This is a genomic window from Streptomyces sp. NPDC089915 (genome assembly GCF_040684675.1).
Taxonomy (GTDB): Bacteria; Actinomycetota; Actinomycetes; order Streptomycetales; family Streptomycetaceae; genus Streptomyces.
The window spans coordinates 1-57,671 of sequence record NZ_JBFBGN010000009.1; the positions used below are offsets into that span (position 1 = coordinate 1).

Annotated in this window: 45 protein-coding genes (1 of these 45 running past the window's edge); 18 read left to right on the top strand and 27 right to left on the bottom strand. The window is 73.2% G+C overall.

What is annotated here, in order from left to right; genetic code table 11:
* Positions 1-35: 35 nt before the first annotated feature.
* Complete coding sequence (locus AB0O29_RS04725; protein ID WP_365146079.1) at positions 36-1,406, bottom strand: phosphomannomutase/phosphoglucomutase; 1,371 nt, start codon at positions 1,404-1,406, stop codon at positions 36-38.
* A gap of 78 nt (positions 1,407-1,484) precedes the next feature.
* Positions 1,485-1,859, bottom strand: coding sequence for a DUF3499 domain-containing protein (locus tag AB0O29_RS04730; RefSeq protein WP_365146082.1), 375 nt, complete (start codon positions 1,857-1,859; stop codon positions 1,485-1,487).
* A gap of 217 nt (positions 1,860-2,076) precedes the next feature.
* Between AB0O29_RS04730 and AB0O29_RS04735 the strand changes: the two genes are divergently transcribed.
* Positions 2,077-2,553 carry a metallopeptidase family protein gene (locus tag AB0O29_RS04735; protein ID WP_365146085.1) on the top strand — a complete coding sequence of 159 codons (477 nt, stop codon included), beginning with the start codon at positions 2,077-2,079 and terminating at the stop codon, positions 2,551-2,553.
* Positions 2,554-2,583: 30 nt separating this feature from the next.
* Here the strand turns inward: AB0O29_RS04735 and AB0O29_RS04740 are convergent, their stop codons facing one another.
* From AB0O29_RS04740 to AB0O29_RS04750, 3 genes are all read right to left on the bottom strand, one after another.
* Positions 2,584-4,071 (bottom strand): DUF5719 family protein, encoded by a 1,488-nt coding sequence (locus AB0O29_RS04740; protein ID WP_365146088.1) that lies wholly within the window; start codon positions 4,069-4,071, stop codon positions 2,584-2,586.
* Entirely contained in the window at positions 4,068-7,760 is a 3,693-nt protein-coding gene (locus AB0O29_RS04745; protein ID WP_365146091.1) for a glycosyltransferase, read from the bottom strand. Before AB0O29_RS04745 ends, AB0O29_RS04740 begins: the two co-directional genes overlap by 4 nt.
* Before the next feature lie 259 nt (positions 7,761-8,019).
* Positions 8,020-8,283, bottom strand: a complete 264-nt coding sequence (locus tag AB0O29_RS04750) for a WhiB family transcriptional regulator (RefSeq protein ID WP_003983763.1) — start codon at positions 8,281-8,283, stop codon at positions 8,020-8,022.
* A 649-nt stretch (positions 8,284-8,932) separates the two neighbouring features.
* On the opposite strand from AB0O29_RS04750, the gene AB0O29_RS04755 reads away from it, so the two are divergent.
* The 3 genes from AB0O29_RS04755 to AB0O29_RS04765 are packed head-to-tail and all read left to right on the top strand — an operon-like array spanning position 8,933 to position 11,797.
* Entirely contained in the window at positions 8,933-9,514 is a 582-nt protein-coding gene (locus AB0O29_RS04755) for a cysteine dioxygenase family protein (protein WP_365146094.1), read from the top strand.
* 13 nt (positions 9,515-9,527) lie between these two features.
* Entirely contained in the window at positions 9,528-10,487 is a 960-nt protein-coding gene (cofD, locus tag AB0O29_RS04760; RefSeq protein ID WP_365146097.1) for a 2-phospho-L-lactate transferase, read from the top strand.
* On the top strand, positions 10,484-11,797 hold the full coding sequence (locus tag AB0O29_RS04765) for a coenzyme F420-0:L-glutamate ligase (protein ID WP_365146100.1): 1,314 nt from the start codon (positions 10,484-10,486) through the stop codon (positions 11,795-11,797). The genes cofD and AB0O29_RS04765 overlap by 4 nt, the downstream gene beginning before the upstream one ends.
* A 56-nt stretch (positions 11,798-11,853) precedes the next feature.
* Here the strand turns inward: AB0O29_RS04765 and AB0O29_RS04770 are convergent, their stop codons facing one another.
* The gene (locus AB0O29_RS04770; RefSeq protein ID WP_365146103.1) at positions 11,854-12,861 is read right to left on the bottom strand and encodes a DNA-3-methyladenine glycosylase 2 family protein; all 1,008 of its coding nucleotides are present in this window, start codon (positions 12,859-12,861) and stop codon (positions 11,854-11,856) included.
* Positions 12,862-14,006: 1,145 nt separating this feature from the next.
* Between AB0O29_RS04770 and AB0O29_RS04775 the strand changes: the two genes are divergently transcribed.
* Both AB0O29_RS04775 and AB0O29_RS04780 read left to right on the top strand, forming a co-directional pair.
* Entirely contained in the window at positions 14,007-14,255 is a 249-nt protein-coding gene (locus AB0O29_RS04775) for a hypothetical protein (RefSeq protein ID WP_365146106.1), read from the top strand.
* Between the two features lies 1 nt (position 14,256).
* Entirely contained in the window at positions 14,257-14,571 is a 315-nt protein-coding gene (locus tag AB0O29_RS04780; protein ID WP_365146109.1) for a 4a-hydroxytetrahydrobiopterin dehydratase, read from the top strand.
* A gap of 678 nt (positions 14,572-15,249) precedes the next feature.
* On the opposite strand, the gene AB0O29_RS04785 is transcribed toward AB0O29_RS04780, so the two are convergent.
* Positions 15,250-16,668, bottom strand: coding sequence for a peptidoglycan recognition protein (locus AB0O29_RS04785; RefSeq protein WP_365146112.1), 1,419 nt, complete (start codon positions 16,666-16,668; stop codon positions 15,250-15,252).
* A gap of 140 nt (positions 16,669-16,808) precedes the next feature.
* On the opposite strand from AB0O29_RS04785, the gene AB0O29_RS04790 reads away from it, so the two are divergent.
* The 4 genes from AB0O29_RS04790 (at position 16,809) to AB0O29_RS04805 (ending at position 22,912) form a co-directional block, all read left to right on the top strand.
* Positions 16,809-17,558 (top strand): TIGR03089 family protein, encoded by a 750-nt coding sequence (locus AB0O29_RS04790; protein WP_365146115.1) that lies wholly within the window; start codon positions 16,809-16,811, stop codon positions 17,556-17,558.
* A gap of 273 nt (positions 17,559-17,831) precedes the next feature.
* Entirely contained in the window at positions 17,832-19,094 is a 1,263-nt protein-coding gene (locus AB0O29_RS04795) for an LCP family protein (protein WP_365146117.1), read from the top strand.
* 222 nt (positions 19,095-19,316) lie between these two features.
* Complete coding sequence (locus tag AB0O29_RS04800; protein ID WP_365146120.1) at positions 19,317-21,053, top strand: LCP family protein; 1,737 nt, start codon at positions 19,317-19,319, stop codon at positions 21,051-21,053.
* A gap of 320 nt (positions 21,054-21,373) precedes the next feature.
* Positions 21,374-22,912, top strand: a complete 1,539-nt coding sequence (locus AB0O29_RS04805; RefSeq protein WP_365146271.1) for an LCP family protein — start codon at positions 21,374-21,376, stop codon at positions 22,910-22,912.
* A 79-nt stretch (positions 22,913-22,991) separates the two neighbouring features.
* On the opposite strand, the gene AB0O29_RS04810 is transcribed toward AB0O29_RS04805, so the two are convergent.
* Positions 22,992-24,032: a glycosyltransferase family 2 protein gene (locus AB0O29_RS04810; protein ID WP_365146123.1), complete on the bottom strand. Its 1,041-nt coding sequence runs from the start codon at positions 24,030-24,032 to the stop codon at positions 22,992-22,994.
* Between the two features lie 261 nt (positions 24,033-24,293).
* On the opposite strand from AB0O29_RS04810, the gene AB0O29_RS04815 reads away from it, so the two are divergent.
* Entirely contained in the window at positions 24,294-25,697 is a 1,404-nt protein-coding gene (locus AB0O29_RS04815; protein ID WP_365146274.1) for an LCP family protein, read from the top strand.
* 37 nt (positions 25,698-25,734) lie between these two features.
* Here AB0O29_RS04815 and AB0O29_RS04820 read toward each other — a convergent pair whose 3' ends face one another.
* Both AB0O29_RS04820 and AB0O29_RS04825 read right to left on the bottom strand, forming a co-directional pair.
* Positions 25,735-27,231 (bottom strand): glycosyltransferase family 39 protein, encoded by a 1,497-nt coding sequence (locus AB0O29_RS04820; protein WP_365146126.1) that lies wholly within the window; start codon positions 27,229-27,231, stop codon positions 25,735-25,737.
* Between the two features lie 165 nt (positions 27,232-27,396).
* Complete coding sequence (locus AB0O29_RS04825; protein WP_365146129.1) at positions 27,397-27,936, bottom strand: acyl-CoA thioesterase; 540 nt, start codon at positions 27,934-27,936, stop codon at positions 27,397-27,399.
* A gap of 106 nt (positions 27,937-28,042) precedes the next feature.
* Between AB0O29_RS04825 and AB0O29_RS04830 the strand changes: the two genes are divergently transcribed.
* Both AB0O29_RS04830 and AB0O29_RS04835 read left to right on the top strand, forming a co-directional pair.
* Positions 28,043-29,428, top strand: coding sequence for an LCP family protein (locus AB0O29_RS04830; RefSeq protein ID WP_365146132.1), 1,386 nt, complete (start codon positions 28,043-28,045; stop codon positions 29,426-29,428).
* A gap of 119 nt (positions 29,429-29,547) precedes the next feature.
* Positions 29,548-30,693, top strand: a complete 1,146-nt coding sequence (locus tag AB0O29_RS04835) for an acyltransferase (protein WP_365146135.1) — start codon at positions 29,548-29,550, stop codon at positions 30,691-30,693.
* A 73-nt stretch (positions 30,694-30,766) separates the two neighbouring features.
* Here AB0O29_RS04835 and AB0O29_RS04840 read toward each other — a convergent pair whose 3' ends face one another.
* The 3 genes from AB0O29_RS04840 to AB0O29_RS04850 form a co-directional block, all read right to left on the bottom strand.
* A complete protein-coding gene (locus tag AB0O29_RS04840; RefSeq protein WP_365146138.1) occupies positions 30,767-31,573 on the bottom strand; it encodes a polyprenol monophosphomannose synthase in 807 nt (268 codons plus the stop codon).
* 24 nt (positions 31,574-31,597) lie between these two features.
* On the bottom strand, positions 31,598-32,680 hold the full coding sequence (locus tag AB0O29_RS04845; protein WP_365146141.1) for an NDP-sugar synthase: 1,083 nt from the start codon (positions 32,678-32,680) through the stop codon (positions 31,598-31,600).
* A gap of 447 nt (positions 32,681-33,127) precedes the next feature.
* Positions 33,128-34,285, bottom strand: a complete 1,158-nt coding sequence (locus AB0O29_RS04850) for an acyl-CoA dehydrogenase family protein (RefSeq protein ID WP_365146144.1) — start codon at positions 34,283-34,285, stop codon at positions 33,128-33,130.
* 242 nt (positions 34,286-34,527) lie between these two features.
* Between AB0O29_RS04850 and AB0O29_RS04855 the strand changes: the two genes are divergently transcribed.
* Both AB0O29_RS04855 and AB0O29_RS04860 read left to right on the top strand, forming a co-directional pair.
* Positions 34,528-35,871, top strand: coding sequence for a UDP-glucose/GDP-mannose dehydrogenase family protein (locus tag AB0O29_RS04855; protein ID WP_365146147.1), 1,344 nt, complete (start codon positions 34,528-34,530; stop codon positions 35,869-35,871).
* A gap of 105 nt (positions 35,872-35,976) precedes the next feature.
* Entirely contained in the window at positions 35,977-37,308 is a 1,332-nt protein-coding gene (locus tag AB0O29_RS04860) for a glycosyltransferase family 87 protein (protein ID WP_365146150.1), read from the top strand.
* Here AB0O29_RS04860 and AB0O29_RS04865 read toward each other — a convergent pair.
* The 4 genes from AB0O29_RS04865 to AB0O29_RS04880 form a co-directional block, all read right to left on the bottom strand.
* The gene (locus AB0O29_RS04865; protein WP_365146153.1) at positions 37,305-38,378 is read right to left on the bottom strand and encodes a dipeptidase; all 1,074 of its coding nucleotides are present in this window, start codon (positions 38,376-38,378) and stop codon (positions 37,305-37,307) included. The genes AB0O29_RS04860 and AB0O29_RS04865 overlap by 4 nt on opposite strands.
* Positions 38,379-38,582: 204 nt before the next feature.
* Positions 38,583-39,761 carry a dipeptidase gene (locus AB0O29_RS04870; protein ID WP_365146155.1) on the bottom strand — a complete coding sequence of 393 codons (1,179 nt, stop codon included), beginning with the start codon at positions 39,759-39,761 and terminating at the stop codon, positions 38,583-38,585.
* Positions 39,758-40,285 carry a 5-(carboxyamino)imidazole ribonucleotide mutase gene (gene purE / locus AB0O29_RS04875; RefSeq protein ID WP_079427542.1) on the bottom strand — a complete coding sequence of 176 codons (528 nt, stop codon included), beginning with the start codon at positions 40,283-40,285 and terminating at the stop codon, positions 39,758-39,760. The genes AB0O29_RS04870 and purE overlap by 4 nt, the downstream gene beginning before the upstream one ends.
* A complete protein-coding gene (locus AB0O29_RS04880; RefSeq protein WP_365146158.1) occupies positions 40,282-41,421 on the bottom strand; it encodes a 5-(carboxyamino)imidazole ribonucleotide synthase in 1,140 nt (379 codons plus the stop codon). Before AB0O29_RS04880 ends, purE begins: the two co-directional genes overlap by 4 nt.
* 233 nt (positions 41,422-41,654) lie before the next feature.
* On the opposite strand from AB0O29_RS04880, the gene AB0O29_RS04885 reads away from it, so the two are divergent.
* Entirely contained in the window at positions 41,655-42,188 is a 534-nt protein-coding gene (locus AB0O29_RS04885; protein WP_365146161.1) for a GtrA family protein, read from the top strand.
* A 36-nt stretch (positions 42,189-42,224) separates the two neighbouring features.
* On the opposite strand, the gene AB0O29_RS04890 is transcribed toward AB0O29_RS04885, so the two are convergent.
* Both AB0O29_RS04890 and AB0O29_RS04895 read right to left on the bottom strand, forming a co-directional pair.
* The gene (locus AB0O29_RS04890; RefSeq protein WP_365146163.1) at positions 42,225-43,490 is read right to left on the bottom strand and encodes an ATP-binding protein; all 1,266 of its coding nucleotides are present in this window, start codon (positions 43,488-43,490) and stop codon (positions 42,225-42,227) included.
* 58 nt (positions 43,491-43,548) lie between these two features.
* Positions 43,549-44,226, bottom strand: coding sequence for a response regulator transcription factor (locus tag AB0O29_RS04895; protein WP_042812873.1), 678 nt, complete (start codon positions 44,224-44,226; stop codon positions 43,549-43,551).
* A 471-nt stretch (positions 44,227-44,697) separates the two neighbouring features.
* Here AB0O29_RS04895 and AB0O29_RS04900 point away from each other — a divergent pair, with 471 nt between their 5' ends.
* The gene (locus AB0O29_RS04900; protein ID WP_365146166.1) at positions 44,698-46,215 is read left to right on the top strand and encodes an oligopeptide:H+ symporter; all 1,518 of its coding nucleotides are present in this window, start codon (positions 44,698-44,700) and stop codon (positions 46,213-46,215) included.
* A gap of 74 nt (positions 46,216-46,289) precedes the next feature.
* On the opposite strand, the gene AB0O29_RS04905 is transcribed toward AB0O29_RS04900, so the two are convergent.
* From AB0O29_RS04905 to hutU, 8 genes are all read right to left on the bottom strand, one after another.
* Positions 46,290-47,672 (bottom strand): hypothetical protein, encoded by a 1,383-nt coding sequence (locus AB0O29_RS04905; RefSeq protein ID WP_365146169.1) that lies wholly within the window; start codon positions 47,670-47,672, stop codon positions 46,290-46,292.
* Positions 47,669-48,862, bottom strand: coding sequence for a hypothetical protein (locus AB0O29_RS04910; protein WP_365146172.1), 1,194 nt, complete (start codon positions 48,860-48,862; stop codon positions 47,669-47,671). The genes AB0O29_RS04905 and AB0O29_RS04910 overlap by 4 nt, the downstream gene beginning before the upstream one ends.
* Entirely contained in the window at positions 48,859-49,869 is a 1,011-nt protein-coding gene (locus AB0O29_RS04915) for a hypothetical protein (protein WP_365146175.1), read from the bottom strand. Before AB0O29_RS04915 ends, AB0O29_RS04910 begins: the two co-directional genes overlap by 4 nt.
* A 15-nt stretch (positions 49,870-49,884) precedes the next feature.
* Positions 49,885-50,565, bottom strand: a complete 681-nt coding sequence (locus AB0O29_RS04920; RefSeq protein ID WP_365146178.1) for an LPXTG cell wall anchor domain-containing protein — start codon at positions 50,563-50,565, stop codon at positions 49,885-49,887.
* Positions 50,566-50,719: 154 nt separating this feature from the next.
* A complete protein-coding gene (gene hutI / locus AB0O29_RS04925; protein ID WP_365146181.1) occupies positions 50,720-51,898 on the bottom strand; it encodes an imidazolonepropionase in 1,179 nt (392 codons plus the stop codon).
* Positions 51,899-51,989: 91 nt separating this feature from the next.
* Positions 51,990-53,342 carry a formimidoylglutamate deiminase gene (locus tag AB0O29_RS04930; RefSeq protein WP_365146184.1) on the bottom strand — a complete coding sequence of 451 codons (1,353 nt, stop codon included), beginning with the start codon at positions 53,340-53,342 and terminating at the stop codon, positions 51,990-51,992.
* Positions 53,333-54,523, bottom strand: a complete 1,191-nt coding sequence (locus AB0O29_RS04935) for an allantoate amidohydrolase (protein WP_365146277.1) — start codon at positions 54,521-54,523, stop codon at positions 53,333-53,335. The genes AB0O29_RS04930 and AB0O29_RS04935 overlap by 10 nt, the downstream gene beginning before the upstream one ends.
* A 119-nt stretch (positions 54,524-54,642) precedes the next feature.
* Positions 54,643-56,307 carry a urocanate hydratase gene (hutU, locus tag AB0O29_RS04940; RefSeq protein WP_365146187.1) on the bottom strand — a complete coding sequence of 555 codons (1,665 nt, stop codon included), beginning with the start codon at positions 56,305-56,307 and terminating at the stop codon, positions 54,643-54,645.
* A 105-nt stretch (positions 56,308-56,412) separates the two neighbouring features.
* Here hutU and AB0O29_RS04945 point away from each other — a divergent pair, with 105 nt between their 5' ends.
* Positions 56,413-57,671: the 5' portion of a diaminopimelate decarboxylase gene (locus tag AB0O29_RS04945; RefSeq protein WP_365146190.1), read on the top strand. It continues 79 nt past the right edge of the window; the window shows 1,259 of its 1,338 coding nt (coding positions 1-1,259); its start codon is at positions 56,413-56,415; the stop codon falls past the right edge of the window.

Here is a 57,671-nt window from a genome sequence, read left to right on the forward strand (position 1 = left end):
GCCGGCGGGGCCGGAATGGCCCCGCCGGCGGAGTCCTACGCGCGGACCAGGGACAGGACCTCGTCGCGGATCTTGGCGAGGGTGGACTCGTCGCGGGCCTCGACGTTGAGGCGCAGGAGCGGCTCGGTGTTCGAGGGGCGGAGGTTGAACCACCAGTCGGCGGCGGAGACGGTCAGGCCGTCGAGCTCGTCGAAGGTGACGCCCTCCTGGCCGGCGTAGGCGTCCTTGACCGCGGCGGTGCGGGCGGCCTGGTCGGCGACGGTGGAGTTGATCTCGCCGGAGCCGACGTAGCGGTCGTAGGAGGAGACCAGCTCGGAGAGCGGTCCCTCCTGGCCGCCGAGGGCGGCGAGGACGTGGAGCGCGGCGAGCATGCCGGTGTCCGCGTTCCAGAAGTCCTTGAAGTAGTAGTGCGCGGAGTGCTCGCCGCCGAAGATCGCGCCGGAGGTGGCCATCTCGGCCTTGATGAAGGAGTGGCCCACGCGGGTGCGGACGGGGGTGCCGCCGTTCTCGCGGACGACCTCCGGGACCGACCAGGAGGTGATCAGGTTGTGGATGATCGTGCCGGTGCCGCCGTTGCGGGCCAGCTCGCGGGCCGCGACCAGGGCGGTGATGGCGGACGGGGAGACGCCCTCGCCGCGCTCGTCGACGACGAAGCAGCGGTCGGCGTCGCCGTCGAAGGCGAGGCCGAGGTCGGCGCCCTCGGCCTTCACGCGCTCCTGGAGGTCGACGATGTTCTTCGGGTCGAGGGGGTTGGCCTCGTGGTTCGGGAAGGTGCCGTCCAGCTCGAAGTACATCGGGACGAGGTCGAGGGGCAGGCCCGCGAAGACGGTGGGGACGGTGTGGCCGCCCATGCCGTTGCCCGCGTCGACGACGACCTTCAGGGGGCGGATGGCGGTGAGGTCCACCAGGGACTTGAGGTGCTCGGCGTAGCCGGGGAGGCTGTCCAGCTCGGTGACGGTGCCCGGGACGGTGCCGGCGGGGACCTCGGGGGCGCCCTCGTCGGTCCACTTCTCGGCGAGCTCGCGGATGGTGGCGAGGCCGGTGTCCTGGCCGACGGGCGCGGCGCCGGCGCGGCACATCTTGATGCCGTTGTACTGGGCCGGGTTGTGGGAGGCCGTGAACATGGCGCCGGGCAGGTCCAGCTTGCCGGAGGCGTAGTACAGCTGGTCGGTGGAGCACAGCCCGATGAGGGTGACGTCGACGCCGCGGGCGGCCGCGCCGCGGGCGAAGGCGGCCGACAGGCCCGGCGAGGAGGGCCGCATGTCGTGGCCGATGACGATGGCGCTCGCGCCGGTGACCTCGACGAACGCAGCGCCGAACAGTTCGGCCAGCGGCTCGTCCCACTCGTCCGGTACGACGCCGCGTACGTCGTAGGCCTTGACGATGTTCGAAAGATCTGCGGCCACTGCCTGCCCTCCTGAGGATTCCGTGCGGTGGAGCAAACCTACCTTGTACGGAGAGTGGCTTTTCAGACGATCTGCGTGTCAGGAGTCGGGCGAGCGGAGGACGCGCAGGTGTCCGCGACGCGTCTCGCCGGACGCCGGGGCGCCCCCGCCGGAGCCGCCGGCCTCGGCCGCGCGCTCGGGCGGACGGGCCGCCTCGCGGACGGCGTTGGCCAGCGCTTCGAGGTCGTCGCCGCTGCGGGCGGACGGGCCGGAACCGTCCGACAGGCGGACGACCTCCCAGCCGCGCGGGGCGGTCAGGCGCTCGGAGTGCTCGGCGCACAGGTCATAGCAGTGGGGTTCGGCGTAGGTGGCGAGCGGGCCGAGAACTGCGGTCGAGTCGGCGTAGACGTACGTCAGTGTGGCGACGGCAGGGCGGCCGCACGCGGTGCGCGAACAGCGACGTACAAGGCTCACGACGTTGGACGGTACCGCACTCTTGACCGGGCCGCGACGACTCGCCCCCCGGCCACTCCCCCGTGTCGCCTCCGCCGGGTGGTGACGAACAGGGGCAGCGAGTCCGTAATGGTGCGCGATCTTGGCCGGATCGTTCGGGGTGTGACACCGGTGCGACACCAGGTCGTGACCGGATCGAGGCCGTGGCGCGGCCCCGTGCGGGGGCTACGCTGCCGGGGTGACGGACAGTTCGCTTCCTCCCCTCCCCGGATCCGACGCCCAGGCCCCCCGGGAGCCCCGGCCCCGGCGGCGCGACCGGCACGGCCGCGGGATGCGCGGGCCGCTGGCCCCGCCCCAGGTCCCGCTGTCGGCGAGCCGGTCCGAGATCTTCGGCGACCTCGTACGGGATTCCGTGGAGCGGCTGGAGCGGCGCTGGCCGCAGCTGGACGAGGTGGAGTTCGTGATCGCGGACGTGCCCGGGCCGCCGGGCGGTCCGGACGCGGGCTGGAACGACGAGGCGGTGCCGCTGGGCGGGCTGGTGGAGGCCCGCGACGGGCGGCCGGCGCGGATCGTGGTGTTCCGGCGGCCGGTGGAGATCCGGGCCAAGTCCCGCGACGAGCGGGCGCTGCTGGTGCACGAGATCGTCGTGGAGCAGGTGGCGGAGCTGCTGGGGCTGTCCCCGGAGACGGTCGACCCCCGGTACGGGCAGGACTGAGTCCGCCGCGCCGGGGGCCGGGCCGGGGGTTCAGCGGAGCAGGACCGAGGGGTCCTCGACGGCCTCGGGGACGGAGACCCGGGAGTGGTCGTCCGCGAAGGTCTGGACGGTGAACATCGGGATCCCGTCCTGCGGCAGGGTCAGGGTGCGGGCCGCGTGGACCGGGCCGCCGGAGAGGGTCTCGACGGTCAGCGCGTAGGGCCCCTTGCCGCCTGAGGGGGCCGGTGCCGGGGTCAGCGCGCGGGTGGTGCCCGCCTTGAGGGTGAGTTCCTGGACGGCGGCCGTGCCGCCCTCGGTGCCCGGGGAGGCGGTGACGCGGACCTTGGCGTCGGCGCCGGCGGCGGTGAGGGTCAGGGTGGTGGCCTTGTCGTCGGGGCGGGCGTCGGCGACGGTGGCCCGCTCCCCGACCGGGGGGCTCGCCGGGATGAAGGCCACCTCCTGCTTGGCGCCGGTGCCGCGGACCACCCGCAGCGCCGCCACCACGGGGACGGGCTTCTTCGGGTCGGCGGGGGCCAGGAGCAGGGAGCCGGCCTCGCCGCGGGTGATGTCGCCCAGGTCGACGGAGGCGGTCATACCGGCCTTGACGTGCAGCTGTTCCTTGCCGGCGGGGCTGATGGAACCGTTCGCGCCGGACAGTTTCACGGTCAGGTCGGCGTCGTCCTCGCCGGGGGCGAAGGCGACGAGGCGGACCGAGGCGGCGTCGGCCGGGATGCCGGGCAGGACCAGGGAGCCGGCCGGTCCGGCGGAGGCCGGGAGCCAGTCGGAGCCGACGCCGTCCTCGGCGATCTGCGTGGAGGCGCCGACCCGGCCGGAGCCGGTGGTCACGTGCGCGGTGACGTCGGGGAGCTGGGCGTCGGCGGCCAGGGGGGCCAGCCACACCTTGGTGGTGGAGTGGGGTTCGACCGTGATGACCGAGTCGGCGGTGCCCGGCTTGGGCTTGAGCAGGCCGTCGGGGCCGTAGAGCTTGATGTCCACCTCGGCGACGGTGTCGTCGGGGTTGGTGAGGTGCACGTAGTCCTGGCGGCCCTTGGCGGTGCTGACGCCGGGGAACCAGAAGTCGGTACCGGGCGCGGTGCAGGCGAGCCCGAGCAGGCCGCGCGCCTGCCCGACCGCGACCTTGGTGGTCTGCTGCGCGGTCCAGCCGGGGGCCAGGGCGCCCTGGGCCGAGCCCGTCAGCGCGGGCGCCTCGGCGCCGGAGGCGGTGGCCGTGACCGGCCTGCCGGGCTCCTTGGGCTCCAGGACGGCCTTGCCCTCACGGGTGGCCAGCCGGGCCGTCCCCTTGCCCGCCGCCCGGCCGGGGGAGGCCGGGGTGAGGGAGGTGTAGGTGGTGTCGGCGATGTCCGAGGAGCTGGGGGCCGGGCAGACCAGCACGGACCGTTCCACCGGCATCCGGGCGGCGGCCGCGCGCCGGGCGTCGGCGGCCGGGGCGGCGGCGGGGGCGGTGACGAAGGCCAGGCCGCAGGCGGCGGCGAGGGCCGCGGTCACGGCCGCGAGCGTCAGGGGGGCGCGCTGCTTCACGGCTGGGGGCTCCCGTCCGGACGCGGGTGGTGCTGTCCGTAGGTGTCGTACTGCTGGGGCTCGTACTCGTACGGCTGGGGCTGCTGCTGGTGCGGGAAGGGCTGCTGCTGGGCGTAGGTCCCGCCGTACCCGGGCTGCTGCGGGTACGGCGGCCCGCCGGCCTGCTGCTGCCCGTGGCCGGGGTCGTACGGGGCCTCGTAGCCCGGGGAGCCCGGGGTGTACGGGGCCTCGTGGCCGGGCTCGTACGGGGGCGTGCGGCCCGGCTCGTACGGGGCCGCGTACGGGGTCTGGTGGCCGGGATCGTACGGGGGTTCGTAGGCGTAGGGCTCCTGGTAGGCGTACGACTCCTCGCCGTACACCTGCTGCGCGGGGATCTGCGCGTACGGATCGGCGAGGGCCTCGGCCGGGCCCGCCTCCGGTTCGGCGGCGGGCGGCGCGCTCCGGCGGCGGGCGCGGCGGCCCTGCCCGGCCTCGCCGCCGTCGGCGGTGGCCGGCTCCTCGGGGAGGTCGTCGTCGAGGCGGGCGCGGCGGCCCGGCAGGGCCATCACCAGCAGCACGAGGGCGAGCAGGCCCTGCGCCCAGTGCCAGGCGTCGCGGGCGGCGGAGTCCTGGTGGACGAGGTCGAGGCGGCCGCCGCCCGGGGGCAGCCGGAAGCCCTGCGCCCAGCCGTCGAGGGTGACGGGGGTCAGGGGCCTGCCGTCGAGGGTGGCCTTCCAGCCGGGGTCGGCGCGGTCGGCGAGGCGCAGGGTGCGGCCCTCCTCGCCGGCCGGGACCTTCGCGCGGGCGGCGACGGGTCCGGCGTCGACGGCGATGGGGGCCTGGCCCTGCTTCGCGGGGACGATCGTGACGCGGGCGGGGAGCCGCTGGACCTCCCAGACGGCGGTGCCGTCGTCCTGGTGGTGCTGCTTGAGGCCGGGGGTGCCGTCGAGGATCCGCCGCAGTGCGACGGGCCCGCCGGGCGGGATCATCACGTAGCGGACGGCGAACGCGGCGAGCTGCTCGGACTGGTCGGCCCCGGAGCCGGAGACCAGGCTGGAGACGGCCTTGGTGAGGCGGGGCTCGGGGCCCGCCTCGGCGAGGACCTCGGCGTCGCCGAGGCCGACGCCGCCGCCGCGCACCAGGGTGTAGGAGACGGTGGCGGGCGAGGTGCCGCCGAGGACGAGGGTGCGGGTGCGGTTGCTGTCGTCGGACTGGGCGGCGACGAAGGCGGGGACCTGGACGGGGTCGCGCCGTCCCAGGGGCCCGTCGGCTCCGGCGACCGTCCAGACGGCCGCGGCGAGCAGCGGTCCGGCGGCCGCGGCGAGGGCGACGAGGGCGGCCAGCGGCTGGCGCCAGCCGAAGCTGCGGGCGGCGACGCGCTCCTTGGCGCCGTCCGCGCCGAGCACGGCGGCGGCGATCAGGGCGAGCCCGTAGAGGAGGGCGGCGGGGCCGGCCCAGCCGGTGCGGTTCAGCAGGACGGCGAGGAGCAGCCCGGCCAGCGCGGTGGTCCAGGCGGTGGCGATGGCGAGGCGGCGGTCGGCGCGGAGCAGGGCGGCCAGGGCGGCGATCAGGGTGCCGGCGAGGAGCAGTCCGCCGCCGGTGCCGGGGCCGCCGGGGTTGGCGGTGAGCAGGCCGAGGGGGGTCGCGGAGCCGCTGCCGTAGGGCAGTCCGGCCTCGCGCAGCAGGCGCGCGGGGTGGGTGAACAGGCCCAGGGACCAGGGGGCGAGGACGAGGACGGGTACGGCGAGGGCGGCCAGCAGCCGGGGGGCGTACGTCTTCCAGCGCGCGCGGCGCACCAGGACGGCGGCGGCGCCGAGGGCGGCGGCGAGCGGCCAGGCGACCGGGGTGAAGGCGGTGGCCAGGGTCAGCAGCAGGGTGTACGTCCACACGGCGCGCCAGGTGCCGGGGGTGTCGCGGTCGGCGAAGCCGAAGGCGGTGACGGCGGAGCGGGCGAGGAGGGGCAGCAGGACCGCGAGGACGGAGGTGCCGAGGCGGCCGCCGGCGAGGGCTCCGGTGACGGCGGGGAGGAAGGCGTAGGCGACGGCGGCCCAGGCGCGCAGCAGCCTGGATTCGACGAGCGGCCGGGAGGCGAAGTAGGCGGTGAGGCCGGCGAGCGGGACGGAGCAGACGAGCAGCAGCGCCAGGGCGGCCTTGGTGGAGCCGAGGAGCAGGGCGGAGAGGCCGGCCAGGACGGCGAGGTAGGGGGGTGCGCCGGCGGTGGTGCCGGTGCCCGCGGGCTGCCAGTCGACGGTGTAGCGGTGCCAGAGGCCGAGGGCGTCCGCGGGGGCGGGCAGCAGGGCGCCGCCCATGAGGGTGCCGCCGCCGATCAGGGCGCGGCAGGCGGCGAGGGAGACCAGCAGGAGCAGGGCGAACAGGACGGGGGCGGGCTTGCGGGCGATCCGCTTGAGCCGGGAGAACTGTTCGATCTCCAGGTAGTCGGCGTCGTCGCCGCCGGGCCCGGATTCGACGGCGCCGCCGTGCCGTCCGCCGGGGGCGGTGTCGGCGTCGCCGCCGGAGCCGAGGTAGGCGGCGAGCTGTTCGGCGCTCGCGCGCAGGGTGGCGCCGGGCGGGGGGAAGAGGGGGCGCAGTTCGGCGGCGGGGACGGCGGTGCGGCGGCGGGCCTTGCGGGCGGCGAGGATCCGGCCGGGGCGCAGCAGGGTGGCGAGCAGGCCGGTGAACTCGGCGGCGGCCTGGCCGGGGGCCTTGCCGATGAGGTAGCCGAGGGTGCGCAGGAGGGTGCCGAGGACCAGGCGCAGCAGGACGTAGGGCAGGGCGCGGCCGGGGGTGTTGGCCAGCAGGGTGTGGACGGCGCCGGCCTTGTCGACGCGGTGGGGGTCGACGGCGGAGCGGCCGGCGCAGTCGACGGTGCGGCGTTCGCGGGCGGCGGCCTCGGCGTGGCGCAGGACTGCGTCGGGGGCGACGAGGACGGTGTGGCCGGCGCTGTGGGCGCGCCAGCAGAGGTCGACGTCGTCGCGCATGAGGGGCAGGCGGCGGTCGAAGCCGCCGAGGGCGTCGTACACGTCGCGGCGTACGAGCATGCCGGCGGTGGAGACGGCGAGGACGGGGCGGACCTGGTCGTGCTGGCCCTGGTCCTGTTCGCGGCGGTCGAGGCCGGTCCAGCGGCGGCCGCCGCGGGCGATGGTGACGCCGGCTTCGAGGAGCTGCTTGGTGTCGTACCAGCCGCGGAGCTTGGGGCCGATGACGGCGGCTTCGGGGTTCTGGTCGGCGACGCGCAGGAGTTCGGTGAGGGCGTCGGGTTCGGGGGCGCTGTCGTCGTGGAGGAGCCAGAGCCACTGGACGGGTTCGCCGTGGGGGAGGTCGGGGAGGTCGTACGCGTCGTCGCGCCAGGTGCGGCTGACGGGGTCCCAGCCGCTGGGGCGCTGGAGGTAGGGGAGGTCCTCGGGGGTGAGGGTGCCGGCGCTGCGGGCGGCCTCGTCGACGGCGGCGCCGAATCCGGTGCGGCGGGCGAGGTGCAGGACGTGCTCGTCGCCGAGGGCCTCGGCGAGGAGGCGGGCGGAGGCGTCGGAGCTGCCGGTGTCGGCGGCGACGTGGGCCTGGGCGGGACGTTCCTGGGCGAGGAGTCCGGCGAGGGTCTGGGGCAGCCAGCGGGCTCCGTCGTGGGCGACGAGGACCGCGGTGACGACGTGCCGGGGGAATTCGGGGGTGCCGGCGGCCTGGTGGGAGACCGGCGAGCTGCTGTGCGGGGACATCGCGGTACGGGCCCTCCGGCCTGGGGATCCGGGGGTGCTGTGCCCTCGGAGGCTGCTGGACAGCGCCCCACACTAACGGCTGGGAAGGGGCGGGTCCGCCTCCTGCGGAGAAGGCCCTGAACGCGACGGTCCGCCTCCTGCGGGGAAGGTGCGGGAGGCGGACCGTTTGCTCTGTGCCGTGTGCTGTTCGGCGCTCTGCGGAGCGCGGTTGACCGGGGGTCGTGGCCGGTGTGTCGTGGCCCGTGCGGTGCGGCCGGTTTCAGACCGCGGCCTTCTTCAGGCGGCGGCGCTCCCTTTCGGACAGGCCGCCCCAGATGCCGAATCGCTCGTCGTTGGCGAGGGCGTACTCAAGGCATTCGGAACGGACCTCGCAGGCGAGGCAGACCTTCTTGGCTTCGCGGGTGGAGCCGCCCTTCTCGGGAAAGAAGGATTCGGGGTCGGTCTGGGCGCACAGAGCGCGCTCCTGCCATCCGAGCTCCTCGTCCGCCTCCTCGACCAGCAGTTCCTGAAACAGCTCGGTCATGTGCGCCCCTCGCTCTGTCTGTGCGTCCCCGTGGTGTTGCCGTTACCGATCGCCGGGTAACGACACGAGTGAAATTACAAGTGTGTGTCTTCTGCCCAGTCAAGCCGAGATCTGCTATTGGGCGCCTTATTCACTCTGCGGAACCAAGCCTATACAGAAAGTGTTCATATCGCCAAAAATCGTGACAGAAGGCACTGGCCTTCGCCGAGTGGAGCCCTCATCCCTGGGCGACGCGTCACTCCGTGGAGGGGTTGCAATCCGGCCGAAGATGCGGCGCGGATCACATTCCGGTCACGACTTGGCGTCGGGAGGTTTGAGCGCGGCTCCCGCTGGTGTGCGTGGTGCGGCACATGCCCGGGGGCGGACTGCACAAACCTTTCTCCGCGGACAGTAACCGGATGAGGTGAAACTTTCCTCATAAACCGGACATTGGGTTGACAGTCCGGCCCTCCGCCCGGTCTCCTTGTCTGCATGTCAGCGCCCGCAGCCACCACCCGGACCCCCATTCGTGGGTTCCTGTGCGCTGCCCAGGTTCGCTGTTGCTGTTGCGGCTGTTGATGCCCCCGGAGCCCCCGGCTCCCCAGAGCACCGGCCATCCCCCCACAGCAACCGCCCCGCACGACTGACATACGTCGAGGACACCCCCACGATGAACAGCGCCCCCGCTCACCCCGCCGCCGCTTCCACCGTCGCCGCCCCCGCCGTCACCGCCGCCCGCGCCGAGGCCCCCGCCCCCACCCCCGTCGAGAGCGACCTCCAGATCGCCGGCGACATCCTGGCCGTCCAGCACCTCCTCCAGCCCGCCCGCGAACACCCGGCCACCGTCGCCGAGTTCGCCGGCCTCGCCCGCTCCATCGCCGAGGACCGCGCGAGCTGGGAACACCTGGTCCGGTACGACGCCACCACCCGCTGGTACCACCGCCTGCGCACCGGCCCCGGCTACGAGGTCTGGCTGCTCAGCTGGGTCCCCGGCCAGGGCAGCGGCCTCCACGACCACGGCGCCTCCTCCGGCGTCCTCACCGTCCTCGACGGCGAGCTCACCGAGCACACCCCCCGCGGCCGGCTCACCCACCGCCCCGGCACCCAGCGCGTCTTCGCCCCCGGCTACGCCCACGAGGTCGTCAACGACACCCTCGAAGGAGCGGTCAGCCTGCACGTCTACTTCCCCGGCCTGACCGAGATGCCGATGCACGGCTGCTCCCCGGCCCACCGGGAACAGGTGTCCGCCTGACAGACTGCGCTGCATGCGCATTGTTGTTCTGGCCGGCGGTATCGGCGGCGCCCGTTTCCTCCGCGGACTCCAGTCGGCGGTCCCCGACGCGGAGATCACCGTCATCGGCAACACCGGTGACGACATTCACCTGTTCGGGCTGAAGGTCTGCCCCGACCTGGACACCGTGATGTACACCCTCGGCGGTGGCATCAACGAGGACCAGGGCTGGGGCCGCACCGACGAGTCCTTCACCGTCAAGGAGGAACTCGCGGCGTACGGGGTCGGACCCTCGTGGTTCGGTCTCGGCGACCGCGACTTCGCCACCCACATCGTCCGCACCCAGATGATCGACGCCGGCTACCCGCTCAGCGCCGTCACCGAGGCCCTCTGCGACCGGTGGCGGCCCGGCGTCCGCCTGCTGCCCATGACCGACGACCGCGTCGAGACGCACGTCGCCGTCAACGACCCCGACACCGGCGAACGCCGCGTCATCCACTTCCAGGAGTACTGGGTCAAGCTCCGCGCCTCCCTCGACGCCGAGGCCGTCGTCCCCGTCGGCGCCGAACAGGCCAAGCCCGCACCCGGCGTCCTGGAGGCCGTCGCGGCCGCCGACGTCATCCTCCTCCCGCCGTCCAACCCCGTCGTCTCCATCGGCACCATCCTCGCCGTCCCCGGCATCCGCGAAGCCGTGGCCCGGGCCTCCGCCCCCGTCGTCGGCCTCTCCCCCATCGTCGGCGGAGCGCCCGTACGCGGCATGGCCGACAAGGTCCTCGCGGCCGTGGGCGTCGAGTCCACCGCCTCCGCCGTCGCCCTGCACTACGGGTCCGAACTGCTCGACGGCTGGCTCGTCGACACCTCCGACGCAGACGCCGTCGACACCGTCACCGCCGCCGGCATCCCCTGCCGGGCCGTACCGCTGATGATGACCGACACCGAGACCACCGCCGCCATGGCCCGCGCCGCACTGGACCTCGCCGGGCACGCCCGGTGAGCACGCCCTCGTACGAGGTTCGCGCCCTCCCCGGGATCCCCGAGGTACGGCCCGGCGACGACCTGGCCGGGCTGATCGCCGACGCCGCGGCCGGCCTGAGTGACGGGGACGACCTGCTCGACGGGGACGTCCTGCTCGTCACCTCGAAGATCGTCTCGAAGGCGGAGGGCCGGATCGTCCGGGCCTCCTCCCGCGAGGAGGCCATCGACGCGGAGACCGTACGGGTCGTCGCGCGCCGGGGCCCGCTGCGGATCGTCGAGAACCGGCAGGGGCTGGTCATGGCGGCGGCCGGCGTCGACGCCTCCAACACCGAACCCGGGACCGTCCTGCTGCTCCCCGAGGACCCCGACGCCTCCGCGGCCGCCATCCGCGCCGGGCTGCGGGCCCGGCTCTCCGTCGACGTGGGCGTCGTGGTCACCGACACCTTCGGCCGGCCCTGGCGCGCCGGACTCACCGACGTCGCCATCGGCGCGGCCGGCGTCCACGTCCTCGACGACCTGCGCGGCGGCACCGACGCCCACGGCAACCCGCTGAGCGCGACGATAGTGGCCACGGCCGACGAACTCGCCGCCGCCGGGGACCTGGTCAAGGGCAAGGCCGCCGGACTCCCGGTGGCGGTCGTCCGCGGGCTCGGACACCTGGTGGGCGCCACCGCCACCGCCCGCGACCTGGTCCGGCCGGCGGCCGACGACATGTTCCGGCTCGGCACCTCGGAGGCGGTACGGGAGGCCGTCACCCAGCGCCGCACCGTGCGCTCCTTCACCGACGAGCCCGTCGACCCGGGCGCGGTACGCCGCGCGGTCGCGGCGGCCGTGACCGCCCCGGCACCCCACCACACGACGCCCTGGCGGTTCGTCCTGCTGGAGTCGGAGGCCTCCCGGCGGGAACTGCTGGACGCGATGCGGGACGCGTGGATCGCGGACCTGCGGGCCGACGGCAAGTCCGAGGAGTCGATCGCGAAGCGGGTGCGGCGCGGCGACGTCCTGCGGGGCGCGCCCTACCTGGTCGTGCCGTGCATGGTCACGGACGGGGCGCACGACTACGGGCACGCGCGGCGGGACGCGGCCGAGCGGGAGATGTTCGTCGTCGCGATGGGCGCGGGCGTACAGAACTTCCTGGTCGCGCTGGCCGGGGAGCGGCTGGGCTCGGCGTGGGTGTCCTCGACGATGTTCTGCCGGGACGTGGTGCGGAAGGTGCTGGGGCTGCCCGAGGGCTGGGACCCGATGGGCGCCGTCGCGGTGGGCCACCCGGCCGCCGCTCCGGCGGAGCGGGCGGGGAGGGCGGCGGAGGACTTCATCGAGGTGCGGTAGGGGCGTTGCGGTGCGGGGGTCGGCCCGTCGTCCCGCCGCGGTGGTCGGCCCGGTGCTCAGATGCGGCCGATGTCGTTCCGGTACATCCGGGGGGCGCGGCGCGGCGGGGTGTGGCCCGCCAGGAGGATGAGGCGGGCCGCGCGGTGGCGCTGGCCCGCGTACGGGGCGAGGAGCTCCAGCATCTCCGCGTCGTCGGCCTCCCGGTTGCCCGTCAGGGCGTAGCCGATGATGCCGGGGAGGTGGAGGTCTCCGGTGGTGACGGCGTCCGCCGCGCCGTTGCTGCGCTGGAGCGTCTCGGCGGAGGTCCACGGACCGACCCCGGGCACGGCCTCCAGCCGGGCGGCCGCCTGCGGCAGCTCCATCGCGGCGGCCTCCTCCAGCCGGCCCGCCACCCGGGCGGCCCGCACGATCGTCCCGGAACGCTTCTCGTCCACCCCGGCCCGGTGCCAGTCCCAGGAGGGGATCAGCGCCCAGGCGCGGGCGGACGGCATCACGTACAGGTCCGGCCGACCGGTGTCCGGCCCCGGAGCCGGCTCCCCGTGCTGGCGCACCAGACGGCGCCAGGCGCGGTAGGCCTCGTCGGAGGTGACCTTCTGCTCCAGGACGGTCGGGATCAGCGACTCCAGCACCAGCCCGGTCCGGGTCAGCCGCAGGCCGGGACGACGGCGGTGGCTGGCGTGCACGAGGCGGTGGCGGGGCACGAAGGCGGCGGGATCGTCCTCGGCCCCGAGCAGCACGGGCAGCCCGTCGAGCACCCAGTCGGCCCCGGGCCCCCACGCCTCGGCGTCCACCCCGTCGGGGGTGACGGCGACCCGTAGGGTGGCCGGCCCGGCGGGCGTCCGGGTGGCCCGCCAGACGGAGCCGTCGGGGGTGGCCCGGAAGGTCGGGTCGCCGGGCCCCCGGCGCAGGGGCCCGAGCACGAGGCCCAGATCGACGGCCCCGCCCGGCTTCCAGAGCCGGCGCGTCCCCCCGCCGACGACCACCCCGCGCCCCGCGGGCACGGGCGTCCGCCCGGCCCGGAGGTCGGTACGGGTAAGGGGGCGGGGGTCGAAACGGCCGGCCATGCTTCGAGGGTAGCGGCGGGGTAGGACAGCGGGCCGGTCGTCGGGGCCCGCCATCTCCCCCGCGAGGGGTCGGGGCCGGGCGGTGGCTGCCCACCCGCCTCCCCGGGTGCGGGTGGGTGGGTGGGCATCGGCACCCCGCTGGGCGGGACTGGGACAGTCGGCCGGGACCGGGGAGGGGCGGGGTCACACTCAGCGGTCTCAGGGAGGGCTGGGGGCTTCCCGCCAGTCTCATCGTCCTTCCGCGTCGGGCCGGCCTGTCAAGGGCGCTCCTTCGTCGCGTCGCTTCGCGATCGCCTACGGCGACCCTTGACAGACCGACCCGCCACGAAATGCCGAAGACTGCCGGGAACCCCCCAAAGGAACGGGACGGACGTTCCTTGCACACACGGCGGCATCAGCGATGAGCCGAGCCGTCGGGACACGGCAAGCCGGGCATCCGGGCCGCCATTAGGTGCAATCGGCGCCAGCCCACGCATCAGATCGCTACGCGCTTCTCAATTCTCAGCGTCCGGCGGCCGTCTGGGGCCGCTACCCGCACGAAATGCCGAACCGGCCGGCATCCGGGGCCGGGGGGCGCGTCAGATCGCTACGTGCTTCTCCCGTCTCAGCGTCCGACGACCGCCTTGGGCAGTTCTCATTCCTTGGCCCAGAAGGCGGCCTCGACCGTCCAGACCATCTGCCAGGGTGGGACCGGCAGCTTGTCCATCACTGACCGGGCTCCACAGCGGCTGCCGCCCGCCGCAGGCGGCTGTACTCGGCCAGGAGTCTGGCGGACTCCTCGGGATCTTCAGAGCACGAGGCGCGAGCCTCAAGGCCGTGCAGATGGGCCTCCAGGGCGGGGTCGCGGGAAATGGCGTACTGGGTCCACCACAGCCGCATGAACGCGGGCACGGAAGCGAGGCTGGGGGTATCTCCGATCGAACGTCGCCAGCAGGTTTCGAAGTCCGGTAGGAGGTGAGGGGCGTGCTCCTGGATGGCCAGACACAGGGCCTGAGGTGTGCGTTCAGGCATCTGCGGGATGCGCTGGCCGTGGACTGACGTCACGATCCTTCAGCCTCCTCGGGCGCCCCGGACGAACAGAGGTGATGCGCTGGCCGAGGAAGGGTAACCGTAGCCGCTCGCTCTGGGGACAGGTCCTCGCCGTCGTGCCCACGACCGCTCGCCGAGACCGTGCCGTCTACCTCGCCCGGCACGCCACCTCGGCAGCCAATGCCCGGGAACCCGATCACGCGGTCGCGATCGCCCGCGAGGCCGTCGACATCGCCATCGAAACGAGATCAGCACGCATGGTGCGTGAACTGCGCATCCTGGAACGGGCGATGCTCCCATGGCACGATGCCCCCGTAGGCCGAGATCTCACGGAGATCCTGGCGCCGGTTGGCAAGGGGAGCTGACATGGGCGTACCGACGGTGTTGTCCGACGAGGAGATCGCCGAGAACCTGGCCGACCTGCCCGGCTGGGAACGCAAGGGCGACGAGATCACCCGCACCTACGAGATCCGGTACCACGCCGCCGTGGCGGCCATCGTCACCATCGCCGACCGGTCCCGCCGTGTCCAGCACCACGCGGACCTCGACCTGCGCATCGACCACCTGCGGGCGACCATCACCACCCACGACGCGGGCCACCGCCTCACCGCCGCCGACTTCGACCTCGCCCACCGCATCGACGCCATCGTCGCCGTCCACCAATCCCTCCCGTTGAACTGACCCAGATCGCGATCACAAGGCCACACCGTCGCGGAGGCGGACGCCACTCCGCTCGTCATGCGGTGCAGGTATCAGCCCAGGGCGGGCGGCGGACGCCGAGATGACAGGAGCGCGTAGCGATCTGCTGCGCCCACCGGCCCCGGACGCCACTCTGATCGGCTTTTGGTGCGGGTAGCGGCCCCAGACGGCCGCCGGACGCTGAGACGAGCGAAGCGCGTAGCGATCTGATGCGTGGGCTGGAATGGACTGCTGTTTGCCTCTGTCAGGGCCGGATGTGTGGTCTGCCGTGTCCCGACCGCCCGGCTCATCGCTGATCCCGCCGTATGTCCAAGGAACATCCGTCCCGTTCCTTTGGGGGGTTCCCGGCAGTCTTCGGCATTTCGCGGCGGGACGGTCTGTCAAGGGTCGCCGAAGGCGATCGCGAAGCGACGCGACGAAGGAGCGCCCTTGACAGGCCGGCCCGACGCGGAAGGACGATGAGACTGGCGGGAAACCCCCAACCCTCCCTGAGAACCCTCTGCTTGGGCCCCGCCCCTCCCCGGTCCCGGCCGACTGTCCCAGCCCCGCCCAGCGGGGTGCCGATGCCCACCCACCGCCCCGCACCCGGGGAGGCGGGTGGGCAGCCACCGGCCCGCCCCGGCCCCTCCCGGGGAGATGGCGGGCCCGCCGCCCCGCCCCCTACCGTCCCTGGAGCTTGGCCGAGGCCGTTCTCGTCGGGGGGAGCTGGTTGTACAGGAGGCGGCCCGGGCATTCCGTGGCGAAGCCGTCGCGGTGGCCCGAGATGACGTTCAGCTTGACGTTGGTGCCCTTCTTGTAGAGGTTGCCGCCGCCCGACTTCAGCGTGGTCTTCGCCCGCGGGTCCGCCCCGAACAGGCCGAGCTTCCATGCCGTCAGGCGGGCCACCGCGTCCACCGCCGGCTTCGGCGGGGCCGTCGAGGAGAAGGTGCCGATGACCGCGACGCCCATGCTGTCCGCGTTGAACCCCATGGTGTGGGCGCCGAGCACCGCCTTGGTGACTCCGCCCGCGCGGCCCTCGTAGACCGTGCCGCACTTGTCGACGGCGAAGTTGTAGCCGAAGTCCCGCCAGCCCTCGCTGACCACGTGGTAGCGGTACAGGCTGCGCAGCACCGCCGGGGCGTCCGTGCAGGCGTAGTTGTTGCCGGAGGCGGTGTGGTGGACGAAGGCCGCCTTGACGGTGCTCGTGTAGACGAAGCCCGGTTCGCGCAGGGACTCGTCCGCGCCCCAGCCCCGACGGGTGACGATGCGCGGGCGCGGGCCGATGTACGGGCGGGCGGCGGCGGCGAGTTCGCCGTCGGCGGCGATCGCGTCGGCGGTGGAGTCGGCCTTGTCGAGGGCGCCGATCTCCAGTGCGCCGAGCGGGGCGTGCGGGACGTTGGCGGCGGAGGATTCCGCCGCCTCCATCGACATCGCGGGGAGGGTGGCGGCGACGTCGCCCTTGTCGTCGTCCGGGGGGATGTGCGAGGGCGCGGAGGACGCGCCGTTCTTGCCGTCCGGGGAGGTCTGCGGGCGGCCCGAGCCGGGGTCGACGAGCTCGATGCGCAGGCCCGACGGGAGGTGGCCGGGGGCGGCAGCGGCGCGGGTGGGGGCCTGGGCGTTCTCCGCCTGGACGCGCACCTCGACGCCGTCGGAGGGGCCGACCCACAGCGGGGCGCTGGCGCCGCGGAGGCGGCCGGTGCCGCGTTCGGCCGCGTCGGGGTCGGCGGCGTGTTCGCCGTTGTGGGTGTCCACGTCCTGCCAGTCGGACCAGGCGCCGGTGCCGACGGAGCGGGTGCGGACCTGGACCCGGCCGCCGAGTTCTGCGGCGGCGTCGTCCCAGACGACCCCGACCAGCGAGAACGTCTTGACGTCGCGCGGGGCCAGGCCGCGGGTCTCGGCGAGGCCCGGTGAGGTGCTCATGCCGGGGACGCCGGGGATCCGGGCGGCGGAGGAGGGGCCGAGGGGGACGAGGGGCAGTGACTGGGTGGACCCCGGTACGACGGGGACCGCCTCGGCCAGGGCCGGAGTGGACAGCGAGAGCGGCAGCGCCAGGGCGGCGGCCGTCACGACACCGATCGAGGAAGCAAGGAATCCGCGCATGGAAGCGATGCTGGGCACAGCCACCACGAAGCGCCATCGGAGAACTGACGCACCGTCCGACGGCGCGCCGGGCGCGCCTCCCCTGGACGGGCGAGCCGCCGCCCCCCGTACGGGGGAGGGCGCCGCGTACGCTGGGGCGGGTGAACGCCACTGACCGCACCCCTGCCGACCTGCTGCGATCCGCGCTCGCCGCCGATCCGGGCCGCCCGCTCGTCACCTTCTACGACGACGCCACGGGCGAGCGCGTCGAATTGTCCGTCGCCACCTTCGCCAATTGGGTGGCCAAGACCGCCAATCTGCTCCAGGGCGACCTGGGCGCCGAGCCGGGTGACCGGCTCGCGCTGATGCTGCCCGCGCACTGGCAGAGCGCCGTGTGGCTGCTCGCCTGCGCCTCCGTCGGGGTGGTCGTGGAGATCGGCGGGGATCCCGCCGACGCCGATCTGGTGGTGAGCGGGCCCGACACACTGGAGGAGGCCCAGGCCTGTTCCGGTGAGCGGGTCGCGCTGGCGCTGCGTCCGCTGGGCGGGCGGTTCCCGCAGCCGCCGGCCGGGTTCGCGGACTACGCGGTGGAGGTGCCGGGGCAGGGTGACCGGTTCGCCCCGTTCGTCCCGGTGGACGCGGACGGGCCGGGGCTGGTGGTCGGCGGCGAGGAGCTGTCGTACGCGGCCCTGGTGGAGCGGGCCCGCGAGGACGCGGGCAAGCGGGGGCTGGGCGAGGGCGCCCGGGTGCTGTCGGGGCTGGGCTTCGACGGCTGGGAGGGGCTGGCGGCGGGTCTGTACGGGCCGCTGGCCGTCGGCGGCTCGGTGGTGCTGTGCCGCAACCTGGACCGGCTGGCACCGGAGGCGCTGGCCCAGCGGGTGGAGAGCGAGCGCGTCACCCACACCGCGTAGGCCTCACGGGGCGGGCCCGCACGACGCGGACCCCACCGCGCAGGGCCTCACGGCGCAGGCCACACCGGGCAGGCCCGCCCCCTCAGCCCCACATGGCGTAGCCCCCCCGCCCCGGCCCCCGCGATCTGTCACCCGCATGGGTCTAGACAGCCCCCTCCCCCCGGGCCGCGCGCCCCGCCCGGGTGGAGTATCGCCACAGGCCGTGCGTCACCCGTACGGCCCGTAGCCGGTGCGGTGGAACCGTGGCTGGCGCGGCGAGGGGACGGTGCGCGAGTGAGGGACGGCGCGGGCATACCGGATGACGCCGGGGCGGCCGCGGGCGCGGGCGCGGGGAAGCCCCCGCGCGCCCGCCGGCGGCGCCGGCTGCTGCGCTGGATCGGGCTCGGGGCCGTCCTGCTGGTCCTGGCGGGGGCGGCGGCGGGCTGGTGGCTGTACGCGAAGCTCGACGGGAACATCACCGAGGACACCTCCGCGGCGGCCGAGCTGCGGCGCTACGAGCGCGAGCGGCCGGCGCACTTCGCGTCGGGGGCCCAGAACATCCTGCTGATCGGCTCTGACTCGCGCTCCGGGACGGGGAACGCGGGCTACGGGCAGGACGGGGGCACTCAGCGCTCGGACACCACGATCCTGCTGCACCTGCCGGCGGACCGGCGCAGCGCGACGGCGGTGTCGATCCCCCGGGACCTGATGGCGGAGGTGCCGGAGTGCCTGGGGGCGGACGGCTCCCGCACCGGGGACCGGTTCGCGCAGTTCAACTGGGCCTTCCAGTGGGGCGGGGCGGCCTGCACGATCCGTACGGTCGAGAAGATGACGGGGATCCGGATCGATCACCACATGGTGGTGGACTTCGGCGGGTTCAAGAAGATGGTCGACGCCGTCGGCGGGGTGGAGGTGTGCCTGCGGCGGCCGGTGGACGACTCCGAGGCGCACCTGCGGCTGCCCGCGGGCCGGCAGGTGCTGGGCGGGGAGCAGGCGCTGGGTTTCGTCCGGGCCCGCTACAGCCTGGGCGACGGCAGTGACACGGAGCGGATGGAGCGCCAGCAGCAGTTCCTGGGGTCGCTGTGGGAGAAGGTGAGCAGCAACGGGGTGCTGCTGAACCCGGCGAAGCTGTATCCGCTGCTGGACGCGGCCACCTCCTCGGTGACCACCGACCCGGGTCTGGCCTCGTTGCGGGGGCTGTATGAACTCGTACGGGGTGTACGGGACATACCGGCCGACCAGGTCAAGTTCCTGACGGTGCCCCGTCGCCCGTACGCGGCGGACCCGAACCGGGACGAGCTGGTGGAGCCGGACGCGGCCCGGCTGTTCGAGCGGCTGCGGGCGGACCGGCCGGTGACGGTGACCGCTCCGGAGCCGCCGCCGAGCCCGGATCCGGAGCCCGCGGGGGCTCCCCGGGACGGTTCCGGGGAGGGCTCGGGCGAGGCGGCCGGTGACGGTTCGGGCGGCCCTTCGCCGACGGGAAGCGGAACCTCGGCGGGGGTCACACCCGCCCCCACCTTCACGGGAACCACGGCGGGCACGGCCGACTGCCGGTAAAGCAATCCAAAAGCTGCCGGGTGAACCGAGCCGGATGAGCGCTTTGGCCCGTTATAGGGGGAGTGGATTTTGTCACCGGCATGGTTTGCGGCTGACCTGGCCGGATAAGGTGAGCGATCCGGTGCACCGGCCGTGAAGAGGCCGTGCACCAGCAGCCGGATCGTTGACCGCGCGCCTGGGGGGAGGCGCGTCGCGAAGCACCGACGGAGGATTCGAGCAACCGTGGATGCGCAAAGCCGTGGGCGGGCGGACGAGATCGACCCCGCTGACCAGTGGGTCCTCAATCCCCGCACTGGCAACTACGAACTGCAACTGGGCCGTTCCGCTGCGCAGCAGCGCGTGCCCTCCGCTCCGCGCAGGACCCGCAGATCCTCCACGTCCACGGCTCCCGCACCGGCCGCCCCCTCCCCCGCCGTTCCGGGCCCCCGGCGCGGCGAGGGCCCGCCCGGCGGGCGGCGCGGCGGACGCTCCCGCAAGGGCGGCGGCGGCCCGGGCCGCCGCAAGCGGCTCCTGGTGGTCACCGGCGGCACCCTGGCCTTCCTGCTGGTCGGCGGCGGGGTGGGCTCGTACCTCTACTACCAGCACCTGAACGACAACCTGAACGTCATCGACACCGGCGGCGCGGGCGGCGGCTTCAAGAAGGACCAGCCGATCAACGTCCTGGTGATCGGCACGGACAAGCGCAGCGGCAAGGGCAACGACGGCTACGGGGACCCGGACAGCGTCGGCCACGCGGACACCACGATCCTCTTCCACGTCTCCAAGGACCGCAGCAACGCGACCGCGCTGTCCATCCCGCGCGACCTGATCACCGACATCCCGTCCTGCCCGACGAAGATCGACGGCTCGGTCAAGGACATCGCCGGCACCCGGAACACCCGTTTCAACAACAGCCTGGGCCAGGAGGGTCGGGACCCGGGCTGCACGATGCGCACGGTCAAGCAGCTGACCGGCATCGACGTCGACAACTTCATGATGGTCGACTTCAACGCGGTGAAGAACCTGAGCACGGCGGTGGGCGGGGTGCCCGTCTGCCTGGCGAAGGACGTCAACGACCGTGATTCGAAGCTGAACCTGAAGGCGGGCGAGCACCGGCTGGAGGGCGAGCAGGCGCTGGCGTTCGTCCGGACGCGGCACTCCTTCGGCAACGAGAGCGACCTGGACCGGATCAAGACCCAGCAGCAGTTCCTGGGTTCGATGATGCGCGAGATGAAGTCCAAGGAGACGCTGACCAGTCCGAAGAAGTTCTTCTCGCTGGCGGAGGCGGCGACCAAGTCGCTGACGGTGGACCAGGGGCTGGGCTCGATCGGCAAACTGACCGCCCTCGCGGGCGAGTTGAAGGACATCAACCCCAAGAACGTCACCTTCACGACGCTCCCGGTGGTCGACAACCCGAACGAGCCGCCGAACCGCAAGGCGACCGTGGTCCTGAACCCCTCCCAGGCCGACCCGCTCCTGCAGATGATCCGGCAGGACGTGTCCCTCACCGAGGTGGAGAAGAAGGAGCAGGCCGCCAAGGACGCGGCCGAGACCGACGCCAAGAACAAGCAGGACGCGCTGCTCCAGGGCAACCGCGCCCCTGCGGGGGACGTCCGGGTGGACGTGTACAACGGCGGCGGCCCTCCGGGATCGGCGTCGACCACCCTGACCTGGCTGCAGAACAGCAAGGGCGTCTACAAGGCGGGCAACCACGGCAACGCCTCGGCGCGGCTGGCGGCCACGCAGCTGGAGTACGCCCCGAACCAGGCCGACCAGGCCCGGGCGCTGGCCGACATGATGGGCCTCCCGGCGTCGGCCCTGAAGCCCGGCGCGGTGGACGCGGGGCCGAAGACCCCGATGAAGCTGACCCTGGGCTCCGACTTCAAGGAGCCGGGCACGCCGCTCGGCGCCGCGGCCCCGCAGCAGGCCCCGGAGGGGGTCCAGCGGGTCGAGGCGGACAAGGCGGTCTGCGCCAAGTGACCGGCCGCGCCGGCGGCCGCGGGGGTACGACGCGCTACGGGGGCGGGCGGCGTTTAGGTCGCCCGCGGATCGTCCACAGACCGCCTATGGGCGGTAGCCGGCGGGACCGGCACAATACCGACCAGTAAAGATTCTTGAGGGGGGTACGCGTGGTGCACAGCAGCGTGCGGGGGGAGGGGGCGCCCGACAAGGCCACCGACGGCATATCCGACGGCGGCGAGAAGAAGGCGTCCGGCACGGTGCCCCCGCCCCGGAAGGGCGGGGGCGACGGCGCCCGGCCCCCGGGCGGCGGCATCCCCGCCCGCCGGCGCCGGCGGCGGGTGCTGTTCTGGGTGGCGTCCGTCCTGGCGTTCCTGATCCTGGGGACCTCGGCGGCCGGGTACCTCTACTACAACCACCTCAACGGCAACATCCGCAGCGGCCAGCGGCTGAGCGGTGAGAGCGGCGTGGAGAAGACCCACGCCAACGCCAAGGGCCAGCGCCCGCTGAACATCCTGCTGATCGGCTCCGACAGCCGCAACAAGCCGGAGAACGTGGAGCTCGGCGGCAGCCGGGACACGGTGGGCAACGCCCCGCTCGCGGACGTGCAGATGCTGCTGCACGTGTCGGCCGACCGGGAGAACGCCTCGGTCGTGAGCATTCCGCGCGACACCCGGGTGGACATACCCGAGTGCACGGATCCGAAGAGCGGCGAGAAGTTCAAGAAGACCAACGCGATGATCAACGAGTCGCTCGGCCGCGGCGGCCCCGGCTGCACCCTGGCCACCTGGGAGAAGCTGACCAACGTCTACATCGACCACTGGATGATGATCGACTTCTCCGGTGTGGTGAAGATGGCCGACGCGATCGGCGGCGTCCCCGTCTGCGTCAAGGACAACGTCTGGGACCGGCCGCTGCCGACCTCCGGCGGCGGTTCGGGCCTCAAGCTCCAGAAGGGCACCACCCGCGTCAAGGGCGAGCAGGCGCTCCAGTGGCTGCGCACCCGGCACGCGTTCAGCAGCGACCTGGGCCGGGCGCAGGCCCAGCACATGTACATGAACTCGATGATGCGCGAGCTCAAGAGCCAGAACGCCTTCACCGACGTCGGCCGGATCACCGACCTGGCCGAGGCGGCCACCAAGGCGCTGGAGGTCTCCGAGGAGATCGGCTCGGTCAAGAAGCTGTACAACCTGGCCATGCAGCTCAAGGACGTGCCGACCAACCGCATCACGATGACGACGATGCCCACGTTCCAGGACCCCCGGGACGAGAACCGGCTCGTCGTGAACCCGGCGGACGCCGACAAGCTGTGGACGATGCTCCGCAAGGACGTGGCGTTCGACAAGAACGGCGAGCCGCAGGCGGCGCAGTCCCCCGCGGCCTCCCAGCCGGCCCCGGGTGCCTCTCAGCCTCCGGCCCAGCCCTCCCAGCAGCCTTCGGCGGGCCCGTCCACGGCACCGTCCACGGCCCCGGACAAGATCGCCGTGAACGTGGTCAACGGCACCGCCGTCGAGAAGATGCCGCTGGCCCCCCACCGGGCGAACGCGATCGCGGACGTCCTCGTCTCCAAGGGCTTCACCGGGGCCAGGCCGGACACCGCGCTGACCCCGGAGAAGACCACGGTGGTGCGCTACCCGACGCCGGACCTGGCGGACGAGGCGCAGAGCGTGGCGGCGTCCCTGGGCATCCCGGGCACGGCGGTGCAGCAGTCGGCGGACGTCTCGAAGGTCACCCTGATCGTGGGCGCGGACTGGCGCGAGGGCAACGCCTACCCGCAGGCGGCCCCGCCGGCGGCCGGCGCGATCCCGGACACGGCCGACGCGATCAACGGCTCCGACACCGGGGCCTGCATGGACGTCTACAAGCCGTACCGCTGGTGATCCGGCGGCCGTGCTGAACGCGAAGGGGTGACCCGGTCCGCTGCGGACCGGGTCACCCCTTCGCGTGGCGGGCGGTTCCTCAGACCTCGGCGGGGTCGCGGCGCACCGACGGGCGGCGGCTGGCGATGACCTTCCGGGCGAGGGAGCGCGGGCTGGTGAGGAAGCCGTAGCCCCAGCTCATGTGCATGGTGGCGAGGGCCACGGGGATCTGCGCCCGGGCCTTGAGGGACAGCCCCTTGCCGGCCGGGACGGACCCGGCGGTGATCGCCGCGAGGTAGCCGGCCGGGACGGCGAAGGCCCACGGGGTGACGGTGGCGCCCGCGACCACGCCGGCGGCGATGGCGCAGACGGCGGTCGGCGGGGCCAGGTAGCGCAGGTTGATGGAGCCGGAGTGGTAGCGGGCCACCACGTGCCGCCAGCGGCCGTAGTCCTTGTACTGCTTGGCCAGGGCCCGTACGGAGGGCCGCGGGCGGTACTGGACCTTCAGCTCGGGCGAGAACCAGATCAGCCCGCCGGCCTCGCGGATGCGGAAGTTCAGCTCCCAGTCCTGGGCGCGGATGAACTCCTCGTTGTAGCCGCCCTGCTGTTCGAGGGCCTCGCGGCGGAAGACGCCGAGGTAGACCGTCTCGGCGGGGCCGGCCTGGCCGCCGGTGTGGAAGGCCGCGTTGCCGACGCCGATCTTCGAGGTCATCGCGGCGGCGACGGCGTCCTCCCAGGCGTTCTCGCCCTCGGCGTGCATGATGCCGCCGACGTTCTGCGCGCCGGTCTCCTCCAGGAGGCGGACGGCGGTGGAGATGTAGTCCGGGGAGAGCATGCCGTGGCCGTCGACGCGGACGACGATCGGGTGGCGCGAGGCCTTGATCGCGGCGTTGAGGGCGGCGGGGGTCCGTCCCGTGGGGTTGGGGACGGTGTGGACGCGGGCTCGGTCGTTGGACGCGGTCTCGCGGACGAGTTCGGCGGCGATCTCGTCGGTGCGGTCCGTGGACGGCCCGAGCGCGATCACCACCTCCATCTCGCCGGCGTACTCCTGTCCGAGGATGTGCCGGACCGAGTCGCGCAGATGGCGCTCCTCGTTGAGCACCGGCATGATCACCGAGACTGCGGGCTGCTGGGCGGGCATGGCGTCCTTCACGGTCGGGTATCGGTGTCACGTTACCGCGTACGGGGGACACGGGTGCGCGGCGGACGAGCGGTACGGACAGACGCTGATCGTATGGGCCTACTGTTCCGATGAATCTGCCCGACGTACCGGGAGGTGTCCCCCGTGCCCCAGCCGCCCCGTCCCCACCGGCCCGCCGGGCCGGCCCAGCCGCAGCGCTCACGCAAGGGCGGCGGACGCGGCGGGACGGCCCGCGGCCGGCGCGACCGGCCCCGGTGGGGGGTGCGGATCGCCGCCGGGGTCTCCCTGGTGGTGCTGGGCTCCGGAGCCGTCGGCCACGCCGTGATGACGGGGCTGGACACCGGCATCGAACGGGTCGACCCCTTCAAGGACATGAAGAACCGCCCCCAGGCCGGACACGGGGTCAACTTCCTGCTGGTCGGCACCGACGGCCGGGACAAGATCACCCCGGAGGAGAAGCGCGAGTACCGCCTCGGCGGGGAGCCCTGCCACTGCACCGACACGATCATGCTGGTGCACCTCTCCGCCGACCAGCAGCGGGCCAGTGTGGTCAGCCTGCCCCGGGACAGCTACGCCGAGCTCCCCGCGCACCAGGACCCCGTCACCGGCAGACCCCACCGGGCCCACCCCGTGAAGCTCAACGCGGCCTACGCCGAGGGCGGGCCGAACCTGACCGTGCGGACCGTCGAGAGCATGACCCGCGTGAAGATCGACCACTACCTGGAGGTCGACTTCACCAGCTTCATGCGCACCGTCGACGCGATGGGCGGCGTGGAGATCTGCACCGCCAAGGCCCTCCACGACCAGAACACCGGCCTCGACCTGCTCCCCGGCAGCCACCGCCTCAACGGCGGCCAGGCCCTCCAGTACGTCCGCTCCCGCCATGTCGACGGCGCCTCCGACCTGGGCCGGATGCAGCGCCAGCAGCGGTTCGTCGCCGCCCTGATCAAGCAGGCCACCGGCGGCGGGGTGCTGCTCAACCCGGTGAAGTTCAAGGAGGTCAGCTCCACCCTGCTCGGCTCGGTGCGCGCCGACAAGGACTTCGGCTCCGAGCAGATGCTGGCGCTGGGGCAGGCCATGCGCGGGTTCACCCCGTCCTCGTCCGAGTTCGCCTCCGTCCCGATCGGGGACGCCTCGTACCCGGTCAAGGGGATCGGCTCCACCGTCAAGTGGGACGAGCACAAGGCCGCCCAGCTCTTCGAGTCCCTGCGCGAGGACCGCCCGCTGGCCCCGCCCCGCCCCGGGCGCCCCGCCGGCCGCCCGGCGGCCCCCGCCGCGCCGTCGCCCGTCCCGGTGGACGTGCCCCCGCAGCAGATCCGCGTCCAGGTGGAGAACGGCACCCGGATCGACGGGCTGGGCGGCCGGGTGGACTCCGCCCTGCGCGCCACCGGCTTCGACACCACCGGCGCCCCTTCCAGCGGCGCCGGCCGCGACGTCCGGCGCACGGTGATCTCCTACGACCCGCGCTGGGACCGCTCCGCCAAGACCGTGGCCACCGCCCTGCCCGGCAGCGAGCTGCGCGCGGTCGCCGGACAGGGCAAGACGGTCGTGGTGATCGCCGGCTCCGACTACGCGAAGGTCGTGCCGGTGCGGGCCGAGGACCCGTACCAGAACCAGGGCGAGTCCGGCGTGGTCACCGGCGACCAGGTGGTGTGCGGGAAGTAGCGCGGGGAGGGCGGGGGGCGCACCGCTCCCCCGTCCGCTACTTCACCCGTTCGAGCAGGGAGACGTGCAGCCCGCGCACGTCCGTCGTCTGCGCGATCCGGTAGTGCTCCTTCAGGGCCTTCTTCGGGGCCGCGGGAAGCTTGTTGTACGGGTCGTGGTCCTCGTCGGTGATCCGCGTCACGAGCCAGATCCGCCGGGTGTCGCCCAGGCAGCGCTCCGGCTGCCGGCACTCCACGGGGAACAGGTCGTTCGAGGCGACCGCCGAGCGCTCGGCGAAGACGTCGCGCAGCCGGACCTTGTCGGGCAGGTAGTAGGAGATCTGGTAGTCGATCATGAAGACCCGCTCCAGCTTGCCGCGCGGCGGAACGAACCCGTCGCCGGGCCGGTACCCCTTGGCGATCACCCGCGCCGCCGCCACTCCGTCGGAGGTCTCCTTCGCCTGCTCGGTGCGCAGCTGGCGCTGGTCCGGGGCGCCGAGCAGGACCAGCGCGGCCAGCCCGGCCGCACCGGCCGCGCGGGGCCGCAGCGCGGCCAGGCCGGCGGCGGCGAGGATCGCCCAGGCGGGGACGGTGAAGAGCACGTAGCGGTCGATGAAGTACGAGGAGCTGCCCTGCGAGGCCACGAAGCAGGCGCCGATCGGCACGGCCCCCAGCAGCAGCATCTCGACGGCGGGACCCCGGCCGCGCTGCCAGGCCAGCGGCAGCAGCGCGAGCGCGGCGACGGCCAGGCCGACCAGCGGGGAGGCGAACAGGTTGTCCCAGAGCCCGGCGACGTCCCGCAGGTGCGGGGTCTCGATCCAGCTGATCTGCCGGCCGACCTGCTTCCGCCCCAGCAGCACCAGCGGTATCACCGGCAGCAGCCCGGCCACGGCCGCCGCCGCGAAGGCCAGCGGGGTGCGGGCGCGGCGGGCGCGCCGCCACCGCAGGACGACGATCATCGCGTGCGGCAGCAGGAACAGCAGGGACACCATGTGCAGCAGCCCCGCCACGGCCACCAGCGCGGCGTACCCGGCCCAGCGCGGCAGCGACGGCCGCTCCAGCGCCCGCAGCAGCAGCCAGGTCGCCGCGGTCACGGCGAGCACCACGAAGGCGTACGACCGGGCCTCGGTGCCGTAGCGGGTGACGGCGGGCAGCAGCGCGAACAGCAGCCCGGCGAAGACGGCGGTCCGGCGGTCGAAGAGGGCGCGGGCGATCAGCACCACCAGCGCCGCCGAACCGGCCATGGCCAGGGCCGAGGGCAGCCGGAGCATCGCCGCGGAGTCCCCGAAGACGGAGACCCAGTAGTGCAGCAGCAGGTAGTAGAGGCCGGACACGGCGTCGACGTGCCCCAGCATCCCGATCAGCTCGCCCGTGCTCCGGGAGGCGGCGTTCCAGCTGGCCAGCTCGTCACGCCACAGCTGCGGGGTGCCGGCCCCGAAGGCGGTCACCGCCAGGGTCAGCAGCGCCGCCCACAGCCAGTCGGGCCCGGTCGGCCGCCGCCGCGCCGCTCGGGCGGGGGAGGCGGTCGCGGGGGCGTTCTGCGTGGCAGTCGGCATCAGTGAGGTCTCCGCGGCAGTGCCGGTCGTGGGCCGGTCATGGCCGGTCGTGGGTGCACGGCCGTCACTCGCGCGGGAGCCGGGCGTCGACGTATCAGCATAAGGGGGTCTGCCGTAAGGCTCCCGTATGCCCGATCCCGCTCCGTCAGGTCCTCCGGGTCCGCGTCAGTCCTCGTCCAGGCCCTCGGCGATGCGGCGCTCGCGCAGCTCCTTGATCGCCTGGCGGCGGGCGAGCCGGTGCGTGCGGCGGATCTGCGCCTCCTGGTAGCGGCGCTCGTCCTGCTCCGTCTCCGGGATCACCGGCGGGACGGTGCGGGGCTTGCCCTCGGCGTCCACCGCGGTGAAGACGAGGTAGGCGCTGCCGACCTGGGTGGCGGGGGTGGACTCGTTCCACCGCTCCGCCAGGACCCGTACGCCGATCTCCATCGAGGAGCGGCCGGTCCAGTTGACCTGCGCCCGGACGTGGACGAGGTCGCCGACGCGGACGGGGGCCAGGAAGGCCATCTCGTCCATGGAGGCGGTGACGGCGGCCCCGCCCGAGTGCCGCCCGGCCACGGCGCCGGCCGCGTCGTCGACCAGCTTCATGATCACGCCGCCGTGGACCGTGCCCAGGAGGTTGGTGTCGGCCGCGGTCATGATGTGGCTGAGGGTGGTCCGGGACGCCGAGATCGGCTTGCCCTCCGGTGCGTCCGGTATCTGTGTCATACCGCCACCTTAAGTGCGTCCCGGAGGCATCAGCTGTGCAACAGCCACGGTACGAAGACCCCACCGGGGTGTCCCGGGGTGCTTCCGGGCGGGCATCCTTGTGCGCATGAGTGACTGGGACGGGTTCGGCGGCGAGCGCGACGCGCGCGGCCGGCGTGATGACGGGTACGGGCGCGGCAGCGGGCAGGCGCACCCGGACGGGCCGCAGCGGATGCGGCACGTCCAGCGGCAGCCGCAGGCCCCCCGGCCTCCCCAGGCCCAGCCCCGTCCCGCCCAGCGCCCGGCGCGGCCCCCGGTCCCGCCGCAGGCCCCGCCGCCGGGCGCGCGGCCCGGCCCCGGCTACGGGGTGCCGCCGCAGCAGACGCAGGGCCCCGACGGCTCGTACGACAGCGGCTACAACACCGGCCAGGTCTACGGGCGCCCCTCCGGTCCCGGCGGCCCCTCGGGTCCCGGCGGTCCCGGACGGCGCGGGGGCCCGGGCGGCCCCGGCGGGCCGGTGCCGGTCCGTGTGGTCGTCGACTGGCGCAAGCGGATCAAGATCGGGTCGATCGCGCTCGTCTCCGTCCTCCTGGTGACCACGATCGGCACCTACTTCTGGGCCGACTCCAAGGTCCGCCGCGAGGTCGACCTGTCCAAGGTCATCGAGCGGCCGAAGGAAGGCGACTGCACCACCTACCTGATCGTGGGCTCCGACAGCCGCGAGGGCATGTCCGACGAGGAGAAGAAGAAGCTCCACACGGGCTCCGCCGAGGGCAAGCGCACCGACTCGATGATGGTCCTGGCCCAGTGCTCCAGCGGGAACACGATGGTCTCGCTGCCGCGCGACTCCGACGTGGAGATCCCCTCCTTCGTCGGCTCCCAGTCGGGCAAGAAGTACGCCGGCACCGGCAAGCACACCAAGCTGAACGCCGCGTACGCGGACGACGGCCCGGAGCTGCTGGTCCGCACGATCGAGTTCAACACCGGCCTGCGCATCGACCACTACGCCGAGATCGGCTTCGCCGGCTTCGCGAACATCGTGGACGCGCTGGGCGGCGTGGAGCTGGACATCGAGAAGGGCTTCAAGGACGAGAAGTCCGGCGCCGACTTCAAGGCGGGCCGCCAGACCCTCAACGGCGAGCAGTCCCTGGCCTTCGTCCGCACCCGCTACGCCTTCGCCGAGTCGGACCTCCAGCGGACCAAGAACCAGCAGAAGTTCCTGGCCGCCCTCGCCAGCCAGGCCGCGACCCCGGGGACCATCCTCAACCCCTTCTCCCTCTACCCGGTGATGGGCGCCGGCCTGGACACCCTCATCGTCGACAAGGACATGTCGCTGTGGGACATGGGCCAGATGTTCTTCGCCATGAAGGGCATCAACAGCGGTGAGGGCGTGTCGCTGAACATGCCGATCGCCGGTGAGCGGGGCGGCAACCTCCTCTGGGACAAGCCGAAGATGCAGCAGCTCGTCAAGGAGATCCAGAACGACCAGAAGGTCACCGTCAAGGGGCAGTGAGCGCGGCGCCCGGCGGGGCCGGCCAGTGACATGAAGCACTCGTTCCGCGACGCACTGGACAGCCCGCCGGGTTCTTCGTAAGACTGATCCGCCTTTTGCACGCCTGCTCTGGAGCGTAGATGTCTTTGCCCGCGGCCCCGCCCGAACTCGGCGACCTGAGGCGGGACGGAGCCCCAGCGGCGGCCCCCGTGGAGCAGCGGCGCGGACCGGCCTCCGGGCCCAAGCCCCGGCTGCGCGTCCTGGACGGCCTGCGCATCGTGGCGGCCGTGGTGGTGCTCAGCGCCCACTACGTCCACCCCGTGATCTGGGGCTCCCGGGAGAACAGGGAGCTGTTCGGCCCGCTGGCCACGGCCTCGCGCTACGGCTGGCTCGGCGTCGAGCTGTTCTTCATGATCAGCGGCTTCGTCATCTGCATGTCCGCCTGGGGCCGGCCGCTCGGCAGCTACCTGCGCAGCCGCGTGGTGCGGCTCGGTCCGGCGTACTGGTTCTGCGCCCTGGTGACCGGTGCGGTCATGACCGTCTACGCGCAGTTCTACGGCGGCAACCACCCCACGCCCAGTCAGATCCTGACCAATCTGACGATGGTGCAGATGCCGCTGAACAACCCCTCGCTCGACCCCTCCTACTGGACGCTGTGGTCGGAGGCCCGGTTCTACCTGATCTTCGCGATCGTCGCCTGGAAGGGCCTGACGTACCGCCGTGTCATGAACTTCTGCTGGATCTGGACCGTGGTCTCGATCCTCGCGCCGACCTCGGGCCTGCCCGTGCTGGAGGCGCTGGCGAACCAGACGTACTCGCCGCTGTTCATCTCCGGCATCTGCTTCTACCTGATCCGCCGCGAGGGCGCCCGCGTGGGCGAGCCCTGGATCCTGCTGGCCATGTCCTGGCTGCTGATGCAGCGCTACATGACCGACATCCACGGCTGGAACACCCGCCCCGGCGACAAGCTCTCCTGGGCGGTGTGCGTCGCGGTGGTCACCTTCTTCTACCTCGTCATGGCCGCGGTCGCGCTCGGCTGGCTGGACCGGATCAACTGGCGCTGGCTGTCGGTGGCGGGCGCGATGTCCTACCCCCTGTACCTGCTGCACCAGCAGGTGGGCGTGACGCTGATGGAGCACTGGGAGGGCACGGTCCACCCGTACGTGCTGATCCTGTCGATGACCTGCTCGATGCTGCTGGCGTCCTGGCTCGTCGTGAAGTTCGTGGAGCGGCCCGGCTCGGCGGCGCTCAAGCGCATGCTGGAACGGCGCCCGGCCAGGGCCTGACGGCCGGCCTGCGGACGGACATGAGAAAGGGGCACCCCCGAGGGGGTGCCCCTTCCGCGTGGTCCGGTACCGGTCAGCGGCCGGCGCGGGCGCGGAGCTTCCACGGCATCGCGATGGACTCCAGCTGCACGGCCAGGTTCATCTTCGACTCGCCGACGGTGCGGTCCTCGAAGTGGATCGGGACCTCCATCACCTGGAAGCCGCGGCGCAGGGCCTTGTACTTCATCTCCACCTGGAAGCTGTAGCCGGCGCTGCCGATCGACGCGAGGTCGATCGCCTTCAGCGCGCCCGCGCTCCACAGGTTGAAGCCGCCCGTGATGTCGCGGACGCGGGTGCCCAGGATGGTGCTCGCGTACGCGTTGGCCCAGCGGGAGAGCAGCTTGCGGTGCGCGCCCCAGGCGTCGGACAGGGTGCCGCCGGGCACGTAGCGGGAGCCCACGACGAGGCCGGCGCCGGTGGAGCGGGCCACGCCCAGCATCTCGGCGATCTTGCCGGCCGGGTGGGAGCCGTCCGCGTCCATCTGGAGCACGTACTCGGCGCCGTCCTCGACGGCCTTGGCCATGCCGGCGGCGTAGGCGCGGCCGAGGCCGTCCTTGGCGGTGCGGTGCAGGACCGACATGCGCGGCTTGCCGTCCTCGGTGAGGAAGCCCTCCGCGAGCTCGTCGGCGATCTTGCCGGTGCCGTCGGGCGAGGAGTCGTCGACGATCAGCAGGCGCAGGCCCGGCTGGTCGAGGCCCATGATCAGCTCGACCATGCCCGGGAGGTTGCCCGCCTCGTTGTAGGTCGGCATGACCACGGTGAGGGGGGTGTGCGCCCAGGTGTCGGGGAGCTTGGTGGTGGCGACGTCGGTCTTGCGGGGAGTCTGCTGCTCGCCTATCACAGGGTTATGCCTCACTGAAGTTGGTCACCGGTCGGAGGAGAAGCGGACGGCTGCGTCGGGCAGTTCGGCCTCGCACCACACCCGCACCCCTGCGCGAAGTTCGTTGTCAGCCCCTACGACGGCACCGTCACCGATGACGGCACCGGTCACGACGGTGCGCGAACCCACCGAGGCGCCGGCGCCGATGAGGCTGGCGTTCACCACCGTGTCGGCGCCGAGGATCGCGCCGTCCAGCACGATGGAGCCCTGGACGACAGCACCCGATGCGATCCGGGCGCCGGCACCCACCACGGTACCGCCCGTCAGCTTGGCACCCTCCGCCACCTGGGCGCCGGGGAGGACGAGGGCCTCGCCGCGGGGGCCGGGGACGGCCGGGGAGGAGACGATGCCGCGCACGAGGTCGGCGGAGGCCTGGACGAAGGACTCCGGCTTGCCGAGGTCCAGCCAGTAGGTGTCCTCGGTGACGCCGTGCAGCCTGGCACCGGAGGCGAGGAGCCCGGGGAAGGTCTCGCGCTCGACGGAGACCGGGCGGCCGGCCGGGATGGAGTCGATCACGCTGCGGCGGAAGACGTAGCAGCCGGCGTTGATCTGGTCCGTGATGATCTCTTCGGGGGTCTCCGGCTTCTCGGTGAAGGCCAGCACCCGCCCGTCGGCGTCGGTGGGGACCAGGCCGAAGGCACGGGGGTCCTCGACGCGCACGAGGTGGAGGGAGACGTCGGCGTCGGCCGCCCGGTGGGAGTCGACGAGGCCCGCGATGTCAAGGCCGGTCAGGATGTCGCCGTTGAAGACGAGGACCGGGGAGTCCGGGCCGCCGGTCAGGCGCTGGGCGGCGTTGCGGATGGCGCCGCCGGTGCCGAGCGGCTCGTCCTCGACGACGTATTCGAGGGTGATGCCGAAGTCGGATCCGTCGCCGAAGTAGGGCTCGAAGACCTCGGCGAGGTAGCAGGTGGCCATCACGATGTGCGTGACACCGGCGGCAGCGGCCCTGGCGATCTGGTGGGCGAGGAACGGGACGCCCGCTGCCGGAACCATCGGCTTGGGGGTGTTCACCGTCACGGGGCGCAGACGCGTCCCCTGCCCGCCGACCAGCAGGATCGCTTCCGTCATTTTGTTCTCTCCCCAACCGGTTCAGGCGTACGAAGCTTCAAAGTTAGCCCATCCGGCACAGTGCGAGGCCCGGCGGAGCCCCGCCCGGGCCTCCTGCGGCAACGTTCCGGTTACGACGGGTTCCGCACGATGCGGGCACCGGGGCCGCCGTCCGTCTCCCCTATATAGGCGCCGCCGCGCCCGCGCGGGGGAAGAGCCCCCTGCTCAGCCCTGGAACCCCGGCTACCGCATCCGGCCGCGCCGCAGGTCCGGGCCGGTGCCGGCCGGCCCGGCGGACCTCCCCCGCGGGCGCCGGCGGGCGGTCCGGCGGGGGCGCGCACCGCGGGCGGCGGCGGGCGCTGGATCGGAATCGTTACAAAGCAGCCCGCTCAGCGTGGGGGCGCGCAAGCGCGACAAGGCCCTCGGCTGGTGCCGGGGGCCTTGTCGGGGCTGGGCGGGCGGTCCGCGTTACGGCAGGTTGCGGGCCATGACGATGCGCTGGACCTGGTTCGTGCCCTCGTAAATCTGCGTGATCTTGGCGTCGCGCATCATGCGCTCGACCGGGTAGTCGCGGGTGTAGCCGTAGCCGCCGAGGAGCTGGACGGCGTCCGTGGTGACCTCCATCGCGACGTCGGAGGCGAAGCACTTGGCCGCGGCGCCGAAGAAGGTGAGGTCGGAATCGACGCGCTCGGACTTCGCGGCGGCCGCGTAGGTCAGCTGGCGGGCGGCCTCGATCTTCATGGCCATGTCCGCGAGCATGAACTGGACGCCCTGGAAGTCGCCGATCGGCTTGCCGAACTGCTTGCGCTCCTGGACGTAGCCCTTGGCGTAGTCCAGGGCGCCCTGGGCGATGCCGAGGGCCTGGGCGGCGATGGTGATGCGGGTGTGGTCGAGGGTCTTCATCGCGGTGGCGAAGCCGGTGCCCTCGGCGCCGATCATGCGGTCGGCGGGGATGCGGACGTTGTCGAGGTAGACCTCGCGCGTCGGGGAGCCCTTGATGCCGAGCTTCTTCTCCGGGGCGCCGAAGGAGACGCCCTCGTCCGACTTCTCGACGACGAACGCGGAGATGCCCTTGGAGCGCTTCTCCGGGTCGGTGACGGCCATGACCGTGTAGTAGTCGGAGACGCCCGCGTTGGTGATCCAGCGCTTGACGCCGTTGAGGACCCAGAAGTCGCCGTCGCGGACCGCGCGGGTCTTCATGCCGGCCGCGTCCGAGCCCGCGTCGGGCTCGGAGAGGCAGTAGGAGAACATGCCGTCGCCCTTGGCCAGCGGGCCGAGGTACTTGGCCTTGAGCTCCTCCGAGCCGGAGAGGATCACGGGGAGGGAGCCGAGCTTGTTGACGGCCGGGATCAGGGAGGAGGAGGCGCAGACGCGGGCCACCTCCTCGATCACGATGACCGTGGCGAGGGCGTCGGCGCCGGCGCCGCCGTAGGTCTCGGGCACGTGGACCGCGTGCAGGTCGTTGGCGACGAGGGCGTCGAGGGCCTCCTGCGGGAAGCGCGCCTCCTCGTCGACCGCGGCCGCGAACGGGAGGATCTTCGCCTCGCAGAGCGCGCGGACCGACTCGCGGAGCATGTCGTGCTCCTCGGCCGGGCGGTACAGGTCGAAGTCGGCAGAACCCGCCAAGATCTTTCACTCCCCAGTCTGCGGCGCCGAGTGAGCGGCCGGCGGCTGTGCGTCGCCGGCGCGCGCTCGGCGCGGGATGCTAACTACCGTTAAGTAACCCAAATTCTAGTTCCCGGCGCCGCCGCAGCGGTATGCAGCACGTACGTGAGCTGCGTGACAGCCGGATACTCCCGGGAACGTCCCCCGGGACCCGCCCGACTATGCTCGGGGGCCGCAAACGGCCCCGCACCTCTGGAGCATCCATGGCCCCCCTCAAGATCACCGTGATCGGCACCGGCTACCTGGGCGCCACCCACGCCGCGGCCATGGCGGAGCTCGGCTTCGAGGTGCTGGGGCTGGACGTGGTGCCGGAGAAGATCGAGATGCTGGCCTCCGGCCGGGTCCCGATGTACGAACCGGGGCTGGAGGAACTGCTCGCCAAGCACGTCGCCGGTCTGCCGGGGGCCACCGGGCGGCTGCGGTTCACGCAGTCGTGGGAGGAGGTCGGGGACTTCGGCGACGTGCACTTCGTCTGCGTGAACACCCCGCAGAAGCACGGCGAGTACGCCTGCGACATGTCGTACGTGGACTCCGCCGTGGAATCCCTCGCCCCGCACCTCACCCGGCCCGCGCTGGTCGTCGGCAAGTCCACCGTGCCCGTGGGATCGGCCGAGCGGCTCGCCGCGAAGCTCGCCGCGCTGGCCCCGGCGGGCGAGGAGGTGGAGCTGGCCTGGAACCCGGAGTTCCTGCGCGAGGGCTTCGCCGTGAACGACACCCTGCACCCCGACCGGATCGTCATCGGCGTCCGGGGCGAGCGCGGCGAGAAGCTGCTGCGCGAGGTGTACGCGGCCCCCATGGCCGAGGGGACCCCCCTGGTGGTCACCGACTTCCCGACCGCCGAGCTGGTGAAGACCGCGGCCAACTCCTTCCTCGCCACCAAGATCTCCTTCATCAACGCCATGGCCGAGGTCTGCGAGGCCGCCGGCGGTGACGTCGTCAAGCTCGCCGAGGCCATCGGCTACGACGAGCGCATCGGCGCCAAGTTCCTGCGCGCCGGCATCGGCTTCGGCGGCGGCTGCCTGCCCAAGGACATCCGCGCCTTCATGGCCCGGGCCGGCGAACTGGGCGCCGACCAGGCGCTGACCTTCCTGCGGGAGGTCGACTCCATCAACATGCGCCGCCGCGGCCACATGGTCGAGCTGGCCCGCGAGGCCGTGGGCGGCTCCTTCCTCGGCAAGCGGGTCGCCGTGCTCGGCGCCACCTTCAAGCCCGACTCGGACGACGTGCGCGACTCCCCCGCGCTGAACGTCGCCGGGCAGATCCACCTCCAGGGCGGGCAGGTCACCGTCTACGACCCCAAGGGCATGGACAACGCCCGCCGCGTCTTCCCCACCCTCGGCTACGCCGGCTCCGCGCTGGAGGCCGCCCGCGGGGCCGAGGTCGTCCTGCACCTCACCGAGTGGCGCGAGTTCCGCGAGCTCGACCCCGCCGAGCTGGGCTCCGTCGTCACGGACCGGCTGATCCTCGACGGCCGCAACGCCCTGGACCCGCGGCACTGGCGGGCCGCCGGGTGGACCTACCGGGCCATGGGACGCCCGCAGGCGTAAGGGGATCCGGAGGGGGCGCGGGCCGGCGCGGGCGTACGGACCTACCCACTTTTGAAGGTTCTCAGTCAAAGAACCGGAATAATCGAATGGGTAGACTTCGCGCCGATGACCACGACCAGCAGCCCCACAGCCCACCCCTCCGCAGCCGCGACGACGGGGCCCGCCACGCGTGACCGGCGGGGATCCTTCGAGACCGCCCTGCGAGGACGCGGCGCCCTGCTGGCCGTCGCCGGCTTCTGGCTGGCCACCAGGGCGGCGATGCTCTGGACCCTCGTCCACGACGTCGGGCACTCCACCAACACCCGTGTGGAGGTCTCCGTGACCTACCACAACTGGTACAACGTGCTCGTCCACTGGACGATGCCGCACAACGACGTCATGTGGCAGTACCCGCCGGCCGCGGCGGCCGTCTTCCTCTCCCCGGACCTGCTGCCGTTCCTCACCTACTTCCAGGGCTTCGTCGCCCTGACGGTGCTCTGCGACGCCGTCATCCTGCTCGGCCTCCTGCGGGTGGCGCGGCGCGAGGACGGCAGCATGGCCGGTGCGGTGATGTGGCTGGTGGCGCTGCCGCTGATGATGGCCACCCCGTTCGCCCGCTACGACATCCACGTCACCCTCTTCGCGGTCTTCGCGCTGCTCTGCATGCGACGGCGGCCGCGGCTCGGCGGGGTCATCGCCGGCATCGGGGCCATGGTCAAGGTGTGGCCGCTGCTGACCCTGCTCGGCGTCCCCCGCGGGAAGTCCACCCGCGACGCCCTCGTCGCGGCGGCGCTGTCCTGCGTGGCGCTGCTGGGCGTCTTCGCGGTGCTGTTCAAGGACACCCTGGGCTTCCTGGGCAACCAGGGCAACCGCGGGGTCCAGGTCGAGTCGCTGGGCGGCTCGGCGCTGATGGCGGCCAAGCTGGTGCACCTGTGGCCCGGCAAGACCAACTTCCAGTACGGGGCGTTCGAGTACGTCGGCCCGTACGTGTCCAGCATCGCGCGGGCCTCGGTGGGCCTGACGGTGATCGGTTTCCTGCTGCTCCTGCTGTGGCGGGTGAAGGCCAACCGCTGGACGGGCGCGACGCCCTTCGACGCCGCGCTCTGCGCGATCCTGGTCTTCACCGTCACCAGCCGCGTCATCAGCCCGCAGTACATGATCTGGCTGCTCGGCCTCGGGGCCGTCTGCCTGACCTCGAAGCACTCCACCCAGCGGCCGGTCGCCTGGCTGCTGGTCGCCACGACCGCGCTGACCACGCTGGTCTTCCCGGTCTTCTACGACGCCGAGGTCCTCACCAACAGCACGCTCGGCACCGTCCTGCTCTGCACCCGCAACGCCATGCTGCTCTTCGCGACGGTGTGGTCCGGCCTGCGCCTGTGGAAGGCCACCGTGCTGCCGAAGTCGCAGCTGCCGCGGCAGACGCGGGAGCCGCACGCCCCCGCGTCCGCGACCGCCTAGGCCGGGGGCGTCCTGTGCTGCGCGGCACGGGCGGTGAACTCCGCCTCGCGCAGCACCCGCTGGGCGTTGCCCCAGGTCAGCAGGGTGAGGTCGGATTCCGACCAGCCCCGTTCCAGTAGTTCCGCGATCAGCCGCGGGTAGCCCGAGGGGTCGGTGAGTCCGGCCGGCCTCGGGCTTCCGCGTTCGGCGCCGAAGGCTGCGCCGAGGCCGACGCCCTCCGGACCCGCGAGGGCCCGTACGTGTTCCACGTGGTCGGCGACGGCGTGCAGCGAGTCGCCGGTGCGCTCGGTGTCGAAGGTGACCATCGCGAGGCCGCCGGCCGCGCGCAGCGCGAGGAGGACCTCGTCGGTGACGTTGTCCGGATGCGGGTTGAGGGAGGCCGCCCCCGTGTTCGAGATGATCACCGGCGCCTTGGAGGCCGCCGTGAGCTGGCAGGCGGCGGCCGGCGTGCAGCCCGTCAGGTCGATGAGCATCGCCAGCCGGTTCGCCTCCTTGACCACCTCGTGGCCGAAGGCCGTCAGGCCCTCGTCGGCCCAGGGCGCTCCGGCGGGCGCGATCAGGCGCACGCCGAGGGCGTGGAAGGCGCGCAGCGCGCCGAGGGAGCCGGTGAGGGTGCTGCCGGGGACCGGGCCGAGGAACGAGGCGATCCGGCCCCGGTTGCGGGCGTCTGCCATGTCGTCGGCGGTCAGCGCGAGGCAGAGGCTGTCGGAGTAGCGGCGCATCAGGGCGCGGGCGGCGTCGATCTGTTCGAGGGTCTCGCAGACGGCCTGGGCGCAGGAGTCCGCGCGCGGCGGCCCCGGGGGGACGAGCAGGGTCCAGAACTGCGCGCCCACTCCCCCGGCGCGCAGCCTCGGGATGTCGGTGTCGACGCCGGTGTCCGGGGTGTCGATGTCGTGGTACGGGCTCTGGCGCAGGGTCCAGACGAGGGTGTTGCAGCCGTCGGCGACGGGATGGACGGCGAGCAGCGCGGCCGCGCGGTCCAGGGACCCGCCCGCCATCAGCGGGGCTGTGACGGGGACGTCTTCGGCTCCGACACCCACGGAGTGGGGTTCATCCTGCAGGTCGGCCATGGCATTCGCTCCGGTCTCGGCGGCAGCAGGGAGATATGGGGCCACCGTGACATGCGGGGTGCCGGTGCCGCCCGGCGAACGCGGCGTTCGGGTGTACGGCCGTCGCGCGGCCGCCTTACGGCCGTCGTACGGCCGTACGGGACGGGGGCGGGGACGGGGGCTGCCCCGTCCCCGCCCCCGTCGGGCGGCTCGTACGGCTGCGGGCTAGAGCACCGCGTTCGACGGGCCGCGGGTGGCCGAGAGGTCCCGGGCGACGGCTTCGGCGTCGCGCAGCGCCCGTACCGCGTTGGACCAGGTCAGCTTGGCCAGGTCGGCCCGGGACCAGCCGCGGTGCAGGAGCTCCGCGATCAGGTTCGGGTAGCCGGAGACGTCGTCCAGCCCGGCCGGGGTGAAGGCCGTGCCGTCGAAGTCCCCGCCGATGCCGATGTGGTCGACGCCGGCGACCTCGCGCATGTGGTCGAGGTGGTCGGCGACGGTGGCGGCGGTGGCCACCGGGCGCGGGCGGGCGGCCTCGAAGGCCCGGTGCAGGGCCATCGCCTCGGCGGTGGTGTCGAGGTGGTGGAAGCCGTGGGCGCGCAGGTTCTCGTCCGCGGCCAGGGTCCACTCGACGGCGGCCGGGAGGATGAACTTCGGCACGAAGGTGGCCATCGCGACGCCGCCGTTGGCCGGCAGCTGCGCCAGCACCTCGTCGGGGACGTTGCGCGGGTGGTCGCAGACCGCCCGGGCCGAGGAGTGCGAGAAGATCACCGGCGCGGCCGAGACGGCGATGGCGTCGCGCATGGTGGTCTCGGCGACGTGCGAGAGGTCGACGAGCATGCCGACGCGGTTCATCTCGCGCACCACCTCGCGGCCGAAGTCCGCGAGGCCGCCGTGCCGGGGTTCGTCGGTCGCCGAGTCCGCCCAGTCGATGGTGTCGTTGTGGGTGAGCGTCATGTACCGCACGCCCAGCCGGTGCAGGGCGCGCAGGGTGGCGAGCGAGTTGTTGATCGAGTGGCCGCCCTCCGCCCCGGTCAGGGAGGCGATCCTGCCGTCGGCGCGGGCCGCCTCCATGTCGTCCGCCGTCAGGGCCCGCACCAGGGCCCGGGGGTAGCGGGCGATCAGCTGGTCGACGGCGTCGATCTGCTCCAGGGTGGCGCTGACGGCCTCGTCGCCCGCGTAGTCGGAGCGGACGTAGACCGACCAGAACTGCGCGCCGACCCCGCCGGCGCGCAGCCGGGGGATGTCGGTGTGCAGGTGGGCGGACTGGTCGCCGGCGATGTCGCGCCGGGCCAGGTCGTAGCGCACCTGCTCGCGCAGGGCCCAGGGCAGGTCGTTGTGGCCGTCGACGACCGGGTGCTCGGCGAGCAGCTCCCGGGCCCGCGCGAGCAGGTCCGCCGCGCTCACTTGCCGAACCCGAAGGATTCCGCGCCCGCGACCTTGGCGCGCAGCCGCTTGCCCTTCTCGGTGGCCTGGTCGTTCAGCTCCTGCTGGAACTCGCGCATCCGGCCGAGGAGCTCCGGGTCGTGCGCGGCGAGCATGCGCACGGCCAGCAGGCCGGCGTTGCGCGCGCCGGCGACGGAGACGGTGGCGACGGGAACCCCGGCGGGCATCTGGACGATCGACAGCAGCGAGTCCATCCCGTCGAGGTACTTCAGCGGGACCGGCACGCCGATGACGGGCAGCGGGGTGACGGAGGCGAGCATGCCGGGCAGGTGGGCGGCCCCGCCCGCACCGGCGATGATCGCCTTGAGCCCGCGCTCGGCGGCGTGCTCCCCGTACGCCACCATCTCGCGCGGCATCCGGTGGGCGGAGACGACGTCGACCTCGTAGGGGATCTCGAACTCGTCCAGGGCCTGCGCGGCGGCCTCCATGACCGGCCAGTCGGAGTCCGAGCCCATGACGATGCCTACGACGGGAGAGGTGCTCATTCGGTGATCGTTCCTCTGAGGTAGCCGGCTGCGTGGCGTGCGCGTTCCAGCACATCGTCCAGGTCGTCGCCGTAGGTGTTGACGTGGCCGACCTTGCGGCCGTGTTTCACGTCCTTGCCGTACATGTGGATCTTCACCTGCGGGTCGTGGGCCATGCAGTGCAGATACGCCGCGTACATGTCGGGGTAGTCCCCGCCGAGGACGTTCGCCATCACGGTCCAGCGGGCCCGGGGGCGCGGGTCGCCCAGGGGGAGGTCCAGGACCGCTCGGACGTGGTTGGCGAACTGGGAGGTGACCGCGCCGTCCTGGGTCCAGTGGCCGCTGTTGTGCGGGCGCATGGCCAGTTCGTTGACGAGGATGCGGCCGTCGGTGGTCTCGAACAGCTCCACGGCCAGGTGGCCGGTCACGTCGAGCTCCTTGGCGATGCGCAGGGCCAGGGCCTGGGCCTCGCCCGCGAGGGCTTCGGAGAGATCGGGGGCCGGGGCGATCACCGTGTCGCACACCCCGTCCACCTGGATGGACTCGACCACGGGATAGGCCACGGCCTGGCCGTGCGGGGAACGGACGATGTTGGCGGCGAGTTCGCGGACGTAGTCCACCTTCTCCTCCGCGAGGACGGGGACTCCCGCCTGGAACGGGGGCACGGCGTCCTCGGGCGTGCGGACGAACCACACTCCCTTGCCGTCGTACCCGCCGCGCACCGTCTTGAGGATGACGGGGAAACCGCCGACCTCTTGCGCGAAGGCCGCCACGTCCGCCGGATCGCTCACGATCCGGTGGCGGGGGCTGGGCGCGCCGATCTCGTCGAGCTTGGCGCGCATCACCCCCTTGTCCTGGGCGTGCACCAACGCGTCGGGCCCCGGCCGGACGGGGATGCCGTCCGACTCCAGGGCCCGGAGGTGCTCGGTGGGTACGTGCTCGTGATCGAAGGTGATCACGTCGCAGCCGCGCGCGAAGGCGCGCAACGTGTCCAGATCGCGATAGTCGCCGATGACGACGTCGTTCACGACCAGGGCCGCCGAGTCCTGGGGGGTGTCACTGAGGATCTTGAATCTGATGCCGAGGGGGATACCCGCCTCGTGGGTCATGCGGGCGAGCTGACCGCCGCCGACCATGCCGACTACCGGGAACGTCACCTCTCCAGGGTATCCGCCGGTATTCCGCCATACGGACGCAGGCCTGGCGCGGACTCGCCGGTAGGGTCCGCCGGCCTTGTGTGCGTTGTGTCCCAAGGGGCGCCGGGCGCGAACGGTCGCCCGGGGCGACACTTAACATGGTGTGGTTGACGAGATCGGGTGACACGCCCCGCCGGGCGCTGACGGCTCACCCCGTGACGCACACGACGACTGACAGGGACTGAACGATCACCATGAGCACGCCGAACGCAGTACCGCTGTCCGAGCGCTTCCGAGGCCTCGTGCGGGAGGCGGTCAAGTTCGGCGCCGTGGGCGGCGCGGGCGTCCTGGTCAACTTCGGCGTCTTCAACCTGCTGCGCACCACCACGGACCTGCAGACGGTCCGGGCGAACGTGATAGCCATCGTGGTGGCCATCATCACGAACTACGTGGGGTTCCGCTACTTCACCTACCGCGACCGCGACCTGGGCAGCCGGCGCCGCGAGATGATCCTGTTCGTGCTGTTCAGCCTGATCGGCATGGTCATCGAGAGCGGTGTGCTCTACGTCGCCACGTACGGCTTCGGCCTGGACAGCTCGCTGCAGAACAACGTCTTCAAGTTCCTCGGCATGGGCGTGGCGACGGTCTTCCGGTTCTGGTCGTACCGGACGTGGGTGTTCAAGGCGCTGCCCACGGACGCCGCGCCCTCGCTGGTCGTGGAGCAGCGCGACGGGCACGAGGCGCCCGTCGCCCCCCGCACCCCGGAGCCCGCGGGCAACCAGGGCTGACGGCCGCCCGGCTCCTGCCCGACGGCCGTCCGGCGGTCACCTGACCGTTCGTTCCGGCTCCGTGCGCTCGGGGGCGGTGCGGCTGAGGAAGAGCGCGAAGACCGGCGGCTGACTCTGGAGGAGCTCCAGGCGGCCGCCGTCCGCTTCCGCGAGGTCGCGGGCGACGGCCAGGCCGATGCCGGTGGAGTTGCGGCCGCTGATGGCCCGCTCGAAGATCCGGTTTCCGAGGTCGGGCGGGACGCCGGGGCCCTCGTCGGTGACCTCGATGACGGCCTGGTTGCCGGTGACGCGGGTGCGCAGGGCGACGGTGCCGCCGCCGTGCATGAGGGCGTTCTCCACGAGGGTGGCGAGGACCTGGGAGACGGCGCCCGGGGTGCCGACGGCCCGCATGCCGGTCTTCCCGGAGCGGACGATGGCCCGGCCGGCGCTGCGGTAGGCCGGCCGCCACTCCTCCACCTGCTGTTTGACGACCTCGTCGAGGTCGAAGGGGACGGCGGAGCCGGTGCGGGGGTCGCGGGAGTTCGTCAGCAGCCGCTCGACCACGTCCGTGAGCCGCTCGACCTGGGTGAGGGCGATGGTCGCCTCCTCCCGCACGGTCTCCAGGTCGTCGGTGACCGTGATCTCCTCCAGCCGCATCGACAGGGCGGTGAGGGGGGTGCGCAGCTGGTGGGAGGCGTCGGCGGCGAGGCGGCGTTCGGCGGTGAGCATCCGCGCGATGCGTTCGGCGCTGGAGTCGAGGACGTCGGCGACGCGGTCGAGCTCGGGGACCCCGTAGCGCTTGTGCCGGGGCCGGGGGTCGCCGGAGCCGAGCCGCTCGGCGGTCTCGGCGAGGTCGGTGAGGGGGGAGGCCAGCCGGTTGGCCTGGCGGACGGCGAGCAGGACGGCCGCGACGACGGCCAGCAGGGCCACGGCGCCGACCACGGCCAGGGTGCGGCCGACCTCGCGGGTGACGGTGGAGCGGGACTCCTCGACGACGACGACCTCGCCCTGCTCGCCGCGCGCGGTGCCCCGGATGACGTTGTCCTCGATCCGGTCGCCGACCTCGACGACCGGCTGTCCGGGGACGGTGATGCGGGCGTACGTGCCGATGTCGAGCTGTTCGGACAGTGCGCCGGCGTCGACCCTCCGGTGCTCCAGGGCGTCGGCCTCGACGACGCCCAGCAGGCGCAGCGCCTCGGAGCCGATGCGGTCCTGGGCGCTGCTGGTGATGGTCCGGGTCTCCACGATGACGAGGGAGACCCCGAACACGGCGATCACGACGAGGACCACGGCGAGCGTGGAGTTGATCAGACGGCGGCGCATGTCCTAGAGCATGCCCTAACGGGCGAACGCGCTCCGACGGCTTGCGCGGCGGGCTCCGTCAGCTCTTCTCGAAACGGAAGCCGACGCCCCGGACGGTGGCGATGTAGCGGGGGTTGGCGGCGTCGTCGCCCAGCTTCTTGCGCAGCCAGGAGATGTGCATGTCGAGGGTCTTGGTGGAGGACCACCAGGTGGTGTCCCAGACCTCGCGCATCAGCTGGTCGCGGGTGACGACCCGGCCGGCGTCGCGGACGAGGACGCGCAGCAGGTCGAATTCCTTGGCGGTGAGCTGGAGCTCCTCCTCGCCCATCCAGGCGCGGTGGGACTCGACGTCGATGCGCACCCCGTGGGTGGCGGGGGCCTGGGCGGCGTCGTTGGCGCCGCGCCGCAGCAGGGCCCGTACCCGGGCCAGCAGCTCGGCGAGGCGGAAGGGCTTGGTCACGTAGTCGTCGGCGCCGGCGTCCAGGCCGACCACGGTGTCGACCTCGTCGGCCCGGGCGGTCAGGACCAGGATGGGGAAGCCGTGGCCCTCGGCGCGCAGTCGCCGGGCCACCTCCAGGCCGTCCATTCCGGGGAGTCCGAGGTCCAGGACGACGAGATCGACGCCGCCCTGCAGTCCGGCTTCGAGGGCGGTGGGGCCGTCCTCGCGGACCTCGACCTCGTAGCCCTCTCGGCGCAGGGCGCGGGCCAGGGGTTCCGAGATGGATGCGTCGTCCTCGGCGAGCAGTACACGCGTCATGTGGGTGATGGTAGTCCGCGGCGGCGCAAAGGAGGCGCCTGCCTGCACACCCCTCTCGAACTGGGGTTATTAACTACTATCGGCCTTCGAACCTGACGGATCGGTTCCCCGGAATCCTGTGATCCATATCTCAAGCCCTTCCATATGCATCGGTGCCCTGTCGTATGGTGGCGGAACGCCCGATGCACTATCGAGGGGACATTTGCGCTCAAATCCGAGCCAAGAACCTCAAATTCTGCTCTGGCCGGTTTGCCCCGGCCCAGATGACAGTGAATGACCTATGGGCCGGGCCCTGCGCGCGAGGATGCGCGGAGGGCGTGGATCCCGGTTACGGCTGCCCCGTCACCCCGTCACACCGGGGAACGAGACCCCAGGGCGTGGGGTGGGACTTCCGTCGCCGGTGCCGGCCGCCCCCCACCGGGCGCTGAACAGCTCACGAAGCCAAGCGTCCCGAGCAAGCAAGGATCGACCATGGCTTCCAGCCTGACGAAGGACTCGGCGTCCCCGGCCGCCGAAAAGACCTTCTTCGGCCACCCCCGTGGCCTGGCCACTCTGTTCATGACCGAGATGTGGGAGCGCTTCTCCTACTACGGCATGCGCGCCCTTCTCGTCTACTACCTGGTCTCGGGCGGCGCGGACGCCGCCACGGGCAGCCAGGGCGGCGGTCTGGCCATGACCGCGGCGACGACCACGGCCATCTACTCCGTGTACGTGTCCATGGTCTACCTCATGGCCATGCCCGGCGGCTGGTTCGGTGACCGCGTCTGGGGCGCCCGCAAGACGGTCGCGATCGCCGGTTTCGTGATCATGGCTGGTCACCTGTCCCTGGCGATCCCCGGCCAGGCGATGTTCTTCGTGGGTCTGGTCCTGGTCGCGGCCGGCTCGGGTCTGCTGAAGGCCAACATCTCGACGATGGTCGGCCACCTGTACGACGGCCCGGACGACCCGCGCCGTGACGGTGGCTTCACCCTCTTCTACGTCGGCATCAACCTCGGTGCCTTCGTCGCCCCGTTCATCGTCGGAACGGTCGGCAAGGAGCACAACTGGCACCTGGGCTTCGCCCTCGCCGCGCTCGGCATGGGCCTGGGCCTCACCCAGTTCCTGCTCGGCACCAAGAACCTGAGCCCGAAGAGCAGCGAGGTCCCGAACCCGCTGTCGCCGGAGGAGCGCAAGGCCGTCCTCACCAAGGTCGTCCTCGTGGTCCTGGCCATCGCCGTCTTCTACGGCGCCGTGGTCGCCCTCGGTGCGTACACCCTGAACTGGGCCCTGGTCCCGCTGACCCTGGCCGGCCTGCTCATCCCGATCGCCGTCCTGACGCGCATCAAGCGCGACAAGGACCTGTCGGGCGCCGAGCAGTCGAAGATGACCGCGTACATCTGGTTCTTCATCGCCGCCGCCGTCTTCTGGATGATCTACGACCAGGGTGGCTCCACGCTGTCCCTGTTCGCGGACGACAAGACTGCCGACACCGTCTTCGGCCTCGGCTTCTCGGCCACCTGGTACCAGTCGCTGAACCCGCTGTTCGTCATGGCGCTGGCCCCGGTCTTCGCCTGGCTGTGGCTGTGGCTGTCGCGCAAGAACCAGGAACCGAACACCATCGTGAAGTTCTCGATGGGCCTGGTCCTGGTCGGTGCCTCGTTCTTCGTCTTCATCGTCCCGATGGGCATGGCGACGGGCGACACCAAGGTCTCCCCGATGTGGCTCGTCTCGATCTACATGATCCAGACCATCGGTGAGCTGTGCCTCTCCCCGGTCGGCCTCTCGGTCACCACCAAGATGGCGCCGCAGAAGTACGCCTCCCAGATGATGGGTGTCTGGTTCCTCGCGGTCACCGCCGGTGACTGCACCACCAGCCTCCTGTCCATCGGCGGCGTCGACCTCAACGGCACGTGGGTGATCGGCTTCCAGGCCGCCGCCGCGGTCCTGGCCGGCTTCGCGGTGTACACGTACCGCAAGAAGGTCCAGGGGCTCATGGGCGACGTGCACTGACGCACCCCCCAGCGTGAGGTGAAGGCCCGGCACACCGGATGGTGTGCCGGGCCTTCGTCCGTTCCGGGGCGGGTTTACCTCGTGCCGCGCAGGCGGCGCCAGGGGGTGAAGGTGAAGACCGCGCCGCCGAGGAGGACGACCGTGCCCGCGACCAGGGCCAGGGCCCTGATCCCGCCGTCGTCCTGGGCGCCGGTCTCGGCGAGGCCGCCGGAGGCGGTGGCCGAGGAGCCGCCGGTGGACGGGCCGGCGGTGGTGGAGCCGGAGCCGCCGGGCTGGGCGGCGGTGTCGAGCTCCAGGGAGACCCCGCTGCCGGTGGCCTTGCAGGGCACGTTGATCGGGGTGGTGCCCGGGGCCATCGTGACGTCGATGGTCAGCTGGTCGGGACTGAGCGTCACCTTGCCGGACTTGCCGGGCTTGTAGGTGCCGGTCATGTCGGACAGGCTGACCGGCGCCCCGGCGGGGATCGGCTCGGCGTTGGCCGGGCCGGCGACCTTGACGGTGCCGCTGTCGGCGCCGCCCAGCTTGATGTCCATCGAGGGCTTGAGGGCGCCGGCCGGGAGCTGCATGGGGCTGGCCATCGCTCCCTTGGCGGTCTTGACGGTGAGGGCGTAGTCGCCGCCGTTCTTCTTCGCGCTAATGGTCACGGGCGTCTTGATGCCATTAGGCACCACGGCGCCGCAGTCGTAGGCGACCTCCACCGCCTTGCCGGGGAAGTCGGTCTGACCGCCGGAGCCGCCGGTGGTCGAGCCGGTGGTCGAGCCCCCGGTGGAGCCGCCGGCCGTGGTGGAGCCGGTCGTGGTGCCGCCGGTGGTGGAGCCGCCGGTGGTGGAGCCCGTGGTGCCGCCCGTCGTGGAGCCGCCCGTGTCGCTCCCGGTGGTGGAGCCGCCCGTGGTGCCGCCGGTGGTCGTCGAGCCGGTGGTGCCGCCCGTCGTGCCCCCCGTGCCGCCGGGGGCGGTCACGTCCAGTTCCAGGGAGGGCTTCGGGTTGTTGCCCGGGGTGCAGGTGGTGGTGGTCCCCATCGCCTTGATGGTGAGCACACCGGCCGTGAAGGTGACCTTGCCGCTCTTCTTCGGGGTGTAGGTCCCCGACAGGTCACTGATCTTGATCGGGGTGTTGGCGGGTATCGGCTCGGCGTTGGCCGGGCCCGTGACCGGCACGGACACCTTCTCCGCCCCGTCGACGGCGATCACGGCGCTGGGGGTCATCGCGCCGGCGCCGAGCTGGATGGGGCTGGAGGAGACGCCCTTCTGGAAGGACATCGTCAGCTTGTAGCCGTCGCCCTCCTTCACCCCCTTGATGTCGATGGGCGACACCGCCGACTTGTCCCCGATCGGGGTCTTGCAGTCGTACTGGACGTCGATCACGGCTGCTTGGGCGGTGCTCGGCGCCAGCAGCACGCCCGCGCCGCCGAGCAGCAGTGCGGCCGCTGCCGCACCAGCCCTCCGTTGGGTCTTCACGAATGTCCCTTCGTCGTCGGACGGTTCTCAGACGGTGCGGATGTCTGTGGGGGGCCCGCCTGCGGCGGCTCCGGGGTGAACCAGGGCAGGGGCGCCGGCGGGGGCCCCGGGACCCCCGCGTCCGGGATCCTCGGGAGGCGGGCCGTGACCGCCCCGGCGCCCTCCGGGGGCGGTCCGGCGACCCGGTGGCGGCCGGGGGCCCCGGGGCGGGGGCGGACCCGGTCCACGACGGCCATGCCCAGCCGGAACAGCGCCGTCGGGATCACCACCAGCAGCAGGCCCCAGAACAGCAGCACCCCGTACGGCCGGTCCACGCCCCACGGCTGGGTGGCGAGAACGGTCTCCCCGTACTTGAGCGAGACGGTGTAGTCCCCGTGGGCGCCCGCCGGGAGCTCCACGTCCAGGCCCACCTCCGCCTTGCCGCCGGGCGGGATGGTGCCCTTCCAGCGGGCCTCCTCCCACTGCGGGGCGAACACCCCGTGCGCGGTGCCCAGCTGGAAGACGGGGTCCTTGACGGGGGCCGAGCCGAGGTTGCCGACGGTGGCGGTGAACCTCCGCGACGGCGGGGCCCCGAACCAGGTCAGCACCCCGTCCCCGCCCTTCAGCCGGACGCCGGTGAGCAGGGCGAGCCGGGCGGTCCCGGACTCGGGCGGCAGGTCGGCCACCGGATGGTCGGTGATCTTCAGCGGGACGGCGACGGTGGACTGGTCGCCGTTGACCGAGGTCACGTTCACCACGCAGGGGCAGGGCTTGGGCGGGGCCACGACCGGCAGCCGGGCCGTGAACCGGCCGTCGCCTGCGACCGAGACGGCCACCCCGTCGGCGTTGGCGCAGCTGTTGGTGCCGCCGATCATGTTCTGGCCGCAGACCAGCAGCATGACCAGGGTCCCGGCCCGCCAGCCGGTGCCGGTGGCGGTGAGCTCGGTGCCCTTGGCCGCCTCCTGGAGCGAGAGCGCCACGGCGGGCTTCCCCTCGGCGGAGACGGCGCCCGAAGCGGCCGCGGCGGGGGCTGCGCCCGGGACGGCGACCGGTGCTGCGGCGGGCCCGGCGGCCGGGGCCGAGGCCGGGACCGCGGCGGGGGCCGAGGCGGTCGCCGCGACGGCCGGGGCCGTCGGCAGGAGGGCCAGGGCGAGGGCCGCCAGGGCCGCCCCGGCGCGGGATACGGCCCTCGGGCCGGGCGTGCGGCTCACCTGGACGCTCCCGTCAGCTCGGGTTCGGACACCGCCGGGGCGCTCGGGCCCCCGGCCGGCTCGTGCGGCTCCGCGCGCGGCCTGCCGCGCCACCGGCCGGGCGGGCCGCGCCGCAGGACCCGTACGAGGACCAGGGCGGCCGCGCCGAGCAGCAGCAGGCCGGCTCCGGCCCGGGCCGCGCTCCCCCCGGGCACCAGCCAGGCCGTGGCGGTGGCGGTGGCCGGGGCGGCGCCGGGGGCGGTGACGGTCAGCCGGAGCGAGACCCGGTCGAAGGCGGGCGCGCCCGGCCAGGGCTCGGTCAGGGTGATCCGCTGGCCGGGCAGCAGCTCGACCGGCAGGGCGCGGGCCCGCCGGGGGTCGGAGGCCCCGCCGAGACCGCGTTCGGCGTGCAGGGCGAGCGCGGGGGTGAGGGCGACGTTGCCCCGGTTGACGAGGGTGTACGCGACGGCGGTGGCCGCGCCCCGGCCGCGTACGGAGACGTCCTCGACGGTGAGGGCCGCCAGCGCCGGGCCGCCGACGCGCACGTCGACCCGTACGCCCGCCTCGCGGCCGCCCTCGGCTGCGACGACGGCGGCGGGGTGGTCGCCGGGCGGGGAGGAGGGCGGGACGGTGACGGTGAAGGGGACCACCGCGCGGGTGTGCGCGGGGAGCGTGACGGTGGCGGCCGCGCCGAAGCTGATCCAGGCGCCGGCGCCCCGCGCCCCTGCGGCGGGGCGTACGGCGAAGGCCCCGTCGGGGGTGTTGTAGGCGTCGGCCCCGCGCAGGGTGACGGTCCGCTCCCGGTCGCCGGTGTTGGCGAGGGCGAGGCGGTCCTCCAGCACGGTGCCGGCGGGGCCCGCGAGGTAGAACGAGGGGCGGCGGGCCGCGGTGGCGCCCCCGGAGGCCGGCTCGGCGGTCCAGCCGGGGTCGTCGGCGGCGGCCGCCGGGGTCCCCTGGAGGGCGGCGGCGGCCAGCAGGAGCAGCGCGGCGAGGCGCCGCAGGGTGCGGGGCGTGAGGGCGTGGAGCACGGGCGGGCGCTCCGTTCAGGACGGGATCCGCCGGGCCCGGCCGCGCCGGGTCAGCCAGAGCAGGCCGGCGGCGCCGGACAGCGCGACGGTGGCGCCGAAGGTGCCGAGGGCCAGGGCGGAGTCGGCGGGGCCGGTCTGCGGGAGGGTGGCGTCGCCGGAGGGCTGCGCGGGCTGCTGGGCTCCGGCGGCCGCCGTGACGTCCAGTTCCAGGGAGGGCTTGGGGCTGTTGCCGGGGGTGCAGGTGGTGGTGGTCCCCATGGCCTTGATGGTGAGCACCCCGGCCGTGAAGGTGACCTTGCCGCTCTTCTTCGGGGTGTAGGTCCCCGACAGGTCACTGATCTTGATCGGGGTGTTGGCGGGCGCGGCCTCCGCGTTCGGGGGCCCGGAGACGGGGATCGAGGCCTGCTCGGCGCCGCCGGCCGTGATGACGGCGCTGGGGTTCATCGCGCCCTTGCCGAGCTCGATGGGGCTGGAGGAGACGCCCTTCTGGAAGGACATCGTCAGCTTGTAGCCGTCGCCCTCCTTGACGGCCTTGATGTCGATGGGCGAGACCGCCGACTTGTCGCCGATCGGGGTCTTGCAGTCGTACTGGACGTCGACCACGTCGGCGTGGGCCGCGGGGGCGGCGAACAGGACGGCGGATCCGGCCAGCGCGGAGGCCAGCGCGAGCGCGGTGGAGCGTTTCCGGTCGGACACCTTCGTCTTCCCCTCGGGCCACGGGACGGGTTACTGACGCCATGTCAGATTGGTGGCTCAAGGTACGCCCGGGACCTTACGGAGGGAAGACAAAGGACGGTCCGGCCTCAAAGGCCCGGCGGGCCGCCCCCCGGACGGCCCGCCGGACGGTGTCTCAGGCCGCGCGCACCCCTCGGTTCCAGACAGCCGACACCAGCGGGACGCCCGGCCGGTAGGCGAGGTGGACGTGGCTGGGCGCTTCGAGGAGGGCCAGGTCGGCGCGGGCGCCGGGCACCAGCCGCCCGATGTCCGTGCGGCGCAGCGCGCGGGCCCCGCCGGCGGTGGCCGACCACAGGGCCTCGTCGGGGGTCATGCGCATGTCCCGGACGGCGAGGGCGATGCAGAACGGCATGGAACTCGTGTACGAGGAGCCGGGGTTGCAGTCCGTGGACAGGGCGACGGTCGCCCCCGCGTCGATGAGCCGGCGCGCGTCGGGCCACTGGGCGCGGGTGGAGAACTCGGCGCCGGGCAGCAGGGTGGCGACGGTGGTGGCGGAGGCCTGGGCGAGGGCGTCCACGTCGGCGTCGGTGAGGTGGGTGCAGTGGTCGGCGGAGGCGGCCTCCAGCTCCACGGCCAGCTGCACGCCGGGACCGTAGGAGAGCTGGTTGGCGTGGACGCGGGGGATCAGGCCGGCGGCGGCGCCGGCCGTGAGGATCGCCCGGGCCTGGTCCCCGTCGAAGGCGCCCTTCTCGCAGAAGACGTCCACCCAGCGGGCGTACGGGGCGCAGGCCGCGAGCATCTCGCCGGTGACGAGGTCGACGTAGCCGGCCGGGTCGTCGGCGTAGTCGGGGGAGACGATGTGCGCGCCGAGGTAGGTGACCTCGTCGGTGTGGGCGGAGGCGATGCGCAGGGCGCGGGCCTCGTCGGCGACGGTGAGGCCGTAGCCGGACTTGGTCTCGAAGGTGGTGGTGCCCTGGCGCAGGGCCTCGTCGAGGTGGCGGACCAGGTTGGCCTCCAGCTCGGCGTCGGTGGCGGCGCGGGTGGCGGCGACGGTGGTGCGGATGCCGCCGGCGGAGTAGGCGCGGCCGGACATGCGGGCGTTGAACTCGGCGGTGCGGTCGCCGGCGAAGACCAGGTGGGAGTGGGAGTCGACGAAGCCGGGGATGACGGCGCGGCCCTTCGCGTCGAACGCGGTGTCGGCGGCGGGGGCCGCGGCGGCTTCGCCGACCCAGGCGATCCGGTCGCCGTCCAGGACGAGGGCGGCGTTCTCGATCAGACCGAGGGGTGATCCGTCACCGAGGGCGGGGTCGTTGGTGACGAGGCTGCCGATGTTGGTGATGGCGGTGGTGGTCATGGGTTCCTCTCGGAAGGTGCACGGCGCCGGCGGGGCCGGTGTCAGCCCCGCCGGCGCCGGAGGCGACGGGCGCCCGTACGGGGGCGGGGCGTCAGCCCCGGACGGCGGCGATGGCTTCGGACAGGGCCCCCGCGACGTCCCCCACCAGGGTGTGGGCGCCGTCGCGGACCACGTGGCGGCCGCCCACGACCGTGTGGCGGACGTCGGCGGCCGAGGCGGCGAAGACGGCCGTCTCCGCGCCGAGGCGGGGCAGCGGCCCGGCGGTGCGGACGGTGTCCAGGGCGATGGTCGTGAAGTCCGCGAGGGCGCCCGGCTCCAGCCGGCCCGCGTCCGGGCGGCCCAGGGAGGCGTGCCCGCCGGCGGTGGCGGCCGTCAGGAGGGCGTTCGCCGTCCAGTGGCCGCGCGTGCGGCTGCGCAGCCGCTCGTTCAGCTCCATCGCCCGCGCCTCCTCCAGGAGGTCGATCACCGCGTGGCTGTCGCTGCCCAGGGACAGCGGGCTGCCCGCGCGCTGGAGCCGGCCGGCCGGGCCGATGCCGTCGGCGAGGTCGCGTTCGGTGGTCGGGCACATGCAGGTGCCGGTGGTGGTGCCGCCGAGCAGGGCGACGTCCTCGTCCGTCAGGTGCGTGTTGTGGACGCCGGTGGTGCCCGGGCCCAGCACCCCGTGGTCGGCGAGCAGCTGCGTCGGGGTACGGCCGTGCGCCGCGAGGCAGGCGTCGTTCTCCGCCGTCTGCTCGGACAGGTGCACGTGCAGCGGGGCCTGCCGCTGCTGCGCCCAGGCCGCGACGGTGGCCAGCTGGCCGGCCGGGACGGCCCGGACGGAGTGCACGGCGGCGCCGATCAGGGCGTGCTCGCGGGGCTTGAGGGCGGAGACCCGCTCCGCCCAGGCCTCGGCGGTGCCGTCGGAGAAGCGCAGCTGGTGCGGGTTGGGGGCCTCGCCGAAGCCGGCGGCCAGGTACGCGGTGTCGAGGAGGGTGATGCGGATGCCGGCCGCCGCGGCCGCCTCGATCAGCGCCTCGCCCATCGCGTTGGGGTCGGCGTACGGGGTGCCGCCGGGGGCGTGGTGGACGTAGTGGAACTCGCCGACGTTGGTGATGCCGGCCAGCGCCATCTCCGCGTACACGGCCCGGGCGAGGGCGAAGTAGCTGTCGGGGGTGAGGTTCTGGGCGACGCCGTACATGACCTCGCGCCAGGTCCAGAAGGTGCCCGAGCCGACCTGGACGGTGGAGCGCAGCGCCCGGTGGAAGGCGTGGGAGTGGGCGTTGGCCAGGCCCGGGAGGGTGAGGCCGCGCAGCACCTCCGCCCCGGGGGGCGGGGCGTCGGCGCCGGTGCGCACCTCGGCGATCCGGCCGTCGGCGCTCACCCCGAGGGCGACGCCCGGCTCGACGTGGGCGCCGAGCCAGGCGTGCTCCAGCCAGTACGTCTTCTGCGGCGCGATCAACGACACGCGAGGCCTTCCAGTACGTCGGCGAGGGCGAGGACTCCGGCCACGCAGTCGTCCTCGGCGGCGAACTCCCGCGGGGAGTGGGAGACGCCGGTGGGGTTGCGTACGAACAGCATCGCGGTCGGGACGGCGGCGGAGAGGATTCCGGCGTCGTGTCCCGCCCCGGTGCCGAGGACGGGGACGGCCCCGCCCAGGAGCCGGTTCAGCTCGTCGCGCAGGGCGTGCTCGAACTCGACGACCGGGGTGAAGGACTCCCGGACCACGTCGAGGTCGATGCCGTCGTGCTCGGCCTGCTCGCGGGCGGCCTTCTCGACGGCGGTGACGACGGTGTCGAGGGTGGCCTGGTCGGCGGCCCGGGAGTCGAGCCAGCCGCGGACGAGGGAGGGGATGGCGTTGACCCCGTTGGGCTCGACGGCGATCTTCCCGAAGGTGGCGACGGCCCCGGCGAGGGCGGCCTCCCGGCGGGCGGCCAGGACCGTCTGCGCGTACGTGAGCATCGGGTCGCGGCGGTCGACGAGGCGGGTGGTGCCGGCGTGGTTGGCCTCGCCGTGGAAGTCGAAGCGCCAGCGGCCGTGCGGCCAGATCGCGGAGGCGATGCCGACCCGGTCGCCGGACAGGTCGAGGGCGCGGCCCTGTTCCACGTGCAGTTCGACGAAGGCGCCGATGCGGGCGAGCCGCTCGGGGTCGGCGCCGATGGCCGCGGGGTCGTACCCGGCGCGCTCCATGGCCTGCGGGAGGGTGGTCCCGTCGGCGTCGCGGAGCTCGTACGCCTTCTCCTTCGTCAGCTGTCCGGCGGCGAGCCGGGAGCCGACGCAGGCGAGGCCGAAGCGGGCCCCCTCCTCGTCGCCGAAGTTGGTGATGGCGAGGGGGCGGGTGAGGGCCGCGCCGCGGGCGCGGAGCTCGTCCAGGGCGGCGAAGGAGGACACCACGCCGAGGGGGCCGTCGAAGGCGCCGCCGTCGGGGACGGAGTCCAGGTGGGAGCCGGTGACGACGGCGTCGCCGGCCAGGGGGTCGCCGAGCCAGGCCCACTGGTTGCCGTTGCGGTCGACCTCGTAGGCGAGGCCGCGGGACTCGGCCTGCGCCCGGAACCAGTCCCGGCAGTCGGCGTCGGCCCCGGTCCACGCGAAGCGGCGGTAGCCGCCGCTGTCGGCGTGCCGGCCGATGGGGCGGAGCTCGTCCCACATGGCGTGGAAGGAGGTGGGGCGGCCCCCGCCGCGCGCGGCGGCGGGGGCGGGGGTGGCGGGGCGGGCGCCGGGGGCGGAGCCCCCGGGCGCCTCGCCCGCGCCGGTGCCGTCGGACCGGGTCACGCGGAGTCACCCTCGCGCATGGGGACGCGGACGCCGCGCTCGTCGGCGACGGTCTCGGCGATGTCGTAGCCGGCGTCGACGTGGCGGATGACGCCCATGCCCGGGTCGTTGGTGAGGACGCGGCGGATCTTCTCGCCCGCGAGCTTGGTGCCGTCGGCGACGGTGACCTGGCCCGCGTGGATCGAGCGGCCCATGCCGACGCCGCCGCCGTGGTGGATGGAGACCCAGGAGGCGCCGGAGGCCACGTTGACCATGGCGTTGAGCAGCGGCCAGTCGGCGATCGCGTCGGAGCCGTCGAGCATGGCCTCGGTCTCGCGGTACGGGGAGGCGACGGAGCCGCAGTCGAGGTGGTCGCGGCCGATGGCCAGCGGGGCGGCGAGGGTGCCGTCGGCGACCATCTCGTTGAAGCGCTCGCCCGCCTTGTCGCGCTCGCCGTAGCCGAGCCAGCAGATGCGCGCCGGCAGGCCCTGGAAGTGGACGCGCTCGCCGGCCATCTTGATCCAGCGGTGCAGGGACTCGTTCTCCGGGAAGAGCTCCAGCATCGCCTTGTCGGTCTTGTGGATGTCCGAGGCCTCGCCGGACAGGGCCGCCCAGCGGAAGGGGCCCTTGCCCTCGCAGAAGAGCGGGCGGATGTAGGCGGGGACGAAGCCGGGGAAGGCGAAGGCGCGGTCGTAGCCGGCCAGCTGGGCCTCGCCGCGGATGGAGTTGCCGTAGTCGAAGACCTCGGCGCCGGCGTCCATGAAGCCGACCATGGCCTCGACGTGCTTGGCCATGGACTCGCGGGCGCGGGCGGTGAAGCCGGCCGGGTCCTTGGCCGCGTAGGCCGCCATGTCGTCGAAGTCGACGCCCACGGGGAGGTAGGCGAGCGGGTCGTGGGCGGAGGTCTGGTCCGTCACGATGTCGATCGGGGCGCCCTCGGCGAGCATCTGCGGGAGCAGCTCGGCGGCGTTGCCGAGGAGGCCGATGGAGAGCGGCTTGCGGGCGTCGCGGGCCTCGACGGCCAGCTGGAGCGCGTGGCGCAGGTCGTCGGCCTTGACGTCCAGGTAGCGGTGCTCGATGCGGCGCTCGATGGCGCGCGGGTCGACGTCGATGCAGATGGCGACGCCGTCGTTCATCGTCACGGCCAGCGGCTGGGCGCCGCCCATGCCGCCGAGGCCGGCGGTGAGGGTGATGGTGCCGGCGAGGGTCCCGCCGAACTTCTTCGCGGCGACGGCGGCGAAGGTCTCGTAGGTGCCCTGGAGGATGCCCTGGGTGCCGATGTAGATCCAGGAGCCGGCCGTCATCTGGCCGTACATGGTCAGGCCGAGGTGCTCCAGGCGGCGGAACTCCTCCCAGTTGGCCCAGTCGCCGACCAGGTTGGAGTTGGCGAGCAGGACGCGCGGCGCCCACTCGTGGGTCTGCATCACGCCGACCGGGCGGCCGGACTGGACGAGCATGGTCTCGTCCTGCTTGAGGGTCCGCAGGGTGCGGACCATCGCGTCGAAGGAGCGCCAGTCGCGGGCCGCCTTGCCGGTGCCGCCGTAGACGACGAGCTTGTCGGGGTGCTCGGCGACCTCGGGGTCGAGGTTGTTCTGCAGCATGCGGAGGGCGGCCTCCTGCTGCCATCCCAGGGTGCTGAGCTCGGTGCCTCGCGCGGCCCGTACGGGGCGGGGTCCTGACATGGCGGTGCCTCCTCCGAATGTTGGCTTATCTATTCACATCCTGGCGTCTTGAATAGATCCAGTCAACAGCTGCGCGCGAGTCCGCGGGGTGATGGGATGGCGGACATGAACGCCGTGGGGGACGCCGCCGGGCGTCGGGATCAGGTCGTACGGGCCGCCGTGGAGCAGGGGCTGCTGGATGCCGAGCCGCTCGTCTGCCTGCTGGACACCGCCGGGATCCGGGCCTCCGCCGCCGCCCTGACCGCCGCCTTCGAGGCCGTCACGGCCCCCGGCACGCCCGTCCTGCACACCTTCGCCGTCAAGGCCGCCCCGCTGGTCCCCGTACTGCGGCTGCTCGCCGACTGCGGCCTCGGCTGCGAGGTGGCCGGCCCCGGCGAGCTCGCGCTGGCCCGCGCCGCCGGGATCCCGGCCGGGCGGACCGTGCTGGACTCCCCCGCCAAGACCGCCGGCGAGCTGCGCGAGGCCCTGGCCCTCGGGATCGCCGTCAACGCCGACAACCACCAGGAGCTGGAACGCCTCGACGCACCGGCCGCCCCCGGCGGACCGGCCCGCCCCCCGGTCGGCGTACGGGTCAACCCCCAGACCGGTGCCGGCACCATCGACGCCCTCTCCACCGCCACCGCCACCTCCAAGTTCGGCATCGGCCTGCGCGACCCCGGCGCGCGCGAACGCCTCGTACGGGCCTGCCTGGACCGCCCCTGGATCACCCGGCTGCACGTCCACTCCGGCTCCCAGGGCCTGCCCCTGCCCCTGATCGCCGAGGGGGTGCGCGCCCTGCACGCCCTCGCCGAGGAGATCAACGCGGCCGCCGGACACCGCCGGATCGACACCCTCGACATCGGCGGCGGCCTGCCCGTCAACTTCGCCTCGGACGAGGAGACGCCCACCTACGCCGCCTACGCGCGGGCCCTGCGCGAGGCCGTCCCGGCCCTGTTCGACGGCTCCTACGGGCTGGTCACGGAGTTCGGCCGGTCCCTGCTGGCCAAGCACGGCACGGTGCTCGCCCGCGTCGAGTACACGAAGACCTCAGGGGGCCGCCGGATCGCCCTCACCCACGCCGGGGTCCAGGTGGCCACCCGCACCGTCTACGCCCCGGCGGCCTGGCCCCTGCGGATCCTCCCGTACGACGCCGGGGGCGCCCCGAAGACCGGTGCCCCCACGCCCCAGGACATCGCGGGCCCGGCCTGCTTCGCCGGGGACCTGCTGGCCACCGCCCGGGAGCTGCCCGAGCTGGCCCCGGGCGACCTGATCGCGGTACCGGACACCGGGGCGTACTTCTTCACCGCCCACTACGGCTACAACAGCCTGCCCCGCCCGTCCGTCCACGGCTTCACCACCGGGGCCGCGGGCGGCGCCGTCCGCTT

Coding starts and splice junctions, on each gene's coding strand:
- AB0O29_RS04855 (WP_365146147.1), top strand. CDS start 34,528: ATGGCCCCCCTCAAGATCACCGTGATCGGCACCGGCTACCTGGGCGCC.
- AB0O29_RS04780 (WP_365146109.1), top strand. CDS start 14,257: ATGGGCGTACCGACGGTGTTGTCCGACGAGGAGATCGCCGAGAACCTG.
- AB0O29_RS04810 (WP_365146123.1), bottom strand. CDS start 24,032: ATGCCCGCCCAGCAGCCCGCAGTCTCGGTGATCATGCCGGTGCTCAAC.
- AB0O29_RS04890 (WP_365146163.1), bottom strand. CDS start 43,490: ATGCGCCGCCGTCTGATCAACTCCACGCTCGCCGTGGTCCTCGTCGTG.
- AB0O29_RS04745 (WP_365146091.1), bottom strand. CDS start 7,760: ATGTCCCCGCACAGCAGCTCGCCGGTCTCCCACCAGGCCGCCGGCACC.
- AB0O29_RS04770 (WP_365146103.1), bottom strand. CDS start 12,861: ATGGCCGGCCGTTTCGACCCCCGCCCCCTTACCCGTACCGACCTCCGG.
- AB0O29_RS04845 (WP_365146141.1), bottom strand. CDS start 32,680: ATGACGGAAGCGATCCTGCTGGTCGGCGGGCAGGGGACGCGTCTGCGC.
- AB0O29_RS04860 (WP_365146150.1), top strand. CDS start 35,977: ATGACCACGACCAGCAGCCCCACAGCCCACCCCTCCGCAGCCGCGACG.
- AB0O29_RS04825 (WP_365146129.1), bottom strand. CDS start 27,936: ATGACACAGATACCGGACGCACCGGAGGGCAAGCCGATCTCGGCGTCC.
- AB0O29_RS04830 (WP_365146132.1), top strand. CDS start 28,043: ATGAGTGACTGGGACGGGTTCGGCGGCGAGCGCGACGCGCGCGGCCGG.
- AB0O29_RS04900 (WP_365146166.1), top strand. CDS start 44,698: ATGGCTTCCAGCCTGACGAAGGACTCGGCGTCCCCGGCCGCCGAAAAG.
- AB0O29_RS04865 (WP_365146153.1), bottom strand. CDS start 38,378: ATGGCCGACCTGCAGGATGAACCCCACTCCGTGGGTGTCGGAGCCGAA.
- AB0O29_RS04935 (WP_365146277.1), bottom strand. CDS start 54,523: ATGTGGGACGAGCTCCGCCCCATCGGCCGGCACGCCGACAGCGGCGGC.
- AB0O29_RS04785 (WP_365146112.1), bottom strand. CDS start 16,668: ATGCGCGGATTCCTTGCTTCCTCGATCGGTGTCGTGACGGCCGCCGCC.
- AB0O29_RS04895 (WP_042812873.1), bottom strand. CDS start 44,226: ATGACGCGTGTACTGCTCGCCGAGGACGACGCATCCATCTCGGAACCC.
- AB0O29_RS04755 (WP_365146094.1), top strand. CDS start 8,933: ATGAACAGCGCCCCCGCTCACCCCGCCGCCGCTTCCACCGTCGCCGCC.
- hutI (WP_365146181.1), bottom strand. CDS start 51,898: ATGACCACCACCGCCATCACCAACATCGGCAGCCTCGTCACCAACGAC.
- hutU (WP_365146187.1), bottom strand. CDS start 56,307: ATGTCAGGACCCCGCCCCGTACGGGCCGCGCGAGGCACCGAGCTCAGC.
- cofD (WP_365146097.1), top strand. CDS start 9,528: ATGCGCATTGTTGTTCTGGCCGGCGGTATCGGCGGCGCCCGTTTCCTC.
- AB0O29_RS04835 (WP_365146135.1), top strand. CDS start 29,548: ATGTCTTTGCCCGCGGCCCCGCCCGAACTCGGCGACCTGAGGCGGGAC.
- AB0O29_RS04820 (WP_365146126.1), bottom strand. CDS start 27,231: ATGCCGACTGCCACGCAGAACGCCCCCGCGACCGCCTCCCCCGCCCGA.
- AB0O29_RS04885 (WP_365146161.1), top strand. CDS start 41,655: ATGAGCACGCCGAACGCAGTACCGCTGTCCGAGCGCTTCCGAGGCCTC.
- AB0O29_RS04750 (WP_003983763.1), bottom strand. CDS start 8,283: ATGACCGAGCTGTTTCAGGAACTGCTGGTCGAGGAGGCGGACGAGGAG.
- purE (WP_079427542.1), bottom strand. CDS start 40,285: ATGAGCACCTCTCCCGTCGTAGGCATCGTCATGGGCTCGGACTCCGAC.